Raw genomic sequence first — 57,671 nt, forward strand, 5'->3', positions numbered from 1 at the left:
AAGCGGCTTGTATCCTCTCCTTCAAACAGGGGGATTATTATTTCGTCGATCAGCAGTTTAAATAATCCCATGCTGGCCGTATGATCCCAGGTGGTGAACACAAAATGACCGCCTGGTTTCAGCACACGGTACGCTTCATTTACACAGCCTTGCTTATCCGGCAGGAACATTAACCCGAACTGGTTTACTATCATGTCGAACGAGTGATCCGCGAAGGGTAATGCCTGCGCATCGGCCAATTGAAACGTTATAGCAGAATGCCCCAATTGCTGTTGTGCCAGTTCCAGCATATCAGGGTTAATATCTGTAGCAGTAATACTGGTAGATGCAGGGAAGCTCTCCCGGAGATGTTTGGTGAGCCTGCCGGTGCCGGATGCTATTTCCAGGATAGATTGTGCCGGAAGCGTAACAATATGTGGCAGCAACGCTTTGGCCGATGGTTCAAAGATGAGGGGACCCAGGTGTTCTTCATAGTTGGAGGCGTCGTTGCCTGTAATTTTATATACTTCTTTATTCATGATTTTTATTTTAAAAGATCAGGGTATCATATGATGGGTATCCGGCCGGAAACGGGTTGCGAATAAAAATAGCTGATTTTTTGATAAACTGCTTTAAACACTTTTTTCTTACTTTTACCTCCTTACCTAGCTACAGAAGGAGATCGCAGCCAACATTTACATAGAGCACGAAGCCGTATATCTTCGGCGTATCGCCAATGGTGACCACCTGGCGTTTGAAGTGGTGTTCCGTTATTACCGCGACAAAGTATTCAACATTGCTTATAAGCTCACCGGCTCCCGTGAAATGGCGGACGATATTGTGCAGGACATCTTTTTACAAGTTTGGCTGAAACGAAGCATCATGGCCGATGTACAGCATTTCAAGGCTTACCTGTTCACGCTCTCCCGGAATTATATTGCCCGCTATATAAAGCGCAATGCCCGTCTTATTTTTACCCAGGCATCCGAAAACGATGGCGTACCTGAGGAGGCCGCCGACCGGTTGCTTCAGGAAAAAGAGTACGCGGGCATCCTGCAACAGGCCATTGCCAGGCTCCCGGCCCAACAGGCCGAAGTATACCGCCTCAGTAAACAGGAAGGACTGAAAAGGGAAGAAGTAGCCGGCATCATGGGCATTTCCCCTGAAACGGTTAAAGCGCACCTGGCGCTGGCTATGCGCAGCATCAGGGCTTATTGCATGATGCGTCTTGGTATTCCCGTATTGGTATACCTGCTTATTTCATAAATTTTTTTCAGGGACTATACCCCCATCTTTCTTTTTCCGGCCTCTCATATAACAGAGGCACTAACGCTGCTCCTTTTTATATGAATGAAACCAGGTTATCATATCTGTTTAAAAAATTATTAGATCAGTCTTTATCCCCGGCGGAAAAGGAGGAATTGGGCATGCTGATAGAGCAGCAGCGGGACGATGCACCGCTTGAAGAGCTGATCCAGCAGGCATTGGAAGATGCCCCGGTGGAACACCGGATGGATGACCAGGCTACCCGGCAGGTGCTGGATGCTATCCGGTTTGCCGACAGTGAACCGGCCTTACACGTTAGCCACAGGCGTAGCTGGCTGCGTACAGCCGCAGCAGCCGCAGTGTTCATAGCAGTAGCAGCAACCGCTTATTATTACTGGCCGGTGCGTTCCGGCAGAACACCGGTGGTGAAAGTGGAAGATGTACAACCCGGCGGCAATAAAGCACTGCTCACACTGGCCGATGGCCGCGTGGTAGCGCTGGACAGCAGCAGCACACAAACCATGCAGCAAGGCGCCGCCTCTATACATAAACAGGGCGGGCAGCTGGTATATACTGCTGCCAGGAATAGCAATCAGCCGGAATTTAATACACTCCGCACTCCCCGCGGCGGCCAGTTCAAAGTACAGTTGCCCGATGGCACCAATGTATGGCTCAATGCAGCCAGTTCACTCAGGTATCCTACGGATTTCAACGGAACGGAACGGCTGGTACAGGTATCCGGCGAGGCTTTTTTTGAAGTGGCAAAAGATGCGGCCCGGCCATTCAGGGTTGCAGTGAGTAAGCATCATTCCATTATAGTGCTGGGCACACGCTTCAACGTAAAAGCATACAATGACGACGCGATCGCAAAAACTACTTTGCTCGATGGAGCGGTGAAGGTAACCTTCAGTATGGGGAAGGTACAGGAAGTACAGCTGCAGCCGGGTCAGCAGGCGCAGGTGAGCGCTGCGGACGAAACCATGCAGCTGGTTAAACAGGTAAACCTGGACCAGGAAATGGCGTGGCGTTCAGACGCTTTTAGTTTTGAAGGACAAACACTGGAAGAGATCATGAAACAGATTTCCCGGTGGTACGATATCGATGTGGTTTTCCCCGGCAAAGTACCGGATATATCGTTTGGGGGAGGTATGAGCAGAGAGGTAAATCTGAAAGAGGTACTCGACTTTCTCCGGGATTCGCGGGTACATTATAAGCTGGAAAGCAATGGCAAAAAACTGATCATCACACAATAGCCTATACTATTATCAATCAAAAACCAACCAGATACCAACCATTATTTTTTAAAACACTATCAACCAGATCTATGTATGATGAATGCAACGTAGTTAAAAGAATGCTACCGGGGTTCCAATAAAAAACGGCGGCGATTGGACCCGCCACCGTAAAAGAGATTGGGATGCTGTGTCACAACAATTGGCTTAATCATTATTTACATCAACCCAAACATTGCAAATCTATGCAAATTAAACCACATTGCTACCAATGTGAGAAGGGGACTACTCATGCCCACAGCGAGGCAATTCCGCCCCTTTTGTACAGGTGCTCAACCAAAATCGGATGCTCCACTGCAAGGCTTTTCCAAACAGTTCCGGGCCCGGCGAACAAAACAATTGTGAATGCAATGAAGTTAACTTTTGTACTCATGACCGTTGTCATCCTGAATGTTGCGGCAAAAGGTTACGGTCAGCTGGTTACATTGTCCGGTAAAAACATCCCGGTGGAAAAGGCGTTGAATGCGGTGAGAAAACAAACCAACTTTATAGCGGCCTACTCCAGGGAAGTGCTGGCAGCCGCAAAGCCGGTGACCATTGATGTGCGCAATATGCCGCTGGAAGAATTTATGCGTTTGCTGGTAAAGGACCAGCCGCTGAAATTTAAAATTCAGAACAACACGATCTTCATTACAGAAAACCCGCTTCCTGCTCCCGTGAGCGTAACAACAGCCCCTTACATAGCAACGGAAATATCCGGCACGCTGGTACATGCGCAAACCAATCAGCCGCTGGAAGGTGCAACGGTGCATATTGTAGGGCAAAAGATCATCGCAGCCGCAGATGCCAACGGAAGGTTTTCTATTAAAGCGGAAATAGGGGATGTACTGATGATCACCTTCGTAGGATTTACTACGAAAGAAGTAAAGATCACCAGCACCAACGTGGGTATCATTACGCTGGAACCATTTACCAGCAGGCTTTCAGAAGTAGTCATCAATAAAGGTTATTACACCGAGTCACAGCGTTTATCTACCGGCAGTGTAACAAGGGTAACGTCTAAAATAATTGAGCAGCAACCAGTCACTAATGTATTGCAGGCTTTACAGGGCCGTATGCCCGGCGTATCTGTTGTACAGAACAATGGTTATCCCGGCGCATCAATCGATGTACAGGTAAGGGGCGTAAACTCCCTGCTGCGCACTTCGCAGCCATTGTATATTGTAGACGGCGTACCGTTTTTGTCTGATGCCATCAATGCGCAAACAGGGAATGTGCTCAATGGCGCCAACGGGCCTACCAGTCCGTTAAACAGTATCAATCCCGCAGATATCGAAAGCGTGGAAGTATTGAAGGATGGCGATGCCACCGCTATTTACGGCTCCCGTGGCGCTAATGGTGTAATACTGATCACCACCAAAAAAGGACGCGCCGGTAAAACCCGGATCGATATGAACCTGAATACAGGCATGTCGCAGGTGGCGCATTTTGCACCCACCTTGAATACAGAAGAGTTCCTGGCTATCCGCAAACAGGGTTTTAAAAACTCAAATATTACGCCCACCACTGCGAATGCGCAGGATCTGCTGGTATGGGACCAGCACGCATATACCAATTTCCAGAAGCTGCTGATCGGTAACACCGCGAATTTTACAGATGCCAGTGTGAGTGTATCGGGTGGAGACGACAGAACAAACTTCCTGCTGGGTGGCACTTTCCATAAGGAAACCACCGTGTACTACCTGGATAAATCTTATAAACGTGGCGCGGCCAACCTGAGTATTAATCACAGCAGTTTCGACAGAAAATTCAAACTCGCTTTTTCTGCGATGTACCTGGCAGATAATAATACACTGGCGATAGAGGACCTTACAAGCCGTGCGTACCAGTTAGCGCCAAACTTTCCTTTATACAACCCGGATGGCAGCCTGTATTGGTCCACCGACTTCTTTTCGCAGAATCCCCTCGGCGTGATGATGCGTACCAATCGTAATAAGTCGTCCAACCTGAACAGCAGCCTTAATCTTAGCTATACGCCTGTGAAAGGGCTGGAGTTTAAAACCCTGCTTGGCTTTGGCCGTTCCGATATGGACCAGGTGCAGCTTACGCCACAGTCGTCGCAGGACCAGGTGAATAGCACCAACGCTGCGCGCGCTGCTTTTGTGTATAGTTATACCAATAACTACATTATTGAGCCGCAGGTAAGTTATACCAAAACAATCGGCGCCCACCATTTTTCCGGCCTGGTGGGCGGCTCCTGGCAATACCGGATGTCGCGGCAGCCATATTATACCATTGCATCGGATTTTACTTCGGATGATTTTATAGAGAACCTTGCATCTGCCGCGAGTATCTTTACCCGCTCCAGCTCTACGGATTATAAGTTTGCATCGGTTTTTGCACGTTTGAATTACGTGTACAACGACCGTTACGTGGTCAACGGGATCTTCCGGAGAGATGGCTCCTCCCGCTTTGGCCCCAGCAGCCGTTTTGGTAACTTTGGCTCCGTAGGCGCTGCCTGGCTGTTTACAGAAGAGTCGTTTTTCAAAAATCGACTGAAATGGTTAAGCAGTGGTAAACTGCGCGGCAGCTATGGTATAACCGGTAGCGATAATATTGGCAACTATGCTTATCTCGATTCCTACAGCACCACCAGCTACGTATTTAACGGCGTTACGGGCCTGGTGCCTTCACGGATTGCGAACAGCGACTACCGCTGGGAGCAAACGGATAAGCTGGAAGGGGCGCTGGAACTGGGATTCCTGGACGATAAGCTGCAGTTAACCGCCGCTTATTATAGTAACATCACCAGTAACCAGCTCATTAGCTACACCGTCAGTACACAGGCCGGCTTCAGCAACTACCAGGCAAACCTGCCGGCAGATGTGCAGAACAAAGGATGGGAAATCTCGTTGAATACGGTGAACCTCCGGAATAAATACTTCAGCTGGACATCTAACTTTAATTTCTCTGCCAACAAAAACAAACTGAAAGCATTCCCGAATCTTCAGAAAACTTCCTATTACACCAGTTATGTAGTAGGTAACCCGGTAAGCAGCGTGTACCTGTATAAATACGCAGGATATGACCCTGCTACTGATCTTCCCATTGTAGCAGATTTAAATAATGATAAAGCCATCACCTTTGGCCTGCAGGCAATTGGCAGGGGCGACAGGTATTATGCAGGTACTACTTATCCCGACTTCTTTGGAGGCTTAACCAATACACTCAGTTATAAAAACTTTACGCTGGACTTTACCTTCCAGTTTGTAAAACAGAAAGGCCGCAGTCTTGGTTCTGCCATGACTTACCCGCCGGGATTCAGTTATAATTTTTCGAGAGATGTACTGGAGGATTATCTGGCGGATGGAGGCCCCGGTCAACGGCACATACTGGCTGCCTATAGTGCTGCCGCCAATAATTATTTTGGCTCCGATGCTACCTGGGTAGACGCCTCTTTTGTAAGGTTGAAGAACCTTTCGTTTTCCTACGATTTTTCACCGTCACTGCTGAAACGTGCGCGGATTAATCAGGCCAGGCTGTTTATGCAGGCGCAGAACCTCTTTACGCTTACATCCTACAAAGGCTTTGATCCGGAATCAAGAGGTACCTCGCTGCCTCCTTTGCGCACGCTGTCTGCTGGTTTTAAACTTTCGCTTTAAAAAGATTGATGACATGTTAAGGAAAATAAATTCTATAAAAATAATCGCAGGTTTGACAGCAACGCTGGCAATGACCGGCTGCGAAAAGCTGATAGACATTCCTGCACCGGTAACGGAAATTTCTTCTGCACGTGTGTTTACGTCTGATAAGCTGGCGTTGTCGGCTTTATCCGGCGCATTCAGCAGCACCTTCGGCTCACAAACGCTTGCGGTGAACCTTACGTCCATAACGTCGCTGGTATCCGACGATATGAGCTTTCTGGCCAATACCAACTATGATGAGTTTACCAAAAATACGTATGCGCCTGGCTCCAGTACATCTGCGGTAAGTAACCTCAATGGTATCTGGATTGACCTGTACGCGGGTATTTACCGTTTCAACAGTAACATAGAAGGAGCGGCAGAGAGTACGGCTTTAACCGATGCGGTAAAGCAACGCGTTATTGCGGAATCGAAATTCATGCGTGCCTACTGCTACTTTTATCTTGTAAATCTTTATGGGGAAGTGCCGCTGATACTGGAAACAGATGTGAGCAAAACAGCATTGGCGCCCAAAAACAGTATAGCATCCATCAACACGCAGATTATCGCCGACCTGCAGGAGGCCCGTGATCGTTTGCCGGCTGATTACAGTGCCTCGCCAGGCTTCCGTACCAGTGTAACCCGTTGGGCTGCAAGTGCGTTGCTGGCAAGAGTTTACCTGTACAATAAACAATGGGCGCTGGCAGAACAGGAAGCCTCCAAAGTAATAGATGATGCAGGGACGCTTTATGTGATGACGCCGGCTGCTACATTGGAGAATACTTTTTTAAAAGCCTCCACCGAAGCTATTTTCCAGTTCGGACCTTATCTCAGTATCACCAGCGGTTATACTTACGAAGGTTCCACTTTTGTCAGCAATACTTCCCAGTATTCACTCACAGAAGACCTGGCCGGTATCTTCGATGTTACGGATGCACGCAGAACAAAATGGATAAAGGACACTACTTTCAGCGGTGTTTTAAATCATCAGTCCTATAAATACCGCCTGGCGTCGATCGCTGCAGCAACAGCGGCCGGCAAACAGGAAGCGCCCACCGCATTGCGGCTGGCGGAACAATACCTGATCCGTGCAGAAGCCCGGCTTAACCAGCAGAAGTTGTCCGAAGCAAGGACGGATCTGAACGTGGTGCGGGTACGTGCTAACACCGCTGCCAGTATGGCCACCGCGGAAAATGTACTCCGGCTTGAAATTGAAGATGAAAACCGCCGCGAGTTTTTTAATGAGTACGGTCACCGCTGGATGGACTTGCGCCGTACCGGCCGGATCAACACAGTACTGGGCGCCAAAAAAAGTACCTGGCAGGCGCGCGCTGCTTATTTCCCGCTGCCGCAGGCTGCGGTGGATGCCAACCCCAACCTGATACAAAACCCGGATTACAACTAAGAGCCAATATTGATCATTCCAAAGTATGTGCCTGTGGGCGGTTCCGGCCGCCCCTGTCCATACTTTGTCTTTACCATGCTAAGCAATTATTTATGAATAAAAGTATTGTTAAAATCGAGCATTTATCGCACAGGTACAGTACTGCCTGGGCGATAAAAGACATTAACCTGGACATCAGGCATAAAGGAATAACGGGTTTGCTCGGCTCTAACGGCGCGGGTAAATCCACTACCATGAACATCCTTTGCGGCGTGCTCAATCAAACGGAAGGATCGGTGCTGATCGATAATATCAATCTGCGCGAACACCCGATCGCCGCGAAGAAACTGATCGGCTTCCTGCCACAGAATGCGCCGCTCTACCTGGATCTCACTGTAGATGAGTACCTCACGCACTGCGCGCATATGCGGCTGATTCCGAAAGACCGGATCAAAGCAGCTATGACGGAAGCAAAGGAGCGATGCGGTATCGCACACTTCAGCAAAAGACTGCTCAAAAATCTTTCCGGTGGCTATAAACAGCGGGTGGGCATTGCGCAGGCCATCATCCATAAACCCAAACTGGTAGTGTTGGATGAACCCACCAATGGACTGGACCCCAACCAGATCGCAGAAGTGCGCCTGCTCATCAAAGAAATCGGGGAGGAGCGCTCGGTGATTTTCTCGTCGCATATTCTATCAGAAGTACAGGCTACCTGCGATACCATCAAGATGATTGAACAGGGCAGGGTAGTTTTTACGGGTACGGTAAACGACTTCAATAATTATATCGCGCCTAACTCCATGCTGCTTTACTTCAGCAATGCACCGGAGCTGTCTGCGCTCAAAGCGATACCGGGTATTACCGGTGCATTACCCACAGATAACGGCTGGTTGCGTTTACATTTTGATGCGGCGCCTGAAATCGCGGAAACAGTAGTGGAACTGAGCGCCCGCAACGGATGGAAGTTGCGGGAAATTCAGCTGGAAAGAAGTTCCCTGGAAGAAATCTTCGCAAAATTATCAAACAAGGTTAAATCATAATAATCAGTACATATGAAACTTACATTCAGGATTGCAAAACTGGAATTAAGCAATCTGTTTTATTCCCCCGTTGCATGGGTAGTGCTGGTCATTTTTATGGTGCAGTCGGGCTGGGAGTTCACCAGCCTCTTAGAACGTTTCGAGCGGGCGCAGCAGCTGGGCATGAATCGCAGCGGTATGACCCACTCGCTGTTTGCAGGGTTTTCGGGCGTATTCACAAAGATGCAGGAAAACTTATACCTGTATATTCCTTTATTAACGATGGGCCTTATCAGCCGGGAAACGGGCAGCGGCTCTATCAAACTGGTATATTCATCGCCCGTAAAATTAAGTGCGGTTGTATGGGGTAAATACCTGGCGATGGTATTTTATTGCCTGTTGCTCATGTGCTGTCTTGTGATCTTGGGTATTGTTACTTCCTTTATCCTGAAAGATACAGACCTGTCATTTATTTGCTCCGGGATCATCGGCTTGTTCCTGCTTATCTGTGCTTATTCGGCCATCGGATTGTTGATGTCTTCGCTTACTACCTACCAGGTAGTAGCGGCTATCAGTACGCTGGCGCTTTTAGGAGGATTGAACTACGTAGGTAAGTTATGGCAGGACATGGATTTTATTCGTGATCTGACCTACTTTCTTTCCATCTCCGGCAGGGCAGAAAATTTTGTAGAAGGATTAATTACCAGCAGGGATGTTTTCTACTTTATCATCGTGATACTTTTATTTGTGGGGTTAACGATATTAAAACTCCGCGCCGGTAAAGAGTCGAAACCATTGCTGGTGAAAGTGTCGCGCTATGCCGCCCTGGTTGTATGCGCACTGCTGGCAGGTTATGCTACCAGCCGCCCGGGCATAGTAGTCTACAAGGACATGACGGCCAACAACAACCGGACATTAACCAAAGGTAGTCAGGATGTACTGCGTCAAATGAAAAGTCCTTTGACGATCACCGCTTATGTGAACCTGCTGGATGCCAACTACTTTTCTTTAGCGCCCATTTTCCGCAATTCCGACCTGGAAAGATTTGATAAATATTTCCGTTTCAGGCCGGATATCCGCATGAAATATATTTACTATTACGACAGCACCAGCAATCCTGATCTTTACGGCAGGAATAAAGGACTCAACACCGCGCAGCTGGCGAAACGTGTGGCATCGTCGTATAAGCTGGACATCAACGATTTCCTTACGCCGGCGCAGATCCATAAGAAGATTGATTTATCAGGAGAAGGCAACAGAACCCTGCGCCTGCTGGAATACAATGGTAAAAGCACTTTCCTGAGAATTTACGAAGACCTGATGCGTCAGCCTGAGGAGAAGGAAATTACTGCCGCTATAAAAAGACTGGTTACAGAACCCGCTAAAGTAGCTTTTGTAACAGGGCAGAATGAAAGAAGCATTAAACGTATGGCGGATAATGATTACAAACTATCTACCATAGAAAAAACCTTCCGGCATGCTTTGCTCAACCAGGGCTTTTCCGTACAGGAAATTTATTTGGGGAAAGATAGTATTCCATCAGATATAGCGGTGCTGGTAATTGCAGATCCAGGGATGCCGTATTCACCGGAACAGCTGCAGCAGGTAACTACGTTTATCAATGGCGGCGGTAACGTGCTTATTGCCGGGGAGCCTTCCCGGCGCGAGTACATCAACCCGCTGTTGGCAACGCTGGGCATGAGCATTGAACCCGGTACCATATTGCAGAAATCAGAAGATATGGCGCCACGGTTTATTCAGTCCGCGCTCTCTGCACCAGGACTTAAATTGCTAGGTAATTCCCCGGCATTCCGCCAGGACGATATCGTTATTGGTTTCTCCGGAACCGGCAGTATTTCCGGCAACGCCAATAACGCCTATCATATTACACCGCTTATTGTAAGCAATACGGCCAATACTTTCAAACGTATAGCGCCTATTGATGATAGTCTGCGTACTGCCATATTCAGGCCCGAACTGAACGATGCACGCGGCGCCTTCCCGATGACGGTAGCTTTAACACGGGAGCACAACGGTCGCCAGCAACGGATCATCGTTTCCGCAGATGCCGACTTTATGAGCAATGCCGAACTGCTGCGGAATAATATCCGCACTGCCAATTTCCTTTTTACCACGGAGCTGTTCCGCTGGTTCACTTATGGATTGTTCCCGGTTGATACTTCCCGGCCGCCGTTAACAGACAGCGACCTGCGGATCAGTGCCACCGGTGTAAGCTATCTCAAAACAGGTCTTGTAGGATTGCTACCTGCGCTTATTGTAGCGGGCGTAGTGATCATGATGATAAGAAGAAAAAGAAGATAGTCATTTTTTAAGGGGACCTCACCAGGTCCCCTTTTTTATGGATGATCCGCTTCTCCCGCCATCACTGAAGTGGCAGTCTTATTGAAACAACAGCTCCCGCTGCGTTTTGATCAGGTCGTGCGGGTATTCCATCGGGATCTCACTTGCCTCGTCCAATAAAGCGATTTGTTCTTTTGTAAGATGAACCTGCAGCGAAGCAAGATATTCATCGAGATGCGCCTTTGCCCTGGGACCAATTACCGGGAAGATGCCTTTTGAATAAATCCAGGCCACGGCCACATTGGCAGGACTGCTACCTGTTTCATCTGCAATAGCAATAACACGATCCAGTATGGCCTCATTGCGCCCGTTGTGAAGCTGCTCTTCATTGTTCATTCGGGTGATCCGGCCGGTGCCGTTCTTCCTGTATTTGCCGGTAAGCAAGCCTCCTGCTAACGGCGAATAAGCCATAACGCCCAAACCAAAGTTGCCCGCCATTGGCAGCAGCTCTTTCTCCGGCACCCGCTGAATGAGACTGTACTCCGTTTGTAACGCAATAACGGGCGCTTTAAAATGAAGATTAGCACTCGTAACAGCGGTAGCCACTTTCCACGCCGGGAAGTTCGATAACCCGCCGTAAATAATTTTTCCCGCACTTACCAGGTCATCAAATCCACGTACCAGTTCTTCTACGGGTGTTACACCGTCGTCGAAATGCGCGATGTAAATATCAATACGGTCTGTTTTCAGGCGTTTCAGGCTTTGCTCCAAAGACTGGATCATGGCTTTGCGGTTATTTCCCCGTGCACTGATGGCCGGCGTAGCACTTGCGCTCCGGGTAAATTTTGAAGAGATCACAAAGTCGTTCCGGTTTGCCGCAATAAATTCACCAATTACTTTTTCTGATTCTCCGTATTGGTAGGCGTCTGAGGTATCAATAAAATTTCCGCCGGCGTCCGCATAACTTTCCAGGATGCTCATTGCTTCGGCTTTGCTTGCGCCATAGCCGGTAGTAGCACCGAAGCCGGCGCCTCCCAATATCAGCTCGCTTACATACAACCCGGTATTTGTGCCAAAGGTCTTATATTTCATAACTTGTTCTTTTTTACTGAACACAAAAGTCAGCAGGAATGGGTTAGCCAGCAAGTACGGATAAATTTATCTATACCGCCAGCCTGAAAGAGAACATATACTTTTGAATTTTTTTTATGACATACCAGCGAAAAATTCCAATACTGGATTGCGGACATGAATATGTCCGGGAAATATTATACGGGCGATGGAAGGTTCCCCTGATTTATTACATTGCCAACGGTGTAAGCCGCCCCGGTGAACTGCAAAGGAAAATTCCTCACGCCAGCAGGAGGGTGCTGGATGCACAGCTGACGCAACTGGTGAAGCATGAAATTATCAGCAAAACTGTTTTTGACGAAACCGTGCCTAAAGTGGAATACCAGTTAACTGAATTTGGCTTAACCCTTATGCCGGTGATGATGGCCATGATTAAATGGGGCAATAATAATATTGAACAGCTTAAAAGAGTGACCCGTTAAAGAAGTATCATAGCTGATAGATAAATGCAAAAGTATCCGGCTTGTCTGATTTTACCTGCAAGCTGCCACCCATTTTATTCATAAAGTCTTTACAGGTAACCAGTATCAGTTTATCTTCCTGCTGCGGCAGATCCAGCAACCGGAGCAGTGGCGGCGTAACCGCAATAGGGCTGCCCGTTGCGGTGAAGGTGGTTTGCCCGGCATGTTGTTGTACCTGTATATCAATAGTGCCATTATTTCCCGTGAGCGTAATCAGTTGCCGCAGGATGGTACGATGCACAAATTGCAGCATCTCAGCGTCTGCGGCTACCACGGTTGCGTCCGGGATGCTGGTGGTAATGCGGAGTGATTGGTTGCCGGCTTCTGCTTCTATACCGGCGATTATTTCCGCGATCATCTCATTAATATCACAGGGCACGGGATGATAGGCGAAATCGGAGAACTGCGATTTTATCCACCGGAGGATGCCATCAAAGTTGTCGAGGGTTCTGCGGGAGTCGAGTTCCACGCGCCCGATGCTGTTGAGCATGGCACGCTGGTTGTTTGTGCCGCGTTGCCACAACCGCGCGGTGTGGAGAATATCATTGATTGGTGCGCGGAAATCATGTGCTATCAACGATAATAACCTGTTCTTGAAATCATCGCCGGCCTGTAATCGTATGTTCTTCTCCGTTATACCTGCATTAAGCGCGGCCAGCGCCCTGGTATGCCGGCGGTAAGCATAATAGGAAAAGCAATAGATAGCGGTGAAGATGAGTAATAGTATGAGGAGTGCCAGCAGGAATATCAATAGTATCCGGTGACTGGTCCGCTGCAGGTTGCTTTGTTCAATGGCGTGTTGCTGCAGCTGGCTGGCAATCTGCAGTTCCTGCATTTCCTGTTCTTTCAGGAAGTAGCTGATATGATCCACCACGGGCAGTTTACCAGCTTCGGATTGTTCAAACATAGCCAGCTGCCGGATGGATGCGCCATAAAGGGCTATCCGGCGCCAGTCTTTTCCCGGTAAATAATGTTTATATAATTTAGGGATCATTTTCATAATCACTTCATCATCTCCTATTTCTTTTGCCAGCAGGAAAATCTTTTCTGCATAAGCAATAGAGTCTATATCGTATCCCATTGGCAGCACATCACGGAGCATCAGCACATAGGCGGTTAAGGATTCATCGGGTAGCCCTCTCCGGTAGGCGTCAGCGGCGAGGTCTTTGAGCTGCTTTTCTGTTTGCCGGAAGGGTTTTGTTTTGATGGAAGTCAGCGTTTCATAGATCCGGGATTCGTACCACTCCATGCTGTAAGGCTTCTTTGAAGAGATGGTGTGCAATTCGCGCAGTGCCCATTTTACGGAGTCAATTTTCGCGGGGTTATTCCAGTAGTATTCGAGGTAGTTAATCAGGTCGACCTTGTAATCGCCCAGTTCCGGGTATTTGCTGCCCAGCTGCAACGACCGCTGCTCATATTCCTGTGCTTTACCGAGGTTGCCTTCCGCCCGGTAGGCGAGGGCCAGGTTGCTGAGATCAATGCTGATATTTGCGGAGTCGCTCAGTGCGTTGTCTATTTCCAGCGCCCTGTAATTATAGATGATGGCCAGTTTAAGATTTCTTTTTTTGGTATAGAACAAGGCGAAATTCGTATAGGCGTAGGATTTACCTTTCTCATCCTGCCGGCGCAGGGCTATTTCCAGCGCTTTGGTGGCATACCAGAAACAGCTGTCGAGGTTATTGCGGTGATGATAAAAGGAAAGGCTGTTTAATAATTTAACATACTTAGCGCTGTCTTTTTCCTGTTGCAGCTTTTCATGCAGCTGCCGGAAGTTATCTGTTTGGGCAAGCGCTGTCATACTGCCGGTGAGCGCCATCAGCAGTAGGATACCATGCAAATATTTTAAGTAACCTTTTATCATAGTTTATTGCAATTGGTTAGGCTTAGCCAGCGGCAGGCTATAAGAGAATATCGCGCCTCCTTCCGGCAGGTTACCGGCTTTTAGCTGCCCGTTCATCTTATCAATAAAATCCCGGCAGATGATCAATGCAAGGCCGGCGCCTTCGTGCCCGCCACTATTCTCTTTTTTGTTACTGTATTCAAAAAGATGTGGTAAAATATCTTCCTGTATTCCCGGCCCGTTGTCTGCTATTGATAAGGTCATACTATCATGATCTGTGTGCGCTGTTATATGTATCACGCCTTTTTCCGGGGAGAATTTTATAGCATTGTGAATCAGGTTGCGGTGTACAAACTGGAGCATTTCCCGGTTTGCCCAAACGGTTGAAGACCCGGTATCCACCACTATCTGCAGCTGTTTGCTGCTGATCATTTTTTCCAGGTATTGGAGCACTTCCGGGATCATATCGGCAGGTGTACAGGGCTCCGGGGTATATACAAACCCGGACGACTGGGAGCTGATCCACGCCTGTATGTTATCAAAGATCTGCAGGGTATAGCCGGCGGTGCGTTCTACTTCCATCATCCACTCGTTTGCTTCTTCAGGCATTAACACTTCTTCTTTCAAAAAAACAGCAATATTAATGATATTGCTGAGCGGCGACCTGAAATCGTGTGCCACTACAGATACCAGCTTGTTTTTGAAATCGTCGTGTTCACGCAGCAGGATATTTTTTTCATTGATCTCCCGGTTCTTTGAGGCCAGGAGGATGGCGTTCTTTTTTGTTTTTCTGAAAGCGCGGAAGAAATAGATGCCTGTTAACGTAGCCAGCACCAGTAATATAGAAAGGAATCCCACCAGGAAAAGGCGGATTCTGCCTTCGAGTTGTTGTTTACTCAATATTTTCTCCTGTATGGCGCGTTTGAGCTTCAGGGAATGTATATCGTGTTGCTGGGTATAAAAGGAGATGTAATCCATTTCCCCATCGGATTTAACAGCGGTTCTTTTTTGCAGGATGTCCAGCAGCACACCGCTGTAATAGGCCGCGGTATCTGGTTTCCCTTGCTTTGTATACCAATCGTATAGCTGGATAGCATAGGGCAGCATGAGTGAGCGGTAGCCACCCTTTACAGATGATGCGATCATCTGCGCCAGGTATTGAATAGAATCTGCCTGGTGCATACCGGCGCTGGTGGCGGCCATCAGGCGGGCCGCATTCATAGCGGGGTAATGGTAACCATCTGCAGAGGCGGTAGTAAGGAGGGTGTGCAATTTTTCCCGGGCAGCGGCCGTATCTTTTTCCAGCAGCAGGCGCCTTGTGTTCAATAGCTCCAGCTGAAACAGCGCGGGCTTATCATGATAGCGGTTGAAAACAGGACGGGCAGTTGCCAGCGCCCATTGAACAGAGTCCTGTTTGGAAGCGTCTTCCATATTTACGTCTGCGTACTGGCTTAATATGATGGCGTACATGGAATCGTTGCGGAGGCGGCGCCCTATGTCCATTGCTTTATTGACATAATGTACCGCAGAAGGGTGCTGACCGGATTGCTGGTAATACGCGCTGATACGCGCATACAGCTGGCCAATACCGCTGCTGTCGTTCAGCTTTTTATATGCCTGGAGGGCGTCTATATAATAGCGGATACAGAGGTAGTTGTTGGTATTTAGTCCGTAGTAGTTGCCGAGAACATGCCAGGCGTCTGCTTTTCCTTTGGTATAATCCAGGCGGGTAGCAATTTCCCGGGCTTGTGTGGCATAATGAAAAGCGGAGTCCAGTTCTTTTTGCTGAAATAAAATAGCCTGGCGATTGAGTTGGTCAACATACCGCATACTGTCTGCCGGGATAACGCCGGCCTGCACGGTTCCTGCATAACAGAGCAGGTATACTGCCACGGATATTTTCCACACGGTGCTGTTATATCCAAAAAAATGAGCCTTCTTTTTTAACCGGCCGGCAAATAGCAATAACACATGACCCTGTTTCATGTTTTTCTACCTGTTTGGTTAATGATGAAGCGCCTGTGATAGTGGGAAGAAATACTTGTATTAATAATGAACAGTTGTTTCCCGGTGCGTATTTCGGTTTTGTTTTTCAATAGTTATAGAAAGATAGGAGTGTATAATTGGATAATGCATTCCCGGTAATTAAAATTACCTGATTAACGTATGCTTAACGTTAGCTACACCTGAATATACGAAAATATTATGTCAGCGGATTTATTTCGGCTCGGGAGGGGTTAAAAGGGATCTAAAAGATGGCGGGTAGTAACATTAAGCCCGCATAGCCATGCTGTGCGGGCTTAATAAGGCAATCATTATTTCTCTCCATAGATTACCAGCGCGCTGGATTCAATCATCACATCTCCGGAAGGATATTTCTGGTTCACTGCTTCAAATACTTCTCTCTTTATTTTTTCTTTCATGGCATCATCGCATTTGCTGAGCGCTGCCACAATGGGGGCGCCTATCTCGGTCATCATATTCCAGTATACATCTGTTGTTTTACAGTTCAGTTTCCCGGTAATTTCTTTCTGGGAGATGTTTTTCAGTCCTGCTTTTTCGAATAAGCCGGCGATCAGCTGATCCTTCGCGCAACGGAACATTCCCGGTGCGTCCGGAGGTGGCGGCGGCAGTTCCATATTCCGGTTAATGGTGCCCATGATAGCGGTCACCCAAAAGTTTTTCTCTGGCACATTCCATACCGATGTGGCCATTCTGCCACCGGGTTTAAGTACCCGTACCATTTCATTTGCTGCCAGCTGCATGTCGGGGAAAAACATAAATCCGAACCGGCAGCTGATGGCGTCAAATGTATTGTCGGCAAAGGGGAGTTCACAAACGTCACAGGCAACTGTTTCCACGTTTTGGATGCCTCTTCTGGCGGCATTTTCACGGGCTATTTCCAGCATGTGTTCAGCAAGGTCGGTAATTACTACCCTGCCGTTTTTCAGCTTTGATGCAATGGTGAGTCCCGGTTCACCGGTGCCTGCGGCTATATCCAGCACCACATCGTTTTCTTTAAGGTGGAGCGCCCGGATAATTTCATCGCCCATTGGCTGCAGAAAGTCCATTGTAAGTTCATCCCATTTTTTCCAGCCAGGAGAAAACTTATTCCAGGCATCCTTTTGCTGATCGCGGATTTGTTCAAGTACTTGTTCCATAATGTGGGGTTTAATTAAAAGATTACAATAAATAATTACGCTTAACTCCTGTTGAAGCATTTGTGCCATTGATAATGAAAGTGCCAGGCGTTTATGTTTGCTGACAATCAGGTGTTTGGGGTGTGTTGTGGCCTGGCGGTTGATCTGTTTGCCAAAAATAAGGTCTTTTAACGGGAAAATGGTGGGCGTTTTATTCCTGCTGCCATTGCGGGGGGCTTGGGGAAAATGGTGGTAAACGACCAGTATTTTAGTACCTTTGCGGCCATCAATAGAAGGCTTCAGATCTTTTCTGAAGCTTTTTATATTAAAATTCACAACGTTGGTAATGGATAGTGTGGTTTATGAGCCGTCTGTGTTCAGCCCTTTCGACGAGTCAACAGCCGTTAATGAATTAGCCGCAGGGCTTACCTTTTCATTGAACGATGCGCCTCATCCGCTTTGCCTGCTGGCAGCAGGCCATTTACAGGCACATTTGCAGCAACAGCAGGAGTGGGAGCATAATTTTGGTTTACCGGGTAATGCGGCAGGCACAATTATCGGGAAGATGTTCGGCGTATTGATTGTAAGAACGAAAGATAATAAGCTGGGCTACCTGGCGGCATTCTCCGGCAAATTAGCGGGTGGCAACCACCACGCGAAATTTGTGCCGCCCATTTTCGACGGACTGGAGCCCGGCGGGTTTGTGAATACCGGCATGCTGAAACTCACAGCAATCAATGAAGAAATCGGCATCCTGGAAGCGTTTGATGATGACGCAAGCGCAGAACAGGTCCGTCTTCTCAAAATATTACGGAAAAATCATTCTACTGCATTACAACATAAAATTTTTGAACAGTATCATTTCCTGAATAAAGCCGGGACATCCAAAAGCTTAATCGAGATTTTTGAGCACACGCCCTCCGGTAAGCCACCCGCCGGCGCTGGCGAATGCGCGGCGCCGAAGTTATTGCAATACGCTTTCCGGCATGAGATGGAGCCACTGGCGCTGGCTGAATTCTGGTGGGGACAATCGCCTAAATCAGACTACTGGCAGCATGGTCACTTTTACGCTCCCTGCCGTGAAAAATGTGCGGCCATATTAGCACACATGCTGGGAGAGTAGGAGTTACTATATTTACCCCGTAAATATCCGATATGAAACCATCAGCAAACAACTCATTACGCGCCAGGGCCGAAGCCTTTCAGGCGCTCCACCAGCGTTCCGGTATTTTTATTGCTCCCAACCCCTGGGATGCAGGCTCCGCAAGGGTATTGGAATCACTCGGATTCAAAGCGCTGGCTACCACCAGCGCCGGCCTCGCTTTCTCTTTGGGTAAACCCGATGGCCACGCAGCCGTTACCCGGGAGGAAACGCTGCAAAACGTCCGGGATATTATCAACGCCACTGCGTTACCCGTGGCCGCCGACCTGGAAAATGGTTACGGCGATGATCCATCCGTATGCGCCGAAACGATACTGCTTGCGGCAAAAGCCGGATTGGCAGGAGGTTCTATAGAAGATGCCACGGGTAAGCCGGATGATCCGATCTATCCATTCGACCTCGCGGTAGCGCGCGTGAAGGCTGCTGTGGCGGCGGCGCGGACTTTACCTTATCCTTTTACACTCACCGCAAGAGCAGAGAACCTTATCTATGGCCGCCCCGATCTTAAAGACACCATAAAGCGACTGGAAGCTTTTGCAGATGCCGGCGCCGATGTGTTGTTTGCCCCCGGACTGAAAACGCCGGAGGAGATAACCGCTGTGGTAAAAGCCGTAGCGCCCCGTCCTGTAAACGTGGTGATGGGGCTTTCCGGCGGCAACTTTTCATTGCAGCAGCTGGAAGACCTGGGCGTAAAACGTGTAAGCCTTGGCTCCTCCCTGATAAGAGCGGCCTATGGCGCCATGTTCCGGGCAGCGGAGGAAATATTGCATAAAGGCACCTTCGCTTATGCGGAGGAAGCAAAACCTTATGGAGAGATCAATACACTGCTCAGCGAATATTAAGTGTTTTAACCCGCAACCTGGAAGACCAGAACAATTGCCGGCCCGACGCAACCGCCCCCTCAGATTGACGTCTTTCCCCCTCGTAGCATCGGGAATCGCAGGGTACATTTGTGAAACAAATTAATTCAATATGCGGAAGTTAATCATGAAGATGTCGGCTTCACTCGACGGTTTCGTATCCGACACCAATGACCAGAAAGATTGGGTTTTCAAAACCGGCGACGAGGAGTCTTTGGCCTGGAGTGCCGGGGTAATCAGGGAAGCAGGGCTGATTATCATGGGCCGGAAGTCGTTTGAAACAATGGCTCCTTACTGGCCTACTGCCACCGGGCCTTTTGCTGAGCCGATGAACAACATTCCCAAGGCCGTTTTTACAAAAAAAGGATTCAAGGGTATTAATTTTGCGGAGCAATCGCCTGCCACGGCATCCTGGGCGGCGGCGCGGGTTTTCGACGGCGATCTTGCTGAAGGAATCAGGGCACTTAAAGCGGAATCCGGGAAGCCAATTGTAGCAATTGGCGGCGCGGGATTTATGCAAAATCTCATAGCAACGGGACTTATCGATGAATATCACCTGGCTGTTCATCCCGTTGCACTAGGTTCGGGATTGCCCATCTTCAGCGCGCTGAAAACACCGGTTTACCTGAAGTTGGCAGAGGTAAAGGTTTTCCCGAAAGGAATCATTGCACATACTTACCACGTATAAGATTTATATCAGGAAGAATAAGCGCGTTGTCCCCGTCCGGCGATGTCGATCGTCATAGGATATAAACAACGCAGTATGAATACCAGCAGCTTATTCAGGCCATTCGCCCTGAAATCATTGCATACAAAGAATCGCTTTGTAATGTCCCCGATGACCCGGTCGTGTTCTCCGGGCGGCGTTCCTGCCGCCGACGTAGCGGGTTATTATAAACGGCGGGCCGAAGGAGAAGTGGGCCTCATCATCTCGGAAGGCACGGTGATTGACCGGCCTTCTTCGGCAAATGAAGCCAATGTTCCCAGGTTTTATGGAGAGGAATCGCTGGCCGGGTGGCAGCAGGTGATCGACAGTGTGTTGGCTGCCGGTGGCCAGATGGCGCCACAGCTCTGGCATTGCGGCATCCAGGAAAATCACGCATCCGGATGGCTGCCGCCGGCGCCGTTTGAAGGACCTTCCGGAGCAGGCAATGGTATCGCCATGACCGACGCAGCTATTGCCGATACAATCATGGCCTTTGGCCGCGCCGCCGCCGATGCCAGACGCATGGGATTTAACAGCGTGGAAGTACAGGGCGCGCATGGTTATTTAATCGACCAGTTTTTCCGTAGCAACACCAATACACGGACCGATTTTTTTGGCGGTAAAACACTGGCAGAACGCAGCCGGTTTGCCATTGCAGTCACCAAAGAAATACGCAGGCAGGTGGGAGATGATTTTGCTGTTATGATGCGGCTATCGCAATGGCATCTTACAGATCTGCATAGTAAACTCGCCGCAACGCCGGCGGAAATGGCCGCCTGGTTAACACCACTTGCAGATGCAGGAATTGATATCTTCCACTGTTCTACACGCCGTTTCTGGGAACCTGAGTTTGAAGGATCAGGACTGAACTTCGCCGGCTGGGCAAAAAAGCTTACCGGCAAAGCCACTATCACCGTGGGTTCTGTAGGTTTGGATAAAGATATTATTTCATTGCACCGGGGAGAGGATTCCGCGCCCGCATCTCTCGAAAACCTGGTGCGCAGGATGGACGATAACGAATTTGACCTGGTGGCAGTAGGGCGGTCTATTCTTACAGATCCTTACTGGGTGCAAAAGGTAAAAGAAAACCGGTTGGGCGAATTGCAGGGATTCAACAGGGAAGCGTTGTACAGCCTCGTGTAACCCGGTATCAATAACGCGTTAACAATAGATAACAGTTCTCCCATCACTCTGGCATAGTTTTATCATTTATGGTAGATGAACAAGAAGCTTAAACCGCCTGCAGTCGCTTAACTTCCATCTATTCATCACACATTCAAATTTTGTCATTATGAGAACGTTAAAATATCTTATCGTTACAGTTATACTCATATCCGGGTTAAGCAGTTGCCTGGTTGTGCGCGACAGGCCAGGGTATTATCCGCGTCATCATCATCATTATTATCATCACGGATATTATTGGTAATAACATACCCCGGAAATTACAGCACAATCCCCGCATTGTACCTGTGGCGTGGTTATCATCCTCTTTACTTTTGTGTGAGTAACATAAAAACTAACGAAGATGAATACACGAAACAGGTACAGCTGGTATAAGCAGTTATTGCTGGTGATGCCATTAGCAGGAGCCATCACCGCAGCAGGACAAAATACACATGCAACGGAACAGGCAGGGATCAGTCCCTGGGGAAAATCAGACGAAATTGGCACACTGAACATGATGAGCGACAGTAATAATCTTTCCCTGTTCTCCAGGATAAGAACGGGGAAAGTTTATGATCTCGGTGTGGAATACTTTACGGGAATGCCCGGCTTCACTGCCCTGGGCGACCCTCCCTATCAATACTGGCTTACACATACACCCCGCGGTACTGTTGTTGGCAACGTTACCAAACAGGGCGATGAGATGAACAGGAAAGTAAGCTATACCGGTGATGCCGTATCCATGTACACGCATACCGGCACACACATCGACGCACTTTCCCACTTTGGTTTGAATGGCAGGATCTGGAACGGATACACGGCAGATGAACACCTGGGCGACCGTGGCTGGGATAAAGGTGGTGCAGAAAATATTCCGCCCATTATCGGAAGGGCTGTGCTGATCGACATTCCCGCCTGGAAAGGCGTGGAGGTGCTTCCCGGAAACTACGTGATCACATTGGCAGAGCTACGGCAACTGTTACAAGCGCAACACCTCGACATTCAAAAAGGAGACATTGTGCTGATCAGAACAGGACTCATGAAATATTTCTACACCGATACGGAACGGTTCATGAGCAACACACCAGGCATGAGCATGGAAGCCATAAAATGGCTGATAGAAGAAAAAGGGGTGATGACGCTGGGCGCTGATAACCTGAGCGTAGAGGTAATGCCTTCCGGCAACGATAAAAACTGGTTGCCGGGGCATACTTACCTGCTCGCACAAAAAGGCGTGATGTTTATTGAGTTGTTGTATCTCGAAGAATTGTCTGTTGCAAAGATAAAGGAGTTTGTTTTTATCGGACAGCCTTTAAAGCTGAGAGGCGCCAGTGGCGCGCCCGTCCGTCCCCTGGCTATCCCGTTGTAATTCTTCCGCTATTTCATCGCGTTCACGCACGATCAGTTTCATCACCTCATTTCCCTTTTTTATAAACTCAAAGGTGAGGTCACGGTCTTTCGAAAAGAAGAGATTTTCTTTCTCAGCATAAAGCGAAAAGTTTTTATCGCCTATCTGCATAAGGAGTGATCCGGCTTCCGCCTTTATATACATAGCAGCGGTTTGCGGGCCTTTATATTTACCGGCGTAGCTACGCAGTACATCAGCCGGTAATGTAAGGGCCTTTCTTTTATTGATATAAGGCGCCGGGCCGTGGTCGTAACTCAGTACCCGCGTCATTTTCCAGCTGCCGTTTTTCAGCAGCCACAGATGGGTGAATTTTGCAAGTCCTTCTGCATGTTCCTTCTTTCCTTTTTCCTGTACATAAAACAGGTGGCTGCCGGTAAGTATGGCGCCGTATATCACGCCATCTTTTTTGAGCGGGAATACTTTGATGCTGCTGTCGATCACCTCTCTTCTTAAAGTAAAACTATCCCTGTTGCTGCAAACTCCTTTTTCAAATGATTGCGCCAAAGCGGGTATACCGAGCGTGATGCCTCCTTTGTCGTGATAGAATTCTATGTCTTCCGAGAAGTAACTCATCATTTTTGATACGTCACAATTATTATACGCCTGCCAGAAAAGACTATCGTTATGCAGTATGACGGCAGACAGTTGTTGATCGTTGTTCTGTGCCACGGATATGCTGCGGAAGGAGAGCATACTTACCAGTACCAGCGTGGCGGCTATAAGCTGTTTTTTCATTAGGGAAATTGTTTATGTAATAGAATGACGGCTTGTCTGGTACAAAGGTAGATTATTACATGGTACTATCCAATACATAGTACTATGTTATTTATAATAAACTTTACAAGTGGTAGTAATTACACGTTAGAGCGGCGTATTCAGCTTTGATTGCACTGTAGCCACATGATCATCTTTCACGGCTTCGAGGTACAAACGGTAGTGTTCCGGATTTTCAGGTATGGAGATAGTAATGAAGGCGCCCTTGCCCAGTTTTCTTAAAAAGATGTTGTTGCCATCACCATCTGTTTTTACAAGATACCATTCAAGCTTTACACCGGCGTTGTTAGCAGCGGGTTTCCATTCATTGTTGTTGTAAATAAGTGCATGATAGGTGAGCCGGTCGTCCGGATAGGTGGTTCTGGCTGGTCGAAGTATATGGATACGCGGAATAGCCGGTTCGCGGAAGGTGTTGCTCCATAAGTATCCCAGCTGGTAGAAGGATGATTTATATCTTCCCCAATGGTCGGTGAGGCCGTCAAATGTTACGTAGTCCCGTGTTTCCAGGTCCTGCCAGCTGGTAATGAAAGCTGGTTGCCGGTTACCTGGCAGGTGGGCGTAAGCCGCTACCGGTATCTGGCTGAAATAATGGGGAAGGGTAACGGATGCCAGTTGCGACAAACCGGTGGTATCGTTCCCCATCACAATGCCGAATGCATCTGCCTGTGGTAACTGCTGATGCAGCATTTCCAGGTCGCCGGCTATGTGGCTGTTCATAGCTACATCTATTGTCAGTGGCCTGGTAGCATCTATGGCCTTAATGGCGGTCATCAGGTTGCCGAGCCAGGTGATAAAGTTTTGTTGCTGATAAAGTAGTTCCGGCTTAAAGTACTCTTTTGAAAGCTGCTGCCATACAGTGCCGCCGATGTTCCAGGCTACTATGCTGCGGTCGTGTTTCAGTGCTGCTACCCGGTGAAGGATGGTTTTCCGGAGATCGGAAAGCATGGCCGCATCTTTATCCATATCTGTTATGGCAGGAATCCAGAAGCCATAATGAATATTTATATCCAGTTCTTTTGCCACATGCAGGATGTTCCGGTCGTATACACCGGGGCCAAAGCGGCGGATGGTATTGGCGCCAAGTGCTTTCATGCCCGCGAAATCTTTGGTGATCTCCCGGCGGGTAAGGGCGTGTAAATTCCTGAACCAGTTTTCTCCTTTCTGATAATTTATTCCCCGGATGCTGTCCGGCAGTGGTATAGCAGCCGTTGCCCGGCCGGATGGCGGCGTTGCGATGATATTGCCGTAAGGGATTGTTTTCCCGGACTCACGGATACGGGTATACTTTTCTGCTGCAGCAAATACTTTTCCGGGTTCCTGTAATTTCCAGTTAAGCTTGTCTCCTGCAACGGGGCGTAATACGTTTTTATCCTGGTCGCTGTTAAATAATATGAAGGCGTGTATTTCACTGAAGGAATGATCAATTGCGTTAAAGGCATCGTTTAGCCATAGCTGTTGGTTGCCGGCGGCGGTGAGCGAGCCCATTTCAGCTACCATCACGGGCAGGCCGGAACGGAATACCGGCAGCTGATGAAACGGTGCATACAACTCCCGGAAAGCATAGGATTGCCCGTTTTCATTTTGCGGTCCATAGTTAAGCCCCGTCACCCCAATCCAGTCGACATACGATGTTCCGGGAAAATATTCCGTTGCCGCAGCAGCGCGCCACGGGTTCCATACCCAGATAACATTGCCGGCGCCATTGCGTTGAAAGAGGTCATATACATATCTCCAGGCGGCTTTGAACTCTTCCGGTGTGTTGTTACCGGTTTGCGACCAGGGATAGGCGGGGTTATCCGCTTCATGCGCAAAACGAAGGTATACCGGCCGGTTCAATGATTTAATCCGGGCAGCAAACCTCAGCAGGTATTCATCGAAAGCGCCTGCGCTGATGCGCGCAAACACCTTTTGTTCTTTATGCAGTGCCGCATTTTCAAACAGGGAGGTCCAGGGTTCCCAGGTGATCATGGGCAGCGATCCGTTGTTGTAAATGGCGGCTATCAGCGAGTCGGGTAAGTTGCATTGCGGCGCATCTCCCCAGGGCAGATACAACGATATGATGTTGAAGCGGGCGTTAAACTGTTGCTGGTAGTCTTTTACCTGTTGAATGGCAGTGAGACCGTTTGCTTCATCCGGACTGAATATCCCGGTGTAAAATGTTTTTTGTTTTTGTGTTGGCGGATGCACAACAGCAGCGGGTTCGGGATTGCTTCGAATCATATACCCCGTTAACACAACAATGGCCAGGAGTAAGGGCAACCCCAGCTTACGGAAGGCAGCATATAAATGAAGATGCCGGAAAAGCCATAATTGCTTCTTTAACAGTAACGGGTATATGAGCACGATCCTTAGCCAATGATATTTTACCGCCAGGCGGCGCAGGCGCAGACTGGCAATAATATTGAACATCATGATCAGGCAGTTCACGCCTGCGATGCCGGCCATCACAAGAGAATAGGGATTCCAGTCGTACGACAGCCCGTAAACAATCGCCGCCAGTGAAGTAAGCAGCACCAATATATTAGGTATGTTCAGCTGCCAGTTATCAGCTCCGCTGTCGTCTTTAGGAGTGGGAATATACGGTACCTTCTTCCGGATAACGGTATACACCAATCCGAGGATATAGATCCACCAGGTACCGATCAGCAGGAGTCCGCCTACCACGTGAAAGCCTCTTTCTGTTTCTTCCATCACCCATCGTTGTACAAAATGACGGATCAGGATAATTGCTGTAACGGTAGGTAATCCCAGCAGGGCAAAGTTGATAAAGTCTACCCGCAAAGGTATCAGCCCGGTAAACAGGGAGAGAACAGGGATGAGGAAATTTATAAAGAAAACAATGCCGGATAAATAATGAAAGGGAATGGTGCCGTAGTGCAGGCGTTGCCGCCAGGTAAAAGACCGGAATAATTTCGGGTAGGAGGTAACCAGTAATTCCAGGGTACCACGCGCCCATTTCAATTGTTGGGCGTAATAGGCCGACATGGTGGCCGGTACGAGCCCCCTGGTGAGTACAGCCGGCACATACACCGATTTCCAGCCTTTGGCATGCAGCTGCATAGCGGTATGCATGTCTTCCGCAAGACCGCTGGCGTGTCCTCCGATAGAATCCAGCGCGGCTCTCCGGAAGGTACAGTTAGCGCCGATGGCCAGCACGGTGCCATAACTATTCATGGTGGCCATGATAGGGCCGTAAAACTGGAAGGTTTGCTGGGCCGCACCTTTGGCCACGAGGCTGTCGCCCAGGTTGCTGTATGCCTGAACAATCTGTACAAACCCTACTTCGGGGTTATTGAAATGTGATACAATTACGTCGAGGAAGTCCGGCGAAGGAACATGATCCGGGTCCATCACCACGCAGAGTTCCCCGGTAGCCTGTTTCAAGGCATTATTGATGTTGCCGGCTTTGGCATCTTCACGGGTAAATCTTGTTACATGTTTTACGCCCAGTTGTTTACATACTTCAATCAGGTAAGGGTCGTTGGCTTCATCGCAGAGATAGGTGGTATGCGGGTAGGTGATGGCCTGTATAGCCGTTAACGTTTCCACGATCATGGCGTAGGGTTCGCCCGGACAAAAGGTAGTAAAGATGTCAACCGTAAAGGGATGTTGTGTTTCCGGCGTTTCCGGTACTGAAATGGAAAAATAGTGATACCATTCGTGGAGTATCGTGAGGCAGTTAAAAACAAGACCAGCCATCAGGATCCAGTAAAAAGGAGCATAACCTATCTGTGCCTTGTTTAAAAGACAATACAGCAGGTAAATCATGCTGCAGGCGCCCAGCAGGATCATGAGCCGTAGCGTAAAGCGTTCCCGGCGCGAAGGTGGTAAAATAGGTGATGGTCTATCTATCATCGACTGACTACGTAAAATGGTGTATTGGCGGTAGCAAAATGTCCTTTATTATCAGAAACGGTGGCAAAGATCCTGTAAGGTCCTTCTTTTACAGGAGAACGGAACGTGATCTTATTTCCCTGCGGAGGCAGCAACAGGTTGTTGTAAGCAACGGGTTTCTGCAGGTTGGGCTCGTCCTGGTTTTTGGTGTGCCAGTCTTCCGCCAGTATCTCCCAGGTAATCCGTAAGGGGCCACCGGCGGTGTCCCGTAACAGCAATTCCGCGGTTTGCAGGCTGTTGGGATTTAATAAGATGTTGTCCCTGGCGCCTTTGCCGTTCAGTAATACATACTTTAATGCCGGGGCCTTGTAAGGAGGCCATTTGCCGGTCCACAGGTATTCCATCACGGCTACGGTTTCCGAAGCTTCACCCTCTTTTGTAAATAAGCTGAACCAGGTATGTGTTACTTCTTGTTTATTGCCCCAGTAAAAAACGCAGGCGCCGAGGAAGCGTGGATCTTTCACCGGCATGTACTGCTGATAAAGTTGCAGGTATTGCTCTGCCTTTTTGGTGCTGGTATTTTCAATGGGCGCTCCCCAGGTGGTGAACTCCGACTCCCACGGGCCGTTGATACCCCATTCCGTAATCAGGAAAGGACCATCCCAGAACCACGAAAAGTTGTCCAGGTTGCGTTGCAGATCATGCAGCTCACCAAAAATATTCATCGAAATAAGGTCGAGGCCCGTTACTTTTAACCGGATGTTATAGATGCACCGTTTGTTGAAATTTATCAGCGCGGTAGTTACCGGGTGATCGGGATCTTCCGTATGGATCATTTTCAAAAGGCGGTTATAAGCCGTGTAAAAGCTGTTGTACTGCGGTTTGTAGGGGAAATCAATTTCATTGCCCAGGCACCACATCAGCAATGCGGGATGCGACTTATACCGGTTTACCACATTCCTGAAAGCCGTGTATTGGGTGGCTACTTTGGCAGTGTCGTTATAGTAAAGTAAAAATCCGCTGACAGGCATAGGGAAACCTGCTATCACTGCTATATGATTGGCGTACGCGTCGTCCAGTATCTTACCGAGGTGTAAGGTATCCCAGGTACGGATGGTATTGCCACCGGCCGCAGATAGTTCCCGGAGATTTTCAAAACCAGCTGCCCCCTTTATTGTAAAGGGTTGTCCTTCGCGGTATAACTGGTATTGGTCGCCCTGTTTGCCAATGTAAACCTTGCCCTTACGCAACGGAGCGGAGGATGACAGGCAGCCGGTAAGAACAGTGAGCAACGCAGCATGAAAACAAATCTTCTTAAGCATTCACCAGGTATAATATAATATATTACTTACAACACGAAACCGAATATAATATAAAATCAGAAACTTATGCCGCCGGGGGATAGTATCCTCATTTTCCCGGACATAAAAGAAAATTGCTTATTTTCAATGGTACAGGCCATTAAACGATTATGATGAAACTACGAAAAGTACTCACCGGGGCAGCGCTTTGCTGTATGCTGTTCTTTTCTGCCAGCGTGCTGGCACAATCGGGAAAACCAGGCGTTACAGATATCACCTTCCACATGCTCACCTGGGTGAAACACCTGGATAACGACGTCGATAAATATTTCAAACGTGAAAAAGGAGAACAGCTGAACCAACAGCTGGAAGCCCTGAAACAGGAATTGAATAATTACCGCAAAGCCAGGAAAACACTTTCAGACAGTTTGTTCCGGAATAATATTGCCCCCGGTAAAAAAGACGATTATAACCTGGAAGCGCTGAAAGTAAAAATGAGCGCGGTGATGGAAAAACTGCGCGGGGTTACTGACCTGGTAAATCCTGAACTCCAGGCGGAAGGAGATAAACTCAATGAAGAAATTTACAATGCTTTATACAGCGACCAGCCTAAGTATTTATCTTACCTGGAAGCATTCCTGGGCGGTTTGGAGGTCACTAAAAAGGACCTGGCACTGGATGGCAGCACGGCTTATTCGCGCCTCGGAGACTGTGTGAATATCATCGCTTCACTGGAAGGAAAAATTAACAGGAAGATGGGGCAGTGATCTTCACAAGCCTTTCCCTTTGCTTACCCAGTCATTGTTTTTAATACTGAAACGATAGGGGAGATAGGCATCTTCCCCGGCGTATTGCACGCCTACACGGGTAGACACCGTAATCGCATCTTCCGGAATACCCTTGCCGGATTCAATCCATACTTTCTTCCCGGTAAGGCTTTCCCCGTTCAGGCCGGCATCGATACCCATTGCCTTGCAGAGGCTGCCCGGACCCGCAGTGAGTTTGACGGAGGGCTTGTTGTTATAACGCTGCTTCATCATTTCTATGCCATCAACAGGCTGCAGCGCCCTGATCAATACCGCATGCGGCGTATCTTCAATGTTGGTGACCACGTTAAAAAGATAGTGAATGCCATAACATAAATACACATACGCAAATCCGCCCGGCTTGTACATCACCTCCGTGCGTTTGGTACGGCGGTTATTCCAGGCATGCGAGGCCCGGTCGCCGCTGCCTGCATAGGCTTCTGTTTCCACAATCATACCAGCGGTGCGAACGCCATTGATATGTGTAACCAGTATTTTCCCCAGCAATTGTTTCGCAATGGTTGTCACCTCGTGCTGCTGATAAAATTCATGCTTTAACTTAGCCATCGAAATAAATATCCCTGTTTTAAAAAATGAATTTATGTTATTTGCATAATTATAAACATCATTATGGAAGAAATAAAGTGGGGAATCATAGGTTGTGGAGATGTGACAGAAGTCAAAAGTGGCCCGGCTTTTAATAAAGTGCCGCATTCATCACTGGTAGCGGTTATGCGCAGAGACGCTGCAAAGGCGCAGGACTATGCCCTGCGGCATGGCGTGCCCAAATGGTACAGCAATGCTGAACAGCTGATCAACGATCCGGAGATCAACGCCATATATATTGCCACACCGCCTTTGCAACATGAGGAATACACCCTCCTTGCTTTGTCGAAAGGAAAACCGGTGTACGTGGAAAAGCCAATGACGCTGGATGCCGCATCAGCCATCAGGATGAAAGCCGCATCGGATCAATACAACGTAAAATTAAGCGTGGCACACTACCGGCGCGAGCAGCCGGTATTCTTAAAAATAAAAGAGCTACTGGCGGATAACGCCATCGGTGATATCCGTTTTGTATCGCTGCAAATGCTGCAGCCGCCGGCTTCCAACCTGATAGCAGGTTCGGAGGTCAACTGGCGGATAGATCCCGCTGTTTCCGGTGGTGGCCTGTTTCACGACCTGGCCCCGCATCAGCTCGACCTGATGATCTATTTCTTCGGAAAGCCAAAGCACGCTGCCGGGATCGCCGCGAACCAGGCGGGAGTTAACCAGGCCGATGACCTGGTAACCGGGCATATCTTATTTGAAAACGGCGTAGTGTTTAATGGCATGTGGTGCTTTACGGTGTCGCCCGCTGATCAGAAGGACTGTTGCGAAATAACCGGATCATCCGGCAAAATCAGCTTCCCCGTGTTTGGCAGTAAAATAACATTGAGCAAAGACGGACATACAGAAGAATTTATTTTTGACCCTTTGCAACATGTGCAGCAACCCATGATAAAAAAGGTAACGGCCTATTTCCTCGGCAAAGGCGCTAATCCCTGTTCCGCAGAGCAGGCTATTTTATCAATGGAGCTGATGGACCAGTTCACGAAATCCGTGAAAAAAAGTACTGGCAATTAGGTGAATACCCAACTATTTGCGTATCTTAATTCCTGCAGAGAGCAGCATTCAACCATATCGCTCATTCAGAAGAACCAGTTGAACAGGACCCACGTTATTGATTAACTACTTGACCGAGTAGTGTGATGCAGGCATATCCTCCCGGATATGAACTTTATGTTACGAATGCAGTGAACACTTAATATTCAAATTATCCTGTAATATTTTCGCGCTCATGAAACCTATCTTCACACTTCTGTCAGTACTGTTATTATGCTGCATAATCAGGCAGCCATTGCTTGCACAAACAACGCAGGCGTCGATTTCAGGGATTGTCTCTGATGATACCAAACAACTGATTCCAGGCGCATCTGTACTGGTGCGCAACGAATCAACCGGCTTTAGCAGCCGTACTATTTCAAACGCCAAAGGAGAGTACCTTATTAAAGAGTTGCCACTCGGCGGACCATATACGATCCAGGTAACAGCGATGGGATATGCCGAACAAAAACGCACCGGGTACTCACTCAACCAGGGCGATGTGATCCGCGCCAACTTCCAGATGCAGACAACCGCGGTAGCCATGAAGGAAATCACGGTGTCGGGCGCAGCGCTCCGCAACAAAACAGAAAACTTTGGTGCAGCCACCACGGTAACGGCAAGGGATATTGCCCGCCTGCCGGTGAATGGCCGTAACTTCAGCAGCCTCATAGATCTTTCGCCGCTCAGCAGCGGAAGCAACCTGGCAGGACAGCTCGGTTCTTCTACCAACATCACCATCGATGGTACCTCCGCAAAGAACCCGACTTCCAGCAGTGGCACCAACACCCGTATCGGCGGCCCATACGCTATTTCAATGGAAGCCATCCGGGAATTCAAAGTAGTTACCAACCAGTACGATGTTACCTTTGGCCGCAGCGGTGGCGGTACCATCAGCACGGTAACCAAATCAGGTACCAACACTTTTTCTGGTAGCGCTTTCACCTTCGTAAGGGCTGATGCGTTATCCAGCAAATACGACGCCCGCGGTAACAGGCGCCAGAACGACTTCTCTACCTATCAATACGGCTTCTCTTTAGGCGGCCCTATCATTAAAAATAAACTGCACTTCTTCGTAGCGTGGGATCACCAGGCCGATTCACGCCCCCTGCAACTGGCGGATATCAAAACACCGGCAGATGAAAAACGGTTCAACGTTACACAGTCGACACTGGATACTTACCTCGGTATTGCACGCGGCAAATACGGCGTAGCCTCCACGCCGCAGTTCGGATCTTTCAACAAGAAACGCGGCACAGATGCGGCTTTTGCGCGTATCGACTGGCAGCTCAACGAACGGAACCTCCTCACCATCCGCGATAACTATGTAAACGACCGCGCACCGCTGGGCCGTGATGATAACACCGCCATCAATCTCTACGAAGTATATGCAGATGCGCATGCCATCAACAACAGCTTGCTGGCTACCCTGCGTACCGTAGTGAATCCCAGGATTACGAATGAGCTGAAACTGCAACACCTGTATACTTTTGAAGAGAGTTCACCCGGCAGCCAGCTGCCTGCACAGAATATTCCCCGCGCTATCGTGGAAAGAGTGGAGTCCAGCATTGACAATAAATCCGTGTTTACCTCCATCCAGCTCGGCGGACAACGTTACTCGCCGGAACACTTCTACAATAACGTATTCCAGCTGGTAGACAATCTTTATTACAATACCAATAAAGCAAACTATACTTTTGGCGCCGATGTGATGTACAGTCATATGAACTCACTGTATGGCAGTGAAATGAACGGCCGTTTTTATTTCACCGGTATGGATAATTTCAATAACCTGAAACCTTACCGTTATGCCCGCGAAGTAGCACTGGCAGATGATCCCAGCGTGAACCAGAATATTCTCAGCGGCGCCTTATACGCGCAGATGCAAACCTACCTGTTCCCCGGTTTTGAAATGATCGCCGGTCTCCGTGCCGATTATACCACTTACCTGAACAAACCCAACTTCAATCAAACCGTGTATGACGAGCTGGGACTGAGCACTGATAACTCGCTGAAAACTTTCCAGCTGCAGCCACGTATCCAGTTCAACTGGGACATCAAAGAAAAGCATACAGATTACCTGCGCTTCGGTGCGGCCATCTTCGGATCAGACATAAACAACTATGCCATGATCAACAACATGCTGTTTGATGGTACAAAAGTACTTACTGTGGATATACAGGGCGCCGGTGTACCCGTTCCCGATTTCCCGGCATACCGCAAAGATCCGTCTACCGCACCGGGTAAGGAAATGTTCGATAAGCTCGGACTGCCACGCCAGGGTACCATTAACATGAATGGTAAAGATGCCAGGATCCCGGTTGTGTACAAAGCGAACATCTCCTATAATCACCTGTTCTCCGACCGCTTTAAAATGGGCGTGACTTTCTTCACCACTATTGCGCGTCACAACTATATGTATGTAGATCGTAACATGGCGGATCAGCCTTTCTTCCGTTTGTCGAATGAAGGTAACCGCGGCGTATATGTGCCTGCATCTACGATCAACGTAACCAATGGCGCTACCGACTGGACCAAAGGCCGTAAGAGTACCAATGTAGGCCGTGTGCTGGAACTGAACAGCGATGGTAAAGTGAACCAGTTTGCATTTGTAGTAGATGGTACTTTCCGTTATTTCAGAGATGGGGAAGTTTCTGTTAGCTACACCTGGAACGATGCAAAAGATAATACCTCTTATAACGGCGACGTAGCCAACACGGCTACTTTGTCGCTGATGGTAAAAGACGATCCGCGTAATCTCAGCACTATGAGCTATTCCGATAACCAGTTCCGTCATAAGGTAGTAGTATACGGTACACTGCCCACCTTCTGGGGAATTAATGTAGGTGTGCGTTATTCCGGTATAGGCGGTACACGTTATTCACTGGCTGTAGGCGGTAACGTAAATGGCGACTTCGTAAACTCAAACGATCTGGCCTATGTATTTGACGTGAACAATGCCAATGTGCCGCAGAAGATCCGTACCGATCTCCAGGCGATTTTGGATAATCCTTTAGCCGATGAAAGCGTGAAAGATTACATTCGCAGAAGCAGTGGAAAAGTAGCAGAAAGAAATGGTGGTGTAAATGGTTTCTATGGTGTATGGGATCTGAGGATCGCTAAAAAGATCCGGTTTGGTAAGAAGCAGTACCTGGAGCCATCTGCCGATTTCTTTAACCTCGCCAATATGTTTAACAAAGAATGGGGTACCAGTAAATTACTGGGCAAACAGAATATTTATTCTTTAGGTGGTTTCGATCCTGTTACCTCCACTTATAAATATAACGTGAACGTGAACTCAGGTGTAGTAGTGCCTGGCGGTAACCCGTGGCAGATTCAGCTGGGTCTTCGTTACGGTTTTTAATAAAAACGGGTGAAAGCGAAATAACTGTTTGAAAACAATACAAAGGGGGATCGCCGTTACAGGCTGGTCCCCCTTTCTACTTGGATTACTGGCAGGAGAATTAATTATCGTTAAATTTGCCTGATTGATATTGAATATTTATGAAACAGGATTTATCAGAGATTTCTCTGGCCCCACTATTAAAGTATTTCAATGATCTTATTCCGCTGAACAGTATGGAAAGGGAGCTCATTGTAGCCAGGTTTCAGCCCCGTCTGTATCGCAAAAGACAATATGTGCACCAGGAAGGCGATATTTGTTCGCAACTCAGCTTCGTAATACGTGGTTGCCTCCGGATGTATAAAGTAGATGAAAAGGGAAACACGCATATTTTACAGTTTGCAGCGGAAAACAAGTGGATCAACGATCTTGGAAGCTTCCACAGCAGAAAAGCCTCAGAATTAAACATAGATGCCCTGGAAGATACAATGGTTTTGCAGATCAGTTACGATAACCTTATTTCACTTTATATAGAGGCTCCGAAATTTGATCGTATTTTCAGAGTTTTGACTGAGAACAGTTTTATTACCCTTCAGAAGAGACTGCTGCAAAACCTCAGTTCCTCTGCAGAAGATCACTACAACTCGTTTTTAGAGGTTTACCCCGATTTGTCTAACCGCCTTCCCCAGACCCAGATAGCATCCTTTTTGGGTATTACGCCCGAGTTCCTGAGCCGTTTGCGTAGCAAGCGCACAAAGGACTCTTAAACCAGATCAATATTTTTTCTTGATGTAGTTTATTGGCCTGCAGATAGACGTTGCTGAACTTTGTGCTATCAAATTCTAAAAAGAGATAGTATGAAAACAACTTCGAAAGTGGCCATCATAGGTATGGGAAACATAGGACAGGTAGTTGCCGCAAACCTGGCTAAAGCTGGCCGCCCCTTTATTGCAGCCGACAGGAATGTTGACAAGGCAAAAGAACTTGCCGGAAAATGGGGCGCATCAGCTCAGGCAGGGGATATTCATTATGCAGTGAAAGAAGCGGGTATTGTGGTGCTAGCCATTCCATTTGGCGCGATTGCTGATTTTATAAATCAATATGCTGCCGATCTGGAAGGTAAGATTATTGTGGACCCATCCAATCCAATTGCTCCGGATGAAAAAGGCGGGTTCAAAAAAATCATCGCTGAAAACCAATCTGCCGGCGCAATAAACGCAGCGGCTTTACCGAAAAATACCTGGCTGGCAAAAGCATTGGGAACATTAGGCGCCGGTTCGCTGGCAAACGCTGCGTTTCAAACGCCGGAAAGGGCCATACTGTTCTATGCAACAGATGATACAAGCATTAATGCCGATGTGGAGCAGTTGATCATCGATAATGGTTTCGAACCGGTACGTATTGGCGGACTTGACAAATCCATCAGGATCGAGGTATTTGGGGATCTTCACGAATTTGGTGCGTTGGGTAAAACGGTTACATTAAAGGAGGTAAAAAACATATAGTATGGCAAGGGAAGAAAAAATACAATTGATGAACCGGTTTGTGGAATTTATAAATACAGCAAACCCTCAACTGGCAGATGAATTGATTAGCCCTGATGCGGTCTTTCATGTACCTGGTAACCCTGAGCCTATGCGTGGTCCGGAAGGTTATCTGGCGATTATTGGTATGATGCGTAGCGGGTTTCCCGATATTCAATGGAGCCCCGACGACGTCGTTATCGATAATGATAGGGTAGCAGTACGTTTCACGATGAAGGGAACTCATAAAAACATATTCTTTGGGATTGCTGCAACGGAAAGGTCAATTGAGATAAAAGCAATGAACTTTTACTATTTTAAAGAAGGACAGATTATTGAGGAGCATGGTATGCCGGATATGTTTGGGCTGTTGCTTCAGCTGGGAGCAGTGATAAACGCCGGGTGAATCTTACAGGAATGAGGCTTTTGGCAGCTTTATGCAACAGGCCTCCGGATTTATGCACCGGAAAAGCTGCAAAGAATAAAAACAGGGTGCGGTATTATTACCGTACCCTGTTTTTATTTTTTAGAAAGAACTGATTACCATGCGCCCAATTCCGACAGCACCGCATAATGGGAGCCCGAATAATTAGAAGCCGTTACAATCTTGATATATTTTGCAGAAATAGTAACTCCGAAAGAGATATACTGCTTACTGTTTACATTCGTCAGCGTATAATTCCCCCTCGATGTATACGTTACATTATCGGTACTGGTGAACACCGAAATATCTTTTAATGAACCATTCAGGTTTGCCCGTTGCAGGAATGCCAGTCCCTGTATAGATTTTATCCCATTCATATTTACGATCACCGTATGCGGATGCGCGGGTTGTACCGTTTTCCACTGCGTGTGCCATACCGTTGCCTGGTCGTTGTCCAGCAGGTTGGTGGCGGGGCCGTCGTCTTCCTGGCTGCTTACAGATGTGATACTCCAGGAAGATTTGTTCAGTTCATCTTTGGTGCTGATATCCAGTACGGGTTCATTGTTTACAAAAGTATACGGGTAAGAGATTTCTGTAGAAGAACCATTGGTATACAGGAAACGGATACGCAGGGCGTAGTTGCCTGTCTTCTTATGAAATTCACTGATGGGCATACTCAGCTGGAAACTATCGCCGGAGGGCGCAGCCACCCAGGGCACGGCATCATAATCATTTCCTCCTTCCGGATCATTATATACGTTTACATTGTTCACCGTTTGTGTGGAAGAGAACTTCACTTTCAGCTCAATGTTGCCGCCGGTATAGCTGGCTTTGATGATATTGATAGTAGTGTTTCCTCCGCCGTAAATGCCGGTGGCGGTGCTGGTGCGGAATACCTGTGAGTTGTTGAGGATAGCGGCGCTGGCGGCAGTAAGAAAGGTAGGGCTTTTGCCGTAGGTGTAGTTGCCGCTGCCCATGAGTGCGGTGCCTTTGGCCGGATCTGCGGCTTCGGATACTTTTTCTTTGTTATGTGGCAGGTTAAGGCCGTGCCCCAATTCGTGCATGAGGCCACCGATCCATTTGGTAGCGCGGTTGCCCAGCGTGGTATTCTGACCGAGATAGCTGGTATCCATTTCGGCATAGTCCAGTGCAAAGCACCACCGGCCCAAACCATAGAAGGGCACGCCGCCGGGATCGCCATCAGAAGCATAGGTGCTGGCGGGCATAATAACCAACGTGTGTTCACTGTGCTTATCTGCCGGATGTGCGGCAAACCAGGTGTTCAGTTCACCGATGGCAGTGTTGCCGCCTCCTTCATAGGGATAGCCGGTTTTTGGCAGTGCGCCTTTTACTACCGTGATCTTTACTTTACCGGTGGAGTCCAGTGGCAGTCCGAAGGAGCGGTCGCCATAGCCGTAGTAGTTCATCCACTTTCCGTAGAAGCGTTGCCCCTGTTGTAAAATGCCGTTTAGCCGTGCCCGGTAGTTCACGATGGTGTCGCCATCGGAAGGCACAAAGTAAACAACGTTTAAGGCGTAGGCGCTGGGTACAAAGTTTTGCAGGCCGGATTTGGTTTTATCTGTTACGGGCTGCAACTCCCCGCCGGGGGATCGTTTACAGGCCATAAAAAGGGTAGGCAGCAATAGCATACCTGCTAACAGGGAATGAAGGTTTTTCCTTTTCATTGTTCGGATTTATTGATTAACAAAGACAGTAAGAATCGACAGATTTTGGTTTACGGTTTTCCAGGTTACGCAGTTGGCGTTTCACATATTCAGGTAAACTAAATTAAGTAATTGTTTCAGAAAGCAAAAAAAAATAATAATATTAGGTAAATGGCTTGGGAGATGACTGTAAGATCAAGCCCCGCTCCAACATTAGTTGTAATATTCCCCCCTTTCTTCCGGATATGAAATATTTATCGCAAATTGGTCCCCGTAAATAATAATAACTATGTTCAAGTACCTGTACCTGTCAGGGTTGCTGTTGGCAGCCCTGGGTTTGTATGCAACCCCGGCTATCCCCAAAGCCGCTCCCATTGAAGATTCAACGGAGCTTTACCAGAAAGAGCTTGATAATTATGTTGACTCTGTAAACAAATCTTTTAAGTATGAGAAAGGCACTATCCTGTTGCCGGGTGGGAAAGTAGAAATTAATGTACCTGCTGGTTTTAAGTTCCTGAACAAGGAAAAAAGCCAGTATGTGCTCACCACGCTCTGGGGCAATCCGCCGGAAAATGCCAATAATACGCTGGGAATGATTTTTCCGGAAAACTCTGATCCGTTTGCGGACAGCAGTTATGCTTTTATCATCGAATTTGAGGACATCGGCTATGTAAAAGATGACGACGCTGAAAAGATTGACTACAATGAAATGATGAAAGGAATGCAGGAAGGAGAGAAGGAAACCAATGAAGAACGCGCCAAACAGGGCTACGCCGGCATCCATCTGATTGGATGGGCGCAGCAGCCTTTCTACGATAAAAAAAATAAAGTACTGCACTGGGCAAAGGAAATCCGTTTCGATGACCAGGAAGGCGGTCATACGCTGAATTACGAGATCCGTATCCTGGGGCGTCATGGTGTATTGTCGCTGAATGCTGTTTGTAAGATGAGTGAACTCCCGGTGGTAAAGGCGGATATCAGCAAAGTGTTACACATGGCCACTTTCACACAGGGCAACACCTATTTCGATTTTGATCCGAAAGTGGATAACGTGGCGGCATGGTCTATCGGCGGCCTCGTAGCGGGTAAATTGCTGGCAAAAGTTGGGTTCTTTGCTATCCTGTTAAAGTACCTGGCGGCCGGATGGAAGTTTATTGCTATCGGGTTTGTGGCGCTTATCGGTTTTTTCAGACGGATGTTCAGCCGGAAGAAAGAAGAGAAGGAAAGTGTTGTTTTTAATACGGTTACAGATGATCATACAGCACCAGATGATGCCGGAGAGCAGGTGGCTGACACTCCGGCTGATGCTACGCCAGCGGATAATAATCCGGGAGATAAATCGTGATTAATATCATCATAAGCATAAATGAGAAGGCCTGCATCATACGCAGGCCTTTTTTAATGCCCAATGCCCACTGGCAGGCGCAAATATTGTTTTCCTGGTTTTTTCGGAATAAATGTCTTATTTTTTCCGGTGAGATGCCATTATCTATGGTTTCCGGATTGTCAGAATTGATCACGAAAGGTATATTTTATGTCAACGCCATCCGAAGCACTGGAGCCAGCCATACTTTTCAAAACTTACTATACCAGGCTTTGCTACTTTGCCTTTCAGTTTACCGGTGATAAAGACAAAGCCAGGGATATTGCCCAGGAAGCCTTTGTAAGCTACCTGGGGCAACAGGGGCAGGTGACCGCGCATCCCGTGGCAATCAAAAATTTCCTGTATAGCACCGTGCGTAACGCCTGTTTAAATGCTATCCGGCATGAAAAAGTAGTGGAGAAATTTGCGGCAGCACAGGAAGGAATGGCTGAAAACGATCCTTCTGTTATATTAACAATGATCCGGTCTGAAGTGATCGGGGAAATTAACCGCGCACTGGAAACATTGCCGGAAGCCTGCCAGGTGATTATCAGGATGGGCTATATCTCCGGGCTCAAAAACCAGGAAATCGCCGACCAGCTGAACATCAGCATTAATACCGTTAAAACGCAAAAGAAAAGGGGACTACACCTGTTAAGACAACGTCTTAACCCCGAAATCTACGCCGTGCTATTCCTGTAAACCCTTCTCTCAAAAAAAATATTATTATTTCTTTCACCCCTTTTTTCATCCCGCGTTTCTTTACCTGGTAAGCAACCTTTATGGAGCAAAACCAGGATCTGTATAAATACGCCGACTTAATTTTAAAATATCTCCGGGAACAGGCTACCACAGCGGAACAGCGGGAGCTGGAAGCCTGGCTGGAAAAGGATGTGCGGCATCAGCAGCTGCTGGCGTCCCTGAAAGATCAGGAATCCCTGCGTGATGCACTGGCGTTTCATGAGGCCATCGATGTGGATGCCGACTGGCAGTCCGTGCTGGCCCGCGCCACCCCGGCCACTTCCGGCAGGAGCATAGCATGGCGCCGCCTCGTCGGGTGGACGGCCGCCGCTGCCGCCATACTGGGAGGCGTGATCCTTGCCTACAACTGGCGCACAACGGAAACAAAGCCCGTAAAAATGATGGCGGCCACTTCCCCTCCAATAAAAAACGACGTACTCCCCGGCAGCAACAACGCCACGCTGCAACTGGGCAACGGGAAAACCATACACCTGGGCAATCAGCCCGAAGGAGCCATCAAAGAGGAAGATGGAACCACTATTGCACAGCAATCAGGCGGCCTTGTATACAATAAAACAAATGAACCGCACACGGCTGCGTTATTCAATACCTTGTCTACCGCAAAGGCCGGGCAATACCAGCTCACGCTGGAAGACGGCACACGTGTATGGCTTAACGCCGCATCCTCCCTGCGATTCCCGGTACACTTCACCAATGGTGAACGCCGTGTGGAACTCACCGGTGAAGGATATTTTGAAGTGGCCGCCAGTCCGGATAAACCTTTCCGGGTAATGGTGCAGAACATGGAAGTACTGGTACTGGGCACCCACTTTAACGTAGGCGCCTACAGCAAAGTGGTGAAAACCACGCTGATCACCGGCGCGGTAAAAATCCAGGTAAAGGATAAACGCTCCTGGCAGCTGGCGCCAGGTCAGCAGGCCAATGTACAGGGCGACCAGGTACGTATCTCCGCAGCAGATACCGAAAAAGCCATCGCCTGGAAAGAAGGGATCTTCTTTTTTAAAGATGATGATTTCCGGGAAATTATGGAGCAGGTGGCCCGCTGGTACGACCTGGATGTTCACTACGAAGGTCCGCTGCCCGCAAAACTTATCAGCGGTAATATCAGCCGTCAGGCTAAGTTATCGCAGGTGCTGGAAATGCTCAACTTCGTGAGCGGCGCCAACTTCAGGGTAAATGGAAAAGACGTTACTATAACACTGTCGAAATAAAATCAGTTATAACTGGAACGGATGCACGAAATATAAGTACCTGTAATAAACAAAGACCAGAATTTAAACGAATCAATCGCTATTAATTAAAAATTAAACCGATGATGAAAAGATTTATTTCCGCTTTCGGGCGGGGTATACTACTCCCATTGCCTGTAAAAACGAAGGTGGCCTTAAAGCTGACCACCCTGCTGCTTTTCCTTTTCGCATTAAGTGCCGCAGCCACTGCTTACGCGCAGAAAATTACGTTGTCGGTAAAGAAAGTACCGTTACAGCAGGTGTTTGACGCCATCAAACAACAAACCGGCTATTACTTTTTGTACAACAACGATATCCTGAAAAATACCACGCCCGTTTCTTTAAATGTAAAGGATGCGGAAGTAACTGCGGTACTGAATCAATGTCTGGCAGGCCAGCCGCTGGAATATAAAATCATCGACCGCACCATCACCCTGAAGGAAGTGCCGGTGAAAAAATCCACTTCGGAATTGGTAGCAGATACACTGATCACCGGCAGGGTAACCGATGAAAAAGGCGTGCCGCTGCCCGGTGTAACCGTTACAGTAGAAGGTTCCGCAAGAGGTGCCGTAACAGATGCTACGGGAAAATACAGCATCCAGCTGCCATCCGGCGCTAATGCGTTGTTATTCTCCTTTATCGGGTTTAACAAACAACGCGTGGAAACCGCCGGCAACACCACGCTGGATGTAAAATTAACAGAAAGCTCAAAGGGCTTGTCGGAGGTAGTGGTAACGGCGCTGGGTATTAAACGCGAAAGTAAATCGCTCGGATATACCGTAGCAGAGCTGAAAGGCGCCGACCTGTCGGAAGGGAAAGAAGTAAATGTGGCCAACGCCTTATCCGGTAAAGTGGCCGGTGTACAGGTGAGTCAGCCTGCCTCCGGCGCCGGCGGATCTTCCAAGATCCTGATCCGCGGAAACAACTCTTTGCAGGGCAACAGTCAGCCGCTGTATGTTGTAGACGGAGTGCCCCTCGATAACCAGAACATCGGCGCTGCCGGCAGCACCGGCGGTGTGGACTATGGCGATGGCATCTCCAATATTAACCAGGAAGATATTGAAAGCATTTCCATCCTGAAAGGCCCGAATGCTGCGGCATTGTACGGCCAGCGCGGCAGCAACGGCGTAGTGCTCATCACCACCAAATCCGGCAGCTCCCGCAAAGGTATCGGGCTGAAGTTCAGCAGCGATTACGCCATCGGCAACGCACTGGTAACACCCGATTTCCAGGATGAATATGGACAGGGCCTGAACGGTGATTTTACGCACTTCCGCGCTACAGATGGTAAGGTATATACGATGGCGCAGGCCAAAGCGCAAGGCTTGCAGGGCATGCCTAAAATGAGCGCCGGCCGCGACAGGATCGCCCGCAGCAGCTGGGGCGCAAAGATGGAAGGGCAGGAGTATGAAGACCAGTGGGGAAACGTATTGAAGCTAACGCCGCAACCTAACACCTATAAAGATTTTTTTAACCAGGAAAAACAGTTCGTTAATAACATCGCCGCGGATGGTGGAAACGATAAAGTGAACTACCGCTTCTCTTATTCCAACACGCACGTAAACGGATATGTACCCACCAATACGCTGGACAGGAACACATTTACCCTCCGCACACAGGCGTCTATTACGCCTAAATTACAGTTGGATGCAAAGCTGAACTACATCTCCCAGAAAGGTAAAAACAGGCCTACACTTTCCGATGCATCCGATAATCCGGCTTACCTGTTTATCAGTCAGCCGCGGAGCATGCCGTTGAGTATCCTTGCAGATTACACCTGGACCGCCCAGGACGTGGCCCGGCAATTTGGCTACAGCGGCGTAACACCCGGACTGGAGAAAACATACGCTACCAACAGTTCTACCGCCAATCCTTACTGGACCATTCATAAAACACAAAATACTGATCACCGCGACAGGCTCCTGGGCATGCTGCGGTTGTCGTACGATTTTAATAAATGGCTGAAATTAACAGCCCGCGGCGGTACCGATTTTTATACAGAAGAACGCCTGCGCTGGAGAGCCAAAGGCACTTACCAGAGCCAGAACAGGAATGGTGATATTGAAGACCGGGTAATAAGAGTACGGGAAGATAACTATGATGTATTGCTGAACGGTAACCTGGAACTGAGCAAGGACTTCACCCTGGGGCTGAATGCAGGCGCCAGTCACCAGAAAAAGTTTATGCGCATGACCGGCAACACCGGGAAAGAATTTATTGTGCCGGACCTGCACGTGATCAATAACACGCTGACCAATTCCTATCTTTTCGACTTACAGGAATCTGAAATCAACTCCGTGTATGGCTTCGGGCAGCTGGCCTTCCGGAACTACTGGTTTGTGGATTTCTCCGCACGAAACGACTGGTCATCTACTTTATCTGCCAGTAATAATTCTTTCTTTTATCCTTCTGTGAGCACCAGTTTAATTATGACTGATCTGCTGAAGATGAACAGCAATATCGTAAGTTTCTGGAAGCTGCGCGGATCACTGGCGCAGGCCGGCAGCTCCGGTAATCCTTACCAGCTCACCGGCGCCTACAGCCTGGATCAGTTCACACATGGCGGTCAGCCGCTGGCCGCGTTTACCTCCATCATCCCGGACCCTAACCTGAAAAATGAACTGACTACCTCGGTGGAATTTGGTACCGATGTACGTCTCCTGAATAATCGCCTGGGCATCAGCTTTACTTACTATAACGCCGCTACGAAAAACCAGATCCTGGATGTGCCCTTACCGCCTTCCAGCAAATTCGAAGCGCGCAGGATCAATGCCGGTGAAATCCGGAACAAGGGAATCGAACTATCGTTAAACGGAACACCAGTGAAGCTGGCGAATGGATTTACCTGGGAAAGCACCTTTACTTTTTCCCGCAACAAAAATGAAGTGGTATCGCTGACCGAAGGAGTGGAAACATTTGTATTGGGCAGCGACAGGGGGATCAACGTAATTGCTGCACCAGGTAAGCCTTTCGGCACCATGATCGGAACCGGCTTCGCCTGGCTGAAAGATGAAGCCGGCAACCGGCTGATAGATCCGGCTACAGGTTTGCCACTGCGCACGCAGGGCCGCCAGCTCACAGAGCTGGGAAATGCCATGCCCGACTGGACCGGCGGTTTCGCCAACACCTTCCGTTACAAAGGCTTTGCCTTAGCAGCATTGGTGGATATCCGCCAGGGCGGACTGGTATATTCCCAAAGCAACCGCGAAGAGCTGATCTATGGCACCACAAAGAAAACGCTGGCCGGCAGGGATGGCAGCTATGTTGCTTCCGGTATGATTGCAGAGAAAAACAGCAGCGGCAACTGGGTTAGCACCGGTAAAGAAAATACCATGAAAGTAATGGCACAGGACTACTGGAACGTAGTGGCGAGCGATAAAGAAAACGTGGTGTCGGAAGAAATGATGAACGATGCCAGCTATGTAGCCATGCGGGAAATCAGTTTGAGTTACGCGCTGCCGTCGAAATTATTCTCCGGTAAAATTATCCGCAGAATGAATGTAGGCATTTATGGCAGGAATCTTTTTTACTTCCAGCGGAAGACAGATGGCTTCTCTCCCGAAGCCTCTTCCTTCAACGTAAACAACTCTTCCCTCGGCCTGGAATCAACGGCGCTGCCGATGATGCGGAGCTTTGGTGTGAACGTAAGCCTGGATCTTTAATCTGTAAAAACGAAGCATATGAAAAACAAATCATCGATATATAGAAAAGTGCTGGTGTTAACTGCGGGGCTGTTACTGGGCGGCTGTACCAAAAACTTCAGCGATTTAAACACGCCGCCAACAACGGTTACCAACATTGATCCCGCCCTGTTGTTGTCGAAAGTACAGAAAGATGCGGCCTTTTCTGAAGGCACAGAAACCGCCAATATACAGGTAGGGTCCTGGGTGCAATACTGGGCCGGTGGCCTGGTGGCGCCTACTTCCCGCTACATTCAACAGCCGGATAATAACATGTGGGCGGCGCATTATACCTTGCTGCGCAACCTCGGCCAGATCCGCAACCAGGCATTGAAAGGAAAAGAAAATGATCCCACAGGAAGAACGAAGCTCGCTATTGCTCGCATCCTCGAAATATTTATATGGCAACGGTTAACGGATCTTTTTGGCGCCGTACCATTTTCGCAAACAACAGAAGATGCTACCGACGTAAACAACAAACCGGTGTACGATAGCCAGCAGTCGGTTTATGAACACCTCATTGCCGACCTTGATGCCGCTATTGCCAGTATCAATGCCAGCGACGTATCGTACGGCAATGCCGATTTCTATTACAAAGGCGCTACCGATAACTGGAAGAAATTCGGTAACTCACTGAAACTCCGTTTAGGCATGCGCATTAAATATGCCGCGCCGCAGCTGGCAGAAAAAACGGTGCGCGAAGCGATGAGTCAGCCGCTTTTTTCAGATAATAAAGACAATGCCGCTGTACCTACTTTCAACGACGCACAAACCACCAACGCAAACCCTATCCTGGCGCAGTTTATCAGCGGCAGCCCCGATCTGCGTTACCTGGCATCGGCTTTTGTGGCTACGCTGAATGATAAGCATGATCCCCGCCTTACCTTTATTGCGGCGCCTACCGTAAATTCAAGAAACAGTGGAACGCCCGTGTACAAAGGTATTGGCGTGGCATTAACCGATGCGTTGTTGTCCGGCATCATCAAGGATGATTACTCTACCGCTTCCATGACTACCTACTTTAATAAAACATTGGCTACGCCTATCCCTGTATATGTATTCACGTATGCAGATGTATGTTTCTTCAAGGCAGAAGCGGCGTTGATGGGATGGGGCGCCACACCGGCAGAGGCGGAGAAATTTTACCAGGATGGTATCAGGGCGGCAATGGCCATGCAACCGTACAATATTACCACCATTCCGCAGGCGTATATTGATGCGGAGTTTTCACTCGCCGGACTTACGTCAGAAAAACAGCTGGAGAAGATCATGACCCAGAAATGGATCCTGTTATTTGGCCGTGACTATGAAGCTTATGCTGAATGGCGCCGCACGGGCTACCCCGTTTTAACACCGGGGCCCAACCAGGGATCTACCAATGGTACCATTCCCCGCAGGGCGGTATACTCATCGCTGGAAGCGTTGCTGAATACAGATAATTATAAGGCTGCCGTGTCCGGTTTAAGCAATGGAGATTCCTACCTGTCGAAGGTTTGGTGGGATCAGAAGAAATAGATAGTGAATGATAGAGAAGGGTCGTCTTTTACAGGCGGCCCTTTTTTATTGCCCCACCCGCCGCTTTACCGGTAAAAAAGTTGTTTTTACCGGCATGATACTGTCATTAACCCATTTTAACTATGCTGCAGTAGCCCGGCTGCCTATTTTCGTATTCATATCTAAACAGCTATCGTATGAACCAGGCATATGAAATTAATGCGATCACGCAGGCGAACAACGCCATCTATCACTCCTTCCGTACGCTGGATTTCCGCGGGGCTTCCGTGTACCTCACGGAAGATTGCGACTACATTACCTTTAACGGCATGCACTTAAAAGGGCGGGAGGAATACATCACGCTGCATGAGCGGCTGATGAACAACTTTATGTTCAGGGGTGCGCGGTTACATGGACACATTGAACAGGTACGTTTTCTGAATGAAAATGTAGCCATCGTGGTAGCCACCGGCGCTATCCGTTTCCGCTGGCAGAAAAGAGTACCGGAAAGCCGTCAGTCGGTGAACACCACCGTATGGGTGAAAAGCCCCGAAGGACAATGGCAGATGTCCGCCTTTCACAATTGCCGCATAAAGAAAATGAACTGGCTGGCCAGGTGGATCATGGGGTCTGTAAAAAAGAAGCCCGACGAAAAGAAGCCGCAAATAGCCCCCTGGATTGTCGGAACTACACCCCCGGAGTATGCTCCGGAATGAATAATTTTGTTTTAAGAGATACATCTTACAAGATTATTCAAAACAAAAAACAGGTGTTATGTCATTCCAGGCTTATTTAGACAATATCAAAGCGAAAACCGGCAAAACAGGTGACGATTTTAAAAAGCTGGCAGAGAAGAAAAAGTTCCTGCAAAACGGGGAACTGGATCCAAAAGTAAAAGCCGGCGAAATTGTAAACTGGCTGAAAGAAGAATATGAACTGGGCCACGGTCATGCGATGGCGATATTCGCATACTTCAAAGGAAAGCGGGATTGATTCATCTCCGCAGCTGATCTACACTCCAGCGGTATGCAGGTAAGGTAGATAATAAAAAGCTGCCGGCACTGGCGGTGAATACAGAATAATTCAATGGCGCGGCTACACCCAGCGCTACGGTCATGGCCAGTGCAAATCCCAGTAACAAAACACCGCTGCCAATGGCCGCCCATCGTGTCCAAAAGCCCGCGATCAGCATTACCGCAAAAAGTATTTCTAAGCCCGATGCCAATGCGGCAAAGATTTCCGCTACGGAGTAGGGGAGAAAGAACATCAGCTTGTGTGCATACTGCATGAAATGCTGCCAGTCGCCCCAGCCGATATTAGGCGCACCCGGAGGGCCCCACACGCCGAATCTGTCGAGCCCCGCGCACAAATAACTGGCGCCTAACGCCACCCGCAAAAAGAGCTGAATGAGATCCTGTTTAATATTCATCGCCTGGTATTTTTGACAGGCAAAAATAACGCAGATTCCGCTGCTGCAGGTAGTCCAGTTTATAATCAGGGGATAGTCCAGCGAACTTCCGTATATCCATTATCGTTACCCGGTCTGTAAATCTCCCCGCTATTTACTATTTTCAGGGATCAAAAAAATGTTATTATGAAGAAATGGTTGCCGGTCCTGCTCATCGCTGCAATAGTGGCCGTTACCGCTTTTACGCCCCGGAAAATCACCTGGGTGGCCATCGGGGACTCTATTACGTATCTGAATGAACACCCCGATGAAACCGGGAACAGGATCACCAAAGGATACCTGACCCGCGTAACAGAAAAGCTCCCGGATATACAGTACATCAATAAAGGCTATAACGGCTGGACTTCCGGCGGTATCGCCGATGCCATTGAAAAACTGGATCTCGTAAAAGCAGATGTATACTCTGTATTCCTCGGTACCAACGACTGGTGGGGCGGCCGTCCGGTTGGTACTTTCTCCGACTATCTTCATAAAACCGGCAACAGCACCGTGTACGGCGCATTCCGGACCATCATTGATAAGCTGAAGTCGCTGAATAAAAACGCGCACATCATCCTGATCACCCCGCTGCAACGCGGCGATTTTGTATACATCGCCGATATGCATAACAACGCCTGGGGCTCTTACAAAGAAAAGAAGGGGCAGCAGCTTTCACAGGTGGTGGCTGCCATCGATTCTATTGCCGGCTACGAACACTTCGATAAATTAGACCTGTATCATAACAGCGGTATCACCCTGGAAAATATGGTGAAGTATAAACGCCTGAAAGACCCTGCCACCGGCGAATACAAGGACTACCACTGGCCGGAGTATAAAGACATTCCCTTTCATCCGGACACCGACGAATACCCTTATCCCGTTTCCGCCATCGATATGACGTACGATGGTTTGCATCCTTCCGATAAAGGATTTGCCGTAATTGCGGATATGCTGGTGGAAATAATGAAGCGGTATTAGCCTCCTTTCTGACACTTGAAAAGTTGGTTAAGTGCTGATAACATTAACACTATATATCGTCTGAAATAAATATGCTATATTACCCCTGGTTTAAATTTTGAATAATGGCGATTAACTTACAAAAGGGACAAAGGATCGACATCGGCCTCTCAAAAATCAGTATTGGTTTAGGCTGGCATCCTAATGAAGGAACAGGCTCGGCTTTCGACCTGGACGCCTCTGCATTTATGATCGATGAAACCCGGCACATTCTCCAGGAAGAATATTTTATCTTCTACGGAAATACTGATTCTCCCGATGGCGCGCTGCATCACACCGGCGATGACCCTACCGGCGGCAACAGCGCCGATGGCGATGATGAAACCATCCAGGTAGACCTCACAAAAATAGATCCCCGCGTAAGGGAAATTTTATTCGTGGTAACCATCCATGAAGCCATCAGCAGAAGACAAAACTTCGGACAGGTAAGAGATTCGTATATCCGTGTTGTTGATGAAGGCTCCGGCAATGAAATTGCAAAGTATGAACTGGGAGAAGATTTCTCCATTGAAACAGGCGTGGAATTTGGCCGTCTTTACCTGAAAGATGGTAAATGGAAATTTGAAGCATCCGGTATTGGCTACAGGGAAGATCTGGCTTACTTCTTATCCAAATATTTCAAAGGTCAGATTATTAAATAATCCCTGATAAACTACCACCTATGGCTATCAATTTAGTAAAAGGTCAAACTATCGACCTCCGTAAAAACGACAAAGGAGAAGAATTCGATTTATCAACGGTCACTATCGGATTGGGCTGGGATGTACGGCAAACAAAAAGCAAGGAAGGCTTCCTCGGAAAATTATTCGGCGGCGAAAAAAAAGAAGCAGAATACGACCTGGATGCAGTAGCCATGTTGCTGGACAGCAGCGGCAAAGTGGCTAATCTCGGCAGAACCGTTCAAACAAGGGATGGCCGGTCAGTAGGATTGTTTGAGGGAGATGTGATCTTCTTCAATTCCATGCGCCACCCTTCCGGTAATATCTGGTTAACCGGCGATAACCGCACCGGCGCAGGTGATGGCGATGATGAACAAATTATCATCAAACTGGATCAGCTGGAAAGTAAATACGAAAAGATCCTGTTTATGGTCACCATCTACAATGGCCGCGCCACTAACCAGCACTTTGGTATGATCGATAATGCCTTTATCCGCGCGGTGGACAACCGGGGAAAGGAAATTGCAAAATTCAGCCTGTCGGGCGACAGCACCTACAACGGTATGTGCTCCATGACATTTGCGGAAATTTATCGTAAAGATGGCGCCTGGAAATTCAGGGCCATTGGTATTCCACATCAATCCGATAGCTTTGTGGATGAATTGAAAAAGTTAACCTATTCCTGATAACAAAAAACCTATATTCAGCATACCTTCATCCTGCGGAAAACGCAGGATGAAATGTTACCCATTTTCAACATGCCAACACTGGTATTAAATTAATGCAGTATGAGAAGATTACCCGTGTATCTTTTGTTAGATACTTCCGGTTCTATGAATGGAGAACCTATTGAGGCTGTAAAAAATGGTGTACAGATAATGATTAACTCATTACGCCAAAACCCACAGGCCATTGAAACCGCCTTTATCAGCATCATCACTTTCGATAGTTCCGCAAGGCAGGTAGTACCCCTTACCGATCTTGCGTCTTTCCAGATGGTGGATATAAAAGCCACCGGCACTACCGCACTGGGAGAAGCCCTGCAGCTGGTAAGCAACTGCATCGATCATGAAGTGGCCAAAACCACTACGGAAAAGAAAGGCGACTGGAAACCACTCGTGTTCATTATGACGGACGGCATTCCTACCGATAGCTGGCAAAGCGGACTGGCAGCATTTAAACAACGCAAAGTAGCTTATACAATCGCTTGTGCCGCCGGCTCCGGTGCCGATACCGCTATCCTGAAACAAATAACGGATAATGTACTCAGCCTGGATACTGCCGACAGTCAGAGCATCGCCCGCTTCTTTGCATGGGTAACCGCTTCTATCGGCGTCACCTCCACAAAAGTGGAAGATGCCGGCAAAGAATTAATAGGCTTAAACGAACTGCCGCCACCACCGGCAGAACTGAATATCGTGGTGTAAGAAATTAAAATACTGATATGCGACGATTACCGGTTTTTTTCTTATTGGATACCTCCGGATCTATGTACGGTGAACCCATACAGGCGCTCAACAACGCCCTGAGCGGCATGGTAAACACTTTGCGGATGGACCCCCAGGCAATGGATTCCCTGTGGCTCAGCATCATCACTTTCGACCGGGAAGTAAAAGAACTGACACCACTGGTGGAACTGGCCAACTTCCAGCTGCCGGAAATTACCTGCCCCCAGAGCGGCCCCACGCACACCGGCTATGCACTGGAATTCCTCCATGCAAAAGTAAATAGCGAAGTACGCAAAGGTACCCCCACACAAAAAGGCGACTGGCGCCCGTTGTTATTTCTTTTTACCGATGGTAAACCCTCGGATCTGCAGCTGTACCGCAAAATGATCCCGCTGATAAAGGAGCTGAACTTCGCCACCATCGTAGGTTGCGCGGCAGGCAAAGCAGCAGACAACGGCATGCTCAAAGAACTGACAGATACCGTGGTGCATCTCGATACCGCCGACAGCGCCACACTTAAACAATTTTTTAAGTGGGTATCCGACACCATAGAACAGGGAAACAAAAGCATGGGCACCACCGAGCAGGTAACACTGCCGCCGCCCCCCAATGAAGTGAATTTAGTCATCTGATAATAAAAAGAATGAACGTAAAATTGATCGGACATGATTTTAAATGTCTGGAAGTAGAATTATCCCAACAGGAGAAATTCTTCTGTGAGAAAGGCGCACTGATCTATCATGAAGAAGGAATTACTTCAAAGGTCAACGTATTCGATAAAGGCGTAGCCGGACTGATAAAAAGAAAACTCACCGGCGAAAGTATTTTCCAGGTAGAACTGTGCAATACCAATCTCAATCCGCGCAAACTGGTGGTAGCCGGTAAAGTAGGGCTGCTGCCCATTAATCTCAAGCAAGTCACCACCGGCATTGTTTGTAAAGCAGGCGCGTATGTAGCCTCCTCCGACAAAATTGATATTGATGTAAAAATGAACCTCACCTCCCTCATTGGCGGCACGGGCCTCATCATGCAGAAAATAACAGGATTTTGTACTGTTTTTTTAGATGTGATTGGCACACCCATTACGCTGGACCTCGCACCCGGACAAACCGTTTTTGTGGATGAAAAGAGTTTCATCTGCATGAATGCAGATATGGTAAACCGGATGTCGTCACATTTCTCAGGAAATAATCTCCTGGGAGGAGAAGGATTAAGTATGTTGAAAATTACCGGTCCGGGTACAGTATATATCACTTCCGTAAATTTTGGATAATGAGAAGACTTCCTGTTTATTTCCTGATAGACGTCTCCGAATCAATGGTAGGAGAACCCATTCAACAGGTGGAAGAAGGCCTGGGACAAATCATCCAGGCGCTGAAAACAGATCCCTACGCCATAGAAACAGCGTGGATCTCTATTATTGTTTTCGCTGGCCAGGCAAAAACACTGGTACCCCTGCAGGAAATCATCAACTTTTATCCGCCACGTTTTCCCATCGGCGGCGGTACCTCTTTAAGCAGGGGACTGGGACACCTCATGTACGAACTGAGAAAAAACCAGGTGAAAACCACCTATGATATGAAAGGCGACTGGAAACCCATCATCTTTCTTTTCACAGATGGCGTACCTACCGACGATACCACTGCAGCGATCACGGAATGGAAACAGAACTGGCAACGCACCGCCAATATGGTGGCCGTTTCCTTTGGTAACGAAGCAGATACCAACGTGCTGAAAGAACTGACAGAAAACGTGGTGCATTTTAAAAACAGCTCTCCTGCGGCGTACAAACAGTTCTTCAAATGGATCACCGACTCAATCAAAACCAGCAGCGAAAGCGTAGAGAAAAACGCTTCCGGATTTGAACTGTCGAAAATACATGACACTGATACATTGTCGAAAATAGATCTCTCCAAACCATTGCCTCCCGCCAGTTATACCGACAGCAACTTCGTGGTAATGGTAGGGAAGTGCCAGCACATGCAACGCGACTATCTCATGAAATACCGCCGCGCAGAACAGGACGCAGAAATATACGGTTTGAACCTGAACCGGCTGTATTACCGGCTGGTAGGGGCGTTCCAGGTAGATAAAACCTATCACGAACTGTCCGATAGCAACGCCAAACCAACCAGCATCAACAGTGAAGAACTGATCGGCAATCCCACCTGCCCCTGCTGCGGCAACCAGTGGGGATTTGCACTCTGCTCCTGTGGCCAGATCCATTGCATCGGCGAAGAAAAGCTCAGTACCTGCCCCACCTGCGGCAACACCGCAGCCTACGGCGCCAGCGAAGGCGGTTTCGATGTAAACCGGGCACAAGGCTAACCGACAAAAGATCAACATGGACAAATCCTTTATCCAGGAATTATTTAAAGCAAATAATATTACGGTTGGCACTAACCGGCAGCACCTGTTCGACGCATTTGTAAACGAAGAGAAAAACAGGCTGGCAGTGAAGCTGATCATGGAAAATAAAAAGCTACTAATGGATACCTGGCAGTTTAAAAACCGGTTAGCAGACATTCAGCAACAACCCGTCAGCATCCCGAATGCCACTGCCGGAAAGCCTTACGAGGTGAAACTGGACTTCGCGCAGCTGAACTGGAACGACTTTTCTTATTTCCATATCGAAGGGCTCGAGGAATCCGGTCTGCAATACGACCCGGAAACAAAGGTGATCCGCGGTACACCCGTTAAAAGCGGCGACTTTAAACTCACGCTGAAATACCGCATCAACGGGGAAGACGAAGCCTCCGCACCAAACGAAAAAAAGGTGCCGCTGGTGATCAACCCCAATCCAAAGTCGCTCTGGAAAAATATGGAGAGCGATAAAAACGATCCTTACTGGAAAGAAGACAATGTAGCCATATATGCCCCGCTGGGCGACCGGCATCTGCTGGCAGCCTCCAAAAGGGGCCGCTCACACGCCAATACCGGCGGCTTCCGGGAAGATGATTTTGCCTTTAAACACTTCACCGACACCGGCTGGAGTGTATTGGTCGTTTCAGACGGCGCCGGCAGCGCGCGGCTGTCGCGCGCAGGGTCCAGGATCGCATGCAACGGCATCGTGGAATACTTTGAACAGCACTTCACGCCTGAACTGAGAAGCACATTTGATGCGCTGATCGCCACACACACTGCCGCCCCAGGCGATAAAACACAAAAAGAACTCACCCGCTTTGTATACGATAACCTCGGCAAAGCAGCGTTCACCATACATAAAAAGCTGGAAGAATTTGCTGCAACCGCTGCCGCACCAGTGAAAGATCTTCATTCCACACTTATATTTGTACTTTTAAAAAAGTACGAATCAGGCTATGTGATCATGAGCTTTGGCGTAGGCGACTGCCCCATTGCTTTGATAAATAAGGACTTTTCAGATATTGCGTTGCTGAACCGCCTGGATGTAGGGGAATTTAGCGGGGGAACCCGGTTTATTACCATGCAGGAAATCTTTAAAAGTGATACATTTGCAACCCGCTTCGGGTTCAGGCTGGTGCCGGATTTTTCGTACCTCATGCTGATGACAGACGGTATTTATGACCCCAAGTTTGAAGTAGAAGCCAACCTGGAGAAGCTGACAGAGTGGAAAGCACTGCTGGAAGACCTCGGCGGAAAGAACGATGACAACGTAAAAGTAGACCTGGCCAGCCATACAACGGAAACCGCCAACCAGCTATCTGCCTGGATGGACTTCTGGAGCCCCGGGAATCATGACGACAGAACTTTAATGATCATCAGTTAAGTATGCGGACTATATGAGTACAAAAACGGTGAATTCCGTCATCAATGCAGGAAAAAGTTATCAGTACGTTGATAATGGAGAACCTATGCGTGGCGGTATGAAGGACGTTTACTTCAGCCCGGATAAATCATACGTGGTGGCATTTTATCGTGATGCGCAGGACTACGCTTCGAAAGAACGGTTACGGAAAATTGTAACGGATTACTATAACAGCTTCTTTAACCGCGAAGGCGGCGACTACTACCGGGCTCTTTATTGCTGGCCCACAGATATGGTGGAAGCGGATAAAAAGGTGGGACTCGTAGTACCGTGTTATCATGCTAACTTTTTTTTCAAGAAGGGATACGCCTCAAACGACCTGATTAAAGGAAAGGAAAAAGAAGGGAAATGGTTTGCTTCACCCAAATTCAGGAATAAACAGTTTACCCTGCGCCTGGATGAAGCCGAACTGGGCAACTGGTTAAGCTATTTCCAGATTGGTGTAAATATTTCAAGAGGCGTGAAACGCCTCCACGCCGCCGGACTCGCACATTCCGACCTGTCGTATAAAAATGTGCTGGTAGACCCGGTAAGTAAATCGGCTACCATCATTGATATTGATGGCCTCGTGGTACCGGGCCTGTTTCCACCCGATGTAATTGGCACCGCCGATTTCATTGCACCGGAAGTACTGGCCACCAAACACCTGGACCTGAAAGATCCGGGCAGGAAACTGCCTAATCGCCTTACCGACCTGCACGCACTGGCGGTAATGATCTACATGTATCTTTTATACCGTCATCCCTTGAAAGGAGGGAAGATCCACGATCTCGACGCAGAAAAAGACGACCTGCTGGCAATGGGAGAGAAGGCGCTGTTTATTGAACATCCGCAGGATACTTCCAACCGGCCAAAACTGAATCACGTTAATCCGAAGGAATTGCCCTGGGCAGATGTAAATAAGCTGCCATACACCATTACAGGGCCTTACCTGAAGGAGCTGTTCTACCAGGCGTTTGTAACCGGTTTGCACCAGCCAACCGAACGTCCGCCGGCAGAAATGTGGGAACAGGCGTTGTTAAAAACAACAGACCTCATGCAGCCCTGCAGCAATGCGGCCTGTGAACAGAAATGGTATGTTTTTGATAATACCCATTCTCCCAAATGCCCCTTCTGCGGCACGCCGCATAAAGGTACCCTGCCCGTGCTGGACCTCTATTACGAGTTTAAGCCAACGGTATGGAAACCGGAAAACCACCGGCTGATGGTGTATAATAATCAATACCTGTTCCAGTGGCACGTAAACAGGAATACCATCCGCAATGAAAGAATCACCGCCGCGCAAAAAGTGCCGGTCGGGTATTTTGTATTTCACCAGGGAAAATGGGTGTTGGTAAACCAGCAGCTCACTTCTTTAAAAGATCTTACGGAAGACAAAGAAATTCCCATCGGCGCCATGGTGGAATTAACGGATGGAAAAAGACTGCTGCTGTCGAGGGAAGAGGGTGGAAGAGTAGTGATCATAACAATTGCCAACAAGTAGAAACCTATATAAAAAAATAAACTGAAATGAATGAATTAATCCAACAAATTATTGACAACCCAATACCTTCGGCGATCATTGTCGGGAACCTGGTTATCATTGAAAGCTTACTGTCGGTAGATAACGCCGCCGTACTGGCTACAATGGTAATGGACCTGCCCGAAAAACAACGCGACCGCGCCCTTAAATACGGGATCTTCGGCGCTTACCTGTTCCGTGGTCTGGCTATGCTGTTTGCGTCTTTCCTGATCAAGATCTGGTGGCTGAAACCATTGGGCGGTTTATATCTCCTGTACCTGGTATTCAGTTGGTGGAAAAATAAGAAAACAGAAGGAGAGAAAGAAGAAGAGAGCATCGACAAAGGCCAGAACTGGCTATACAAGGCCACCGTGGGGGCTATCGGGCCTTTCTGGGCTACAGTGGCACTGGTGGAGCTGATGGATATGGCCTTCTCTATAGATAATATTTTTGCTGCGGTAGCTTTTACCGATAATATATTACTGGTGTGTTTGGGCGTGTTTATCGGTATACTCGCCATGCGTTTTGTGGCGCAGGCTTTCGTGAAACTGATGACGAAGTTTACCTTCCTGGAATCAGCAGCGTATATCGTTATTGCTATTCTCGGTATTAAACTGACCTTGTCTATTTACGAACACTTCTTCCCGGAATCGCCTATCACGCATTTCCTGGAAAGTTCACAGGCAGATATCATTACGTCGATCATCACCGTAGGCGTGTTTATTGTTCCGATCATTACTTCGGCGCTGTTAAACTTCCCTAAAAGGACCCCTGCTGCAGAGTTGGAGAAAAAATGATGCCGGTCACAAACCGGATCAACTTAATAAAGGTTTCTATGGCGCCAGTCTCCGGACTGGTGCCTTTTTATTTAAATGACATTGGTATTCAGCATCGTTTTGAGGATGTTGGTCTGTACGTCAAAGCGACCAATATGCTGGAGGAAATCAACATCGGAAATCTTCTCATAATATTCCTTCAGCAACGCCTGCACATTGTCCGGGATCACCGTTTTCAGTACATTGGCGCGGCTCATCAGGTTATCATTCTTATCCGTTAGTTCCTGTACGATCCTTGTTTTTTTAGAGAGGGTATTGGACCAGTCGACATCCGTAATTTTTGAAAGATCGCAGAACAGGAATAAATTTTTTGCGGGGAAGAAGAGAAAGTAACGGTCCATATTAAGGAAGCGGTACACTTCCAGGATGAGGTTACCGGCACTGAGCCCGCAAAAG

47 protein-coding genes (2 of these 47 running past the window's edge) are annotated in these 57,671 nt (G+C 48.2%); 35 read left to right on the forward strand and 12 right to left on the reverse strand.

Annotated features, from left to right (window positions below; all coding sequences use genetic code 11):
• Window positions 1-518: the 5' portion of a class I SAM-dependent methyltransferase gene (locus tag B5Z18_RS28280; protein ID WP_079472909.1), read on the reverse strand. The gene continues 292 nt to the left of window position 1, outside the view; 518 of the gene's 810 nt are visible here — the first part of the coding sequence; it begins with the start codon at window positions 516-518; the stop codon falls past the left edge of the window.
• Window positions 519-708: 190 nt separating this feature from the next.
• On the opposite strand from B5Z18_RS28280, the gene B5Z18_RS28285 reads away from it, so the two are divergent.
• From B5Z18_RS28285 to B5Z18_RS28310, 6 genes are all read left to right on the forward strand, one after another.
• A complete protein-coding gene (locus B5Z18_RS28285) occupies window positions 709-1,245 on the forward strand; it encodes an RNA polymerase sigma factor (RefSeq protein WP_262488125.1) in 537 nt (178 codons plus the stop codon).
• Window positions 1,246-1,325: 80 nt separating this feature from the next.
• Window positions 1,326-2,498, forward strand: coding sequence for a FecR family protein (locus B5Z18_RS28290; RefSeq protein WP_079472911.1), 1,173 nt, complete (start codon window positions 1,326-1,328; stop codon window positions 2,496-2,498).
• Window positions 2,499-2,887: 389 nt separating this feature from the next.
• Window positions 2,888-6,139 carry a SusC/RagA family TonB-linked outer membrane protein gene (locus B5Z18_RS28295; protein WP_159454459.1) on the forward strand — a complete coding sequence of 1,084 codons (3,252 nt, stop codon included), beginning with the start codon at window positions 2,888-2,890 and terminating at the stop codon, window positions 6,137-6,139.
• A gap of 13 nt (window positions 6,140-6,152) precedes the next feature.
• Entirely contained in the window at window positions 6,153-7,565 is a 1,413-nt protein-coding gene (locus B5Z18_RS28300; RefSeq protein WP_079472913.1) for a RagB/SusD family nutrient uptake outer membrane protein, read from the forward strand.
• Window positions 7,566-7,657: 92 nt separating this feature from the next.
• Window positions 7,658-8,587, forward strand: coding sequence for an ABC transporter ATP-binding protein (locus tag B5Z18_RS28305; protein ID WP_079472914.1), 930 nt, complete (start codon window positions 7,658-7,660; stop codon window positions 8,585-8,587).
• Window positions 8,588-8,599: 12 nt separating this feature from the next.
• Window positions 8,600-10,888 carry a Gldg family protein gene (locus tag B5Z18_RS28310; RefSeq protein ID WP_079472915.1) on the forward strand — a complete coding sequence of 763 codons (2,289 nt, stop codon included), beginning with the start codon at window positions 8,600-8,602 and terminating at the stop codon, window positions 10,886-10,888.
• Window positions 10,889-10,966: 78 nt separating this feature from the next.
• On the opposite strand, the gene B5Z18_RS28315 is transcribed toward B5Z18_RS28310, so the two are convergent.
• On the reverse strand, window positions 10,967-11,959 hold the full coding sequence (locus B5Z18_RS28315; protein ID WP_079473124.1) for an aldo/keto reductase: 993 nt from the start codon (window positions 11,957-11,959) through the stop codon (window positions 10,967-10,969).
• Window positions 11,960-12,075: 116 nt separating this feature from the next.
• Between B5Z18_RS28315 and B5Z18_RS28320 the strand changes: the two genes are divergently transcribed.
• Entirely contained in the window at window positions 12,076-12,420 is a 345-nt protein-coding gene (locus tag B5Z18_RS28320; protein WP_079472916.1) for a winged helix-turn-helix transcriptional regulator, read from the forward strand.
• A gap of 7 nt (window positions 12,421-12,427) precedes the next feature.
• Here B5Z18_RS28320 and B5Z18_RS28325 read toward each other — a convergent pair whose 3' ends face one another.
• The 3 genes from B5Z18_RS28325 to B5Z18_RS28335 all read right to left on the reverse strand — a co-directional run bounded on the left by B5Z18_RS28325 (window position 12,428) and on the right by B5Z18_RS28335 (window position 17,775).
• Window positions 12,428-14,296, reverse strand: a complete 1,869-nt coding sequence (locus B5Z18_RS28325) for an ATP-binding protein (protein WP_235016049.1) — start codon at window positions 14,294-14,296, stop codon at window positions 12,428-12,430.
• Between the two features lie 27 nt (window positions 14,297-14,323).
• Window positions 14,324-16,285 carry a tetratricopeptide repeat-containing sensor histidine kinase gene (locus tag B5Z18_RS28330; RefSeq protein WP_079472918.1) on the reverse strand — a complete coding sequence of 654 codons (1,962 nt, stop codon included), beginning with the start codon at window positions 16,283-16,285 and terminating at the stop codon, window positions 14,324-14,326.
• Between the two features lie 329 nt (window positions 16,286-16,614).
• Window positions 16,615-17,775 carry a class I SAM-dependent methyltransferase gene (locus B5Z18_RS28335; RefSeq protein WP_235016051.1) on the reverse strand — a complete coding sequence of 387 codons (1,161 nt, stop codon included), beginning with the start codon at window positions 17,773-17,775 and terminating at the stop codon, window positions 16,615-16,617.
• Window positions 17,776-17,785: 10 nt separating this feature from the next.
• Here B5Z18_RS28335 and B5Z18_RS28340 point away from each other — a divergent pair, with 10 nt between their 5' ends.
• The 5 genes from B5Z18_RS28340 (at window position 17,786) to B5Z18_RS28360 (ending at window position 22,700) form a co-directional block, all read left to right on the forward strand.
• Complete coding sequence (locus B5Z18_RS28340; protein WP_079472919.1) at window positions 17,786-18,562, forward strand: pseudouridylate synthase; 777 nt, start codon at window positions 17,786-17,788, stop codon at window positions 18,560-18,562.
• A 32-nt stretch (window positions 18,563-18,594) separates the two neighbouring features.
• Window positions 18,595-19,443 (forward strand): isocitrate lyase/PEP mutase family protein, encoded by an 849-nt coding sequence (locus B5Z18_RS28345; RefSeq protein ID WP_079472920.1) that lies wholly within the window; start codon window positions 18,595-18,597, stop codon window positions 19,441-19,443.
• A gap of 130 nt (window positions 19,444-19,573) precedes the next feature.
• The gene (locus B5Z18_RS28350; protein WP_079472921.1) at window positions 19,574-20,149 is read left to right on the forward strand and encodes a dihydrofolate reductase family protein; all 576 of its coding nucleotides are present in this window, start codon (window positions 19,574-19,576) and stop codon (window positions 20,147-20,149) included.
• A gap of 75 nt (window positions 20,150-20,224) precedes the next feature.
• Window positions 20,225-21,310, forward strand: a complete 1,086-nt coding sequence (locus B5Z18_RS28355; protein WP_079472922.1) for an NADH:flavin oxidoreductase — start codon at window positions 20,225-20,227, stop codon at window positions 21,308-21,310.
• A 382-nt stretch (window positions 21,311-21,692) separates the two neighbouring features.
• Window positions 21,693-22,700 (forward strand): cyclase family protein, encoded by a 1,008-nt coding sequence (locus tag B5Z18_RS28360; protein WP_079472923.1) that lies wholly within the window; start codon window positions 21,693-21,695, stop codon window positions 22,698-22,700.
• On the opposite strand, the gene B5Z18_RS28365 is transcribed toward B5Z18_RS28360, so the two are convergent.
• The 3 genes from B5Z18_RS28365 to B5Z18_RS28375 form a co-directional block, all read right to left on the reverse strand.
• Window positions 22,644-23,474 carry a nuclear transport factor 2 family protein gene (locus B5Z18_RS28365; RefSeq protein WP_079472924.1) on the reverse strand — a complete coding sequence of 277 codons (831 nt, stop codon included), beginning with the start codon at window positions 23,472-23,474 and terminating at the stop codon, window positions 22,644-22,646. The two genes, B5Z18_RS28360 and B5Z18_RS28365, sit on opposite strands and share 57 nt — an antisense overlap.
• 126 nt (window positions 23,475-23,600) lie before the next feature.
• On the reverse strand, window positions 23,601-27,368 hold the full coding sequence (locus B5Z18_RS28370) for a glycosyltransferase (protein WP_079472925.1): 3,768 nt from the start codon (window positions 27,366-27,368) through the stop codon (window positions 23,601-23,603).
• Complete coding sequence (locus B5Z18_RS28375) at window positions 27,365-28,669, reverse strand: glycoside hydrolase 5 family protein (protein ID WP_079472926.1); 1,305 nt, start codon at window positions 28,667-28,669, stop codon at window positions 27,365-27,367. The genes B5Z18_RS28370 and B5Z18_RS28375 overlap by 4 nt, the downstream gene beginning before the upstream one ends.
• Before the next feature lie 152 nt (window positions 28,670-28,821).
• Between B5Z18_RS28375 and B5Z18_RS28380 the strand changes: the two genes are divergently transcribed.
• Window positions 28,822-29,415: a hypothetical protein gene (locus tag B5Z18_RS28380; protein WP_143313730.1), complete on the forward strand. Its 594-nt coding sequence runs from the start codon at window positions 28,822-28,824 to the stop codon at window positions 29,413-29,415.
• A gap of 3 nt (window positions 29,416-29,418) precedes the next feature.
• Here the strand turns inward: B5Z18_RS28380 and B5Z18_RS28385 are convergent, their stop codons facing one another.
• The gene (locus tag B5Z18_RS28385) at window positions 29,419-30,021 is read right to left on the reverse strand and encodes a DNA-3-methyladenine glycosylase (RefSeq protein WP_079472928.1); all 603 of its coding nucleotides are present in this window, start codon (window positions 30,019-30,021) and stop codon (window positions 29,419-29,421) included.
• Window positions 30,022-30,084: 63 nt separating this feature from the next.
• Between B5Z18_RS28385 and B5Z18_RS28390 the strand changes: the two genes are divergently transcribed.
• The 5 genes from B5Z18_RS28390 to B5Z18_RS28410 all read left to right on the forward strand — a co-directional run bounded on the left by B5Z18_RS28390 (window position 30,085) and on the right by B5Z18_RS28410 (window position 36,370).
• Window positions 30,085-31,080, forward strand: coding sequence for a Gfo/Idh/MocA family protein (locus B5Z18_RS28390; protein WP_079472929.1), 996 nt, complete (start codon window positions 30,085-30,087; stop codon window positions 31,078-31,080).
• 214 nt (window positions 31,081-31,294) lie between these two features.
• On the forward strand, window positions 31,295-34,462 hold the full coding sequence (locus B5Z18_RS28395; RefSeq protein ID WP_079472930.1) for a TonB-dependent receptor: 3,168 nt from the start codon (window positions 31,295-31,297) through the stop codon (window positions 34,460-34,462).
• A gap of 140 nt (window positions 34,463-34,602) precedes the next feature.
• Window positions 34,603-35,208 carry a Crp/Fnr family transcriptional regulator gene (locus B5Z18_RS28400; RefSeq protein WP_079472931.1) on the forward strand — a complete coding sequence of 202 codons (606 nt, stop codon included), beginning with the start codon at window positions 34,603-34,605 and terminating at the stop codon, window positions 35,206-35,208.
• A 90-nt stretch (window positions 35,209-35,298) separates the two neighbouring features.
• The gene (locus tag B5Z18_RS28405; RefSeq protein ID WP_079472932.1) at window positions 35,299-35,946 is read left to right on the forward strand and encodes an NADPH-dependent F420 reductase; all 648 of its coding nucleotides are present in this window, start codon (window positions 35,299-35,301) and stop codon (window positions 35,944-35,946) included.
• A gap of 1 nt (window position 35,947) precedes the next feature.
• Window positions 35,948-36,370: an ester cyclase gene (locus B5Z18_RS28410; RefSeq protein WP_079472933.1), complete on the forward strand. Its 423-nt coding sequence runs from the start codon at window positions 35,948-35,950 to the stop codon at window positions 36,368-36,370.
• Window positions 36,371-36,504: 134 nt separating this feature from the next.
• On the opposite strand, the gene B5Z18_RS28415 is transcribed toward B5Z18_RS28410, so the two are convergent.
• The gene (locus B5Z18_RS28415; RefSeq protein ID WP_079472934.1) at window positions 36,505-38,073 is read right to left on the reverse strand and encodes a discoidin domain-containing protein; all 1,569 of its coding nucleotides are present in this window, start codon (window positions 38,071-38,073) and stop codon (window positions 36,505-36,507) included.
• Between the two features lie 268 nt (window positions 38,074-38,341).
• On the opposite strand from B5Z18_RS28415, the gene B5Z18_RS28420 reads away from it, so the two are divergent.
• The 7 genes from B5Z18_RS28420 (at window position 38,342) to B5Z18_RS28460 (ending at window position 47,573) form a co-directional block, all read left to right on the forward strand.
• Window positions 38,342-39,397 carry a DUF2167 domain-containing protein gene (locus tag B5Z18_RS28420; protein ID WP_079472935.1) on the forward strand — a complete coding sequence of 352 codons (1,056 nt, stop codon included), beginning with the start codon at window positions 38,342-38,344 and terminating at the stop codon, window positions 39,395-39,397.
• A gap of 189 nt (window positions 39,398-39,586) precedes the next feature.
• Window positions 39,587-40,117 carry an RNA polymerase sigma-70 factor gene (locus tag B5Z18_RS28430; protein WP_079472937.1) on the forward strand — a complete coding sequence of 177 codons (531 nt, stop codon included), beginning with the start codon at window positions 39,587-39,589 and terminating at the stop codon, window positions 40,115-40,117.
• Window positions 40,118-40,197: 80 nt separating this feature from the next.
• Window positions 40,198-41,388 carry a FecR family protein gene (locus B5Z18_RS28435; RefSeq protein ID WP_079472938.1) on the forward strand — a complete coding sequence of 397 codons (1,191 nt, stop codon included), beginning with the start codon at window positions 40,198-40,200 and terminating at the stop codon, window positions 41,386-41,388.
• Between the two features lie 104 nt (window positions 41,389-41,492).
• Window positions 41,493-45,068, forward strand: coding sequence for a SusC/RagA family TonB-linked outer membrane protein (locus tag B5Z18_RS28440; RefSeq protein WP_079473126.1), 3,576 nt, complete (start codon window positions 41,493-41,495; stop codon window positions 45,066-45,068).
• Between the two features lie 18 nt (window positions 45,069-45,086).
• Entirely contained in the window at window positions 45,087-46,601 is a 1,515-nt protein-coding gene (locus B5Z18_RS28445; protein WP_079472939.1) for a SusD/RagB family nutrient-binding outer membrane lipoprotein, read from the forward strand.
• Between the two features lie 176 nt (window positions 46,602-46,777).
• A complete protein-coding gene (locus B5Z18_RS28455; protein ID WP_079472941.1) occupies window positions 46,778-47,296 on the forward strand; it encodes a YybH family protein in 519 nt (172 codons plus the stop codon).
• 58 nt (window positions 47,297-47,354) lie between these two features.
• Window positions 47,355-47,573: a DUF4287 domain-containing protein gene (locus B5Z18_RS28460; RefSeq protein WP_079472942.1), complete on the forward strand. Its 219-nt coding sequence runs from the start codon at window positions 47,355-47,357 to the stop codon at window positions 47,571-47,573.
• 1 nt (window position 47,574) lies between these two features.
• On the opposite strand, the gene B5Z18_RS28465 is transcribed toward B5Z18_RS28460, so the two are convergent.
• Entirely contained in the window at window positions 47,575-48,009 is a 435-nt protein-coding gene (locus B5Z18_RS28465; RefSeq protein ID WP_079472943.1) for a DoxX family protein, read from the reverse strand.
• Between the two features lie 165 nt (window positions 48,010-48,174).
• On the opposite strand from B5Z18_RS28465, the gene B5Z18_RS28470 reads away from it, so the two are divergent.
• From B5Z18_RS28470 to B5Z18_RS28515, 10 genes are all read left to right on the forward strand, one after another.
• The gene (locus tag B5Z18_RS28470) at window positions 48,175-49,005 is read left to right on the forward strand and encodes an SGNH/GDSL hydrolase family protein (protein ID WP_079472944.1); all 831 of its coding nucleotides are present in this window, start codon (window positions 48,175-48,177) and stop codon (window positions 49,003-49,005) included.
• A gap of 104 nt (window positions 49,006-49,109) precedes the next feature.
• On the forward strand, window positions 49,110-49,685 hold the full coding sequence (locus tag B5Z18_RS28475; RefSeq protein WP_079472945.1) for a TerD family protein: 576 nt from the start codon (window positions 49,110-49,112) through the stop codon (window positions 49,683-49,685).
• Window positions 49,686-49,705: 20 nt separating this feature from the next.
• On the forward strand, window positions 49,706-50,389 hold the full coding sequence (locus tag B5Z18_RS28480) for a TerD family protein (protein WP_079472946.1): 684 nt from the start codon (window positions 49,706-49,708) through the stop codon (window positions 50,387-50,389).
• Between the two features lie 102 nt (window positions 50,390-50,491).
• A complete protein-coding gene (locus tag B5Z18_RS28485) occupies window positions 50,492-51,130 on the forward strand; it encodes a vWA domain-containing protein (RefSeq protein ID WP_079472947.1) in 639 nt (212 codons plus the stop codon).
• 17 nt (window positions 51,131-51,147) lie between these two features.
• Window positions 51,148-51,783 carry a vWA domain-containing protein gene (locus B5Z18_RS28490; protein WP_079472948.1) on the forward strand — a complete coding sequence of 212 codons (636 nt, stop codon included), beginning with the start codon at window positions 51,148-51,150 and terminating at the stop codon, window positions 51,781-51,783.
• Window positions 51,784-51,794: 11 nt separating this feature from the next.
• Window positions 51,795-52,424, forward strand: coding sequence for an AIM24 family protein (locus B5Z18_RS28495; RefSeq protein ID WP_079472949.1), 630 nt, complete (start codon window positions 51,795-51,797; stop codon window positions 52,422-52,424).
• Window positions 52,424-53,479 (forward strand): TerY-C metal binding domain-containing protein, encoded by a 1,056-nt coding sequence (locus B5Z18_RS28500; protein WP_079472950.1) that lies wholly within the window; start codon window positions 52,424-52,426, stop codon window positions 53,477-53,479. The genes B5Z18_RS28495 and B5Z18_RS28500 overlap by 1 nt, the downstream gene beginning before the upstream one ends.
• 16 nt (window positions 53,480-53,495) lie before the next feature.
• Window positions 53,496-54,899 carry a PP2C family serine/threonine-protein phosphatase gene (locus B5Z18_RS28505; RefSeq protein WP_079472951.1) on the forward strand — a complete coding sequence of 468 codons (1,404 nt, stop codon included), beginning with the start codon at window positions 53,496-53,498 and terminating at the stop codon, window positions 54,897-54,899.
• Window positions 54,900-54,912: 13 nt separating this feature from the next.
• Window positions 54,913-56,421 carry a helix-hairpin-helix domain-containing protein gene (locus tag B5Z18_RS28510; RefSeq protein ID WP_079472952.1) on the forward strand — a complete coding sequence of 503 codons (1,509 nt, stop codon included), beginning with the start codon at window positions 54,913-54,915 and terminating at the stop codon, window positions 56,419-56,421.
• A 26-nt stretch (window positions 56,422-56,447) separates the two neighbouring features.
• Window positions 56,448-57,236: a TerC family protein gene (locus B5Z18_RS28515; protein WP_079472953.1), complete on the forward strand. Its 789-nt coding sequence runs from the start codon at window positions 56,448-56,450 to the stop codon at window positions 57,234-57,236.
• Window positions 57,237-57,307: 71 nt separating this feature from the next.
• Here B5Z18_RS28515 and B5Z18_RS28520 read toward each other — a convergent pair whose 3' ends face one another.
• Window positions 57,308-57,671, reverse strand: partial view of a hypothetical protein gene (locus tag B5Z18_RS28520; protein WP_079472954.1) — the 3' portion only. It continues 599 nt past the right edge of the window; 364 of the gene's 963 nt are visible here — the last part of the coding sequence; its start codon lies beyond the right edge, outside the window; its stop codon occupies window positions 57,308-57,310.

It is taken from the genome of Chitinophaga ginsengisegetis, assembly GCF_900168065.1.
GTDB lineage: Bacteria > Bacteroidota > Bacteroidia > Chitinophagales > Chitinophagaceae > Chitinophaga > Chitinophaga ginsengisegetis.

Excerpts from the sequence above, each read along its gene's own strand:
- B5Z18_RS28320 (WP_079472916.1), top strand. The coding sequence starts at position 12,076 with ATGACATACCAGCGAAAAATTCCAATACTGGATTGCGGACATGAATAT.
- B5Z18_RS28515 (WP_079472953.1), top strand. The coding sequence starts at position 56,448 with ATGAATGAATTAATCCAACAAATTATTGACAACCCAATACCTTCGGCG.
- B5Z18_RS28465 (WP_079472943.1), bottom strand. The coding sequence starts at position 48,009 with ATGAATATTAAACAGGATCTCATTCAGCTCTTTTTGCGGGTGGCGTTA.
- B5Z18_RS28480 (WP_079472946.1), top strand. The coding sequence starts at position 49,706 with ATGGCTATCAATTTAGTAAAAGGTCAAACTATCGACCTCCGTAAAAAC.
- B5Z18_RS28380 (WP_143313730.1), top strand. The coding sequence starts at position 28,822 with ATGAAACTACGAAAAGTACTCACCGGGGCAGCGCTTTGCTGTATGCTG.
- B5Z18_RS28370 (WP_079472925.1), bottom strand. The coding sequence starts at position 27,368 with ATGATAGATAGACCATCACCTATTTTACCACCTTCGCGCCGGGAACGC.
- B5Z18_RS28495 (WP_079472949.1), top strand. The coding sequence starts at position 51,795 with ATGAACGTAAAATTGATCGGACATGATTTTAAATGTCTGGAAGTAGAA.
- B5Z18_RS28295 (WP_159454459.1), top strand. The coding sequence starts at position 2,888 with ATGAAGTTAACTTTTGTACTCATGACCGTTGTCATCCTGAATGTTGCG.
- B5Z18_RS28360 (WP_079472923.1), top strand. The coding sequence starts at position 21,693 with ATGAATACACGAAACAGGTACAGCTGGTATAAGCAGTTATTGCTGGTG.
- B5Z18_RS28290 (WP_079472911.1), top strand. The coding sequence starts at position 1,326 with ATGAATGAAACCAGGTTATCATATCTGTTTAAAAAATTATTAGATCAG.
- B5Z18_RS28395 (WP_079472930.1), top strand. The coding sequence starts at position 31,295 with ATGAAACCTATCTTCACACTTCTGTCAGTACTGTTATTATGCTGCATA.
- B5Z18_RS28415 (WP_079472934.1), bottom strand. The coding sequence starts at position 38,073 with ATGAAAAGGAAAAACCTTCATTCCCTGTTAGCAGGTATGCTATTGCTG.
- B5Z18_RS28460 (WP_079472942.1), top strand. The coding sequence starts at position 47,355 with ATGTCATTCCAGGCTTATTTAGACAATATCAAAGCGAAAACCGGCAAA.
- B5Z18_RS28315 (WP_079473124.1), bottom strand. The coding sequence starts at position 11,959 with ATGAAATATAAGACCTTTGGCACAAATACCGGGTTGTATGTAAGCGAG.
- B5Z18_RS28435 (WP_079472938.1), top strand. The coding sequence starts at position 40,198 with ATGGAGCAAAACCAGGATCTGTATAAATACGCCGACTTAATTTTAAAA.
- B5Z18_RS28485 (WP_079472947.1), top strand. The coding sequence starts at position 50,492 with ATGAGAAGATTACCCGTGTATCTTTTGTTAGATACTTCCGGTTCTATG.
- B5Z18_RS28400 (WP_079472931.1), top strand. The coding sequence starts at position 34,603 with ATGAAACAGGATTTATCAGAGATTTCTCTGGCCCCACTATTAAAGTAT.
- B5Z18_RS28475 (WP_079472945.1), top strand. The coding sequence starts at position 49,110 with ATGGCGATTAACTTACAAAAGGGACAAAGGATCGACATCGGCCTCTCA.
- B5Z18_RS28390 (WP_079472929.1), top strand. The coding sequence starts at position 30,085 with ATGGAAGAAATAAAGTGGGGAATCATAGGTTGTGGAGATGTGACAGAA.
- B5Z18_RS28445 (WP_079472939.1), top strand. The coding sequence starts at position 45,087 with ATGAAAAACAAATCATCGATATATAGAAAAGTGCTGGTGTTAACTGCG.
- B5Z18_RS28510 (WP_079472952.1), top strand. The coding sequence starts at position 54,913 with ATGAGTACAAAAACGGTGAATTCCGTCATCAATGCAGGAAAAAGTTAT.
- B5Z18_RS28300 (WP_079472913.1), top strand. The coding sequence starts at position 6,153 with ATGTTAAGGAAAATAAATTCTATAAAAATAATCGCAGGTTTGACAGCA.
- B5Z18_RS28340 (WP_079472919.1), top strand. The coding sequence starts at position 17,786 with ATGGATAGTGTGGTTTATGAGCCGTCTGTGTTCAGCCCTTTCGACGAG.
- B5Z18_RS28470 (WP_079472944.1), top strand. The coding sequence starts at position 48,175 with ATGAAGAAATGGTTGCCGGTCCTGCTCATCGCTGCAATAGTGGCCGTT.
- B5Z18_RS28410 (WP_079472933.1), top strand. The coding sequence starts at position 35,948 with ATGGCAAGGGAAGAAAAAATACAATTGATGAACCGGTTTGTGGAATTT.
- B5Z18_RS28440 (WP_079473126.1), top strand. The coding sequence starts at position 41,493 with ATGAAAAGATTTATTTCCGCTTTCGGGCGGGGTATACTACTCCCATTG.
- B5Z18_RS28305 (WP_079472914.1), top strand. The coding sequence starts at position 7,658 with ATGAATAAAAGTATTGTTAAAATCGAGCATTTATCGCACAGGTACAGT.
- B5Z18_RS28405 (WP_079472932.1), top strand. The coding sequence starts at position 35,299 with ATGAAAACAACTTCGAAAGTGGCCATCATAGGTATGGGAAACATAGGA.
- B5Z18_RS28505 (WP_079472951.1), top strand. The coding sequence starts at position 53,496 with ATGGACAAATCCTTTATCCAGGAATTATTTAAAGCAAATAATATTACG.
- B5Z18_RS28330 (WP_079472918.1), bottom strand. The coding sequence starts at position 16,285 with ATGAAACAGGGTCATGTGTTATTGCTATTTGCCGGCCGGTTAAAAAAG.
- B5Z18_RS28500 (WP_079472950.1), top strand. The coding sequence starts at position 52,424 with ATGAGAAGACTTCCTGTTTATTTCCTGATAGACGTCTCCGAATCAATG.
- B5Z18_RS28350 (WP_079472921.1), top strand. The coding sequence starts at position 19,574 with ATGCGGAAGTTAATCATGAAGATGTCGGCTTCACTCGACGGTTTCGTA.
- B5Z18_RS28430 (WP_079472937.1), top strand. The coding sequence starts at position 39,587 with ATGTCAACGCCATCCGAAGCACTGGAGCCAGCCATACTTTTCAAAACT.
- B5Z18_RS28385 (WP_079472928.1), bottom strand. The coding sequence starts at position 30,021 with ATGGCTAAGTTAAAGCATGAATTTTATCAGCAGCACGAGGTGACAACC.
- B5Z18_RS28455 (WP_079472941.1), top strand. The coding sequence starts at position 46,778 with ATGAACCAGGCATATGAAATTAATGCGATCACGCAGGCGAACAACGCC.
- B5Z18_RS28420 (WP_079472935.1), top strand. The coding sequence starts at position 38,342 with ATGTTCAAGTACCTGTACCTGTCAGGGTTGCTGTTGGCAGCCCTGGGT.
- B5Z18_RS28490 (WP_079472948.1), top strand. The coding sequence starts at position 51,148 with ATGCGACGATTACCGGTTTTTTTCTTATTGGATACCTCCGGATCTATG.
- B5Z18_RS28375 (WP_079472926.1), bottom strand. The coding sequence starts at position 28,669 with ATGCTTAAGAAGATTTGTTTTCATGCTGCGTTGCTCACTGTTCTTACC.
- B5Z18_RS28345 (WP_079472920.1), top strand. The coding sequence starts at position 18,595 with ATGAAACCATCAGCAAACAACTCATTACGCGCCAGGGCCGAAGCCTTT.
- B5Z18_RS28365 (WP_079472924.1), bottom strand. The coding sequence starts at position 23,474 with ATGAAAAAACAGCTTATAGCCGCCACGCTGGTACTGGTAAGTATGCTC.
- B5Z18_RS28355 (WP_079472922.1), top strand. The coding sequence starts at position 20,225 with ATGAATACCAGCAGCTTATTCAGGCCATTCGCCCTGAAATCATTGCAT.
- B5Z18_RS28310 (WP_079472915.1), top strand. The coding sequence starts at position 8,600 with ATGAAACTTACATTCAGGATTGCAAAACTGGAATTAAGCAATCTGTTT.